Source organism: Arthrobacter sp. RT-1, from assembly GCF_003367205.1.
Lineage (GTDB): Bacteria > Actinomycetota > Actinomycetes > Actinomycetales > Micrococcaceae > Arthrobacter.
The window spans coordinates 11,709-68,816 of the sequence record NZ_QRGQ01000050.1 but is presented as its reverse complement, the minus strand read 5'-3'; the positions used below and the strand labels follow the sequence as shown (position 1 = coordinate 68,816).

Genomic DNA, 57,108 nt, shown 5'->3' with positions numbered 1-57,108 from the left:
GTTCACCCTACTGACTACTTGACGTAGAAATCGGCTGACAGGGTGGGCGAACCGCATCGATTTTCCCTGGAAGGCCCCCATGTCTGAAACGACTGCCCGCAAATTCACCCTGCTGCCGATGCTCGGCCACACTAAGGGCAAGCGCAGTGCCGTCACCTGTGCACTGAAATGCGACAACGCGTGCGCCGGCGACGTGTGCAACACCAGCTCCAACAGCTACTTCCGCGACATCGCCTCCGCCACCATGTCCCGCCGCGCCGCCCTGGGCTTCGGTGCCGCCGGCGCGCTCGCCGTCGTCCTCGGTTCAGCCGTGACCTCTCCCGAATCAGCTTCCGCCGCCGGCCTGTCCAAGGCCGCGAAGGAAGGCTTCGGCAAGTCCAAGCTCCAGTTCACGCCCATCCCGTCGATTGACGCCATGGTGGACGCCGTCACCGTGCCGGAAGGCTTCACCTGGCAGCCGGTCATCCGCTGGGGTGACCCCATCTTCAATGGCACGCCCGAGTTCGACATCAACAACCAGACTGTTGCAGCCCAGGAAAAACAGTTCGGCTACAACAACGACTACACGGACATCCTGGAAATCCCGGGCAGCAAGGGCCGCCGCGCAGTCCTGTTCTCCAACCACGAATACACCAACGAGAACATCATGTTCCCGCCCACCATGCCCGCCCAGCAGATGCGTGCCGTGGGGGCAGCCGCACATGGCCTCTCTGTGGTGGAGCTGGAGCGCAAGAACAAGAACAAGCCGTGGACCTACGTCAAGGGTGCGGAGTTGAACCGCCGCTTCCTGAACAACACTGTGTACGAACTGACCGGCCCGGCCGCCGGTTCTTCCCTGGTCAAGACGAAAGACGACCAGGCCGGCCGCTTCATCAAGGGAACGCTGGGCAACTGCGCCGGCGGTACCACCCCATGGGGCACCATCCTGTCCGGCGAGGAAAACTTCCAGGGCTACTTCGTCGGCAACGGCACCTCTGACGGCGACAAGCGCTACGGCATCACCTCCAAGCCCACAGCCCGGCAGTGGGAGCTGGACGAACCGCGCTGGGACACCCGCAACCCCGGCTACGAGAATGAGGCCAACCGCTTCGGCTGGATCGTGGAAGTTGACCCCTTCGACCCCGACTCCACCCCGAAGAAGCACTCCATGCTGGGCCGCTTCAAGCACGAGGGCGCCAATGTCATCATCGCCAAGTCCGGGCATGCGGTGGCGTACTCCGGCGACGACGAGCGCTTCGACTACCTCTACAAGTTCGTTTCCAAGGACAAGTACCGCGAGGGTGACCGGGCGCACAACATGACGCTGCTGTCCGCCGGCAGCCTGTACGTCGCCAAGTTCACGGGCAACTCACCTGCCGCTGAGATCACCGGCACCGGCGCTGTTCCCGCTGACGGCGCCTTCGACGGCGTCGGTGAATGGCTGCCCCTGGTGGTGGACGGCAAGTCCGCTGTGAAGGACATGACCGTGGAAGAGGTCCTGGTGTACACCCGCCTGGCCGCCGACAAGGTTGGCCCCACCAAGATGGACCGCTGCGAGGACGTGGAGCCGAATCCGTTCACGGGCAAGGTCTACGTTGCCTGCACCAACAACTCCAACCGCGGTGTTGGATCCAACGAAGGCGCAACCGAGGTCAACCCGCGCAACCAGAACCGCGACGGGCACATCGTGGAAATCACCGAAACCGGTGACCAGACCTCCACCAAGTTCACCTGGAACCTGCTCATGGTCTGCGGCGATCCGGCGCAGGGCGACGTCACCTACTTCTCCGGCTTCCCGGTGGACAAGGTCTCGCCCATCTCCTGCCCGGACAACCTGGCCTTCGACTCCGTGGGCAACCTGTGGATCTCCACTGACGGCGCGCCCTCCGGTATTGGCCGGGCGGATGCCCTGTTCAAAGTCACTTTGGACGGCGCAGAACGCGGCAAGGTGGAGCAGTTCCTCGCCGTCCCGCGTGACGCTGAGACCTGCGGCCCCATCATCCACGACGAGGAGCGCACCGTGTTCGTAGCGGTGCAGCACCCGGGCGAGGACGGCACCTTCGAGAAGCAGGTTTCCTTCTTCCCGGACTACGTCCCGGCAGGTACCACGCCGGCTCCCGGCCAGGCCCGCGCGCCGCGCCCGTCCGTGATCCAGGTGTTCCGCACCGACGCCTAAATCCGTGCCGGGGGATTGAGCCTGTCGTTTTCAGACGCTCTCTCACCTTTCGCAGGTTTTTCTGCGACGCCCCATCACCTTCCGCTGCTTTTCCGGCGACGCCCCATCACCTCCTGCAAGGCCACGGCCGAAAGGTGATGGGGCGTTTGGGGTTTTGGCGCGAAAGGTGATTGGGCGTTTGGGCTTTTGGTGCGAAAGGTGATGGGGCGTCGGTGATGGCAGACTGGTTTGGTGACTTCGCTGAACGACTCTGCCCCCGACGCTACGGACACCGCCCCTGAGCTGAGCGCCCTCGCGGCGGCGCGGATCGCCGTCGGAATCCTGCTCGACGGCGGTGTGCGGCACGTGGTGGTTTCGCCGGGTTCGCGGTCGGCCCCCATTGCATACGCGCTGGCGGAGGCGTCCGCGGAGGGCCGGGTGGAGCTGCTGGTCCGGATCGATGAGCGGGCCGCCGGGTTCACAGCCCTGGGGCTGGCTCTCTCCACCGGCTCGCCCGCGGCCGTCCTGACCACGTCCGGGACCGCCGTCGGGAACCTGCTGCCCGCCGTGATGGAAGCCAACCACGCCGCCGTCCCGCTGATTGTGCTGTCGGCAGACAGGCCCGACGAACTCCGCGGCACCGGCGCCAACCAGACCACCATCCAGCCGGACCTCTTCGGCGAGCAGGTGCGCTTCGCGGCCGATGTTCCCGCCGGCAGCAGCCCGGAACGTGCCATCCAGACCGGCCTGTCCGCAGCCACTGGCGCCTTTCCCGACCTGCCGCCCGGCCCGGTCCAGCTCAACCTTGCCTTCCGCGACCCGCTGGTGCCGTCGCCGGAGGAGGCGCTGCCCACCGAGGTGGAGCGGCAGCGCTACCGCATCGGCACCGAACCGCTGGTCATGAACCTGCCGCCGGCGCCGGATGAGCTGCCGGAACGGCGGACGGTTGTCCTCGCCGGGCACGACGCCGGTCCCGTCGCCGAGGCGTTTGCCCGCGCCCACAACCTTCCGCTGCTCGCCGAACCGTCATCCAACGCCCGGTTCGGGCCGAACGCGGTGGGCCCGTACCGGCTGCTGCTGGAGCATTTCGGGCCCTCTGCCGCGCAGCCGATTGAGCGGGTGGTGCTGTTCGGCCGGCCCACGCTGTCCCGGCCGGTGGCGGCGCTCCTTGCCCGGTCCGACGTCCAGGCTGCCCTGTACCAGCCGGTTCCCGTCGCCTGGTACGAGCCCGGCCGGCGCACCGAGCTGCCGCTGGAGAACCTGGCGGACCTCGCCGATTTCGCCGGCCGCGGCGCCGGGGCGTGGCTGGATACCTGGCTGTTGGCGGGGTCGGCGGCGCAGCATGCCCTGGACGGGGTGCTGTCGGCCGAGGCCGCGGCAACCGGACCGTCCGTGGGGTCCCTCGTCTGGCAGCACACCCGCGGCCAGCTGCTGCTGGGCTCCTCCAACGGGATCCGCGACGTAGACCTGGCCGGCCTGCCCGCTCCTGAACCTGCCGCCACCGTGTACGCCAACCGCGGCCTCGCCGGCATCGACGGCACCATCTCCACGGCCACCGGCATCGCACTCGGCGGGCGGCAGGAAACCACCGTCCTGCTCGGCGACGTAACCTTCCTGCACGACGCCGGCGGTTTGCTCCTCGGCGCGGGGGAGGAGCAGCCGGAGCTGCGGATCGTGGTGCTCAACGATTCGGGCGGCGCCATCTTCGGCCTCCTCGAGCACGGCGCCGTCGCGGAAGGCGGCCGCTACGGAGATGCCGTCGAACGCCTCTTCAGCACCCCGCACTCCGTGGACATCGCGGCACTCGCCGCGGCGTACGGCGTCGGGCATTCCGTCGTGAGTACGACGGCGGGACTCGCCGAAGCGCTCGGCCAACCGGTGGCGGGACGCAGCATCGTGGAAGTCCGCACGGACCGCCGTTCGCTCCGGCAGCTCCACGGGCGGATCAAGGAAGCCGTGGCCGCGGCCGTCGGGGGAGTCCTGGCGCGTTAAGGCAGTGGATGGCGGATGAGGGACTAGCCCGTGGGCGGCGTGAACTGGCTGGCCGTGAATTCCGCTCCCTGCGGATCCCGGATCAATGCCTGACGCGTCCACCCGGTGTCCTCCTGGCTGAGGACCTGCGCGCCAAGCCGTTCGGCGTCAAGGACCGCCTGGTCCCGGTCGGCCACGGCGAAGGTGACGTGCCAGTGTGGAGGCTCGTTGGTTGAGGTGTCGCCGATCCAGGCGATGGCATCCTCGAAGCCGGGCGGGGCGGAGAAATCTGTCTGACGCTTCCTGATGTCCGGGTAGATGGTCGCCTCAAGGTGGTCACCGTAGCCCGGACGGCGAATCATCAGCCCGAAGCCGACGTCATCCACCTGCCATCCGAAGGCGTTCTCGTAAAACGCAATGGCTTCGTTGCGGTCCGCCGTGTGCAAGTCACTGAAATTCCAAGCCCCTGGCTGGTTGACGGCTTGGGCGCCTAAACGCCGCTTGGCCTGCCAGATGCGGAACACCACTCCTTGCGGGTCGGCCAGGACCGCGCTGCGCCCGCCCTCACCTGCATCTTCCGGCGGAGACAGCACCTTGGCTCCGGCTGCGGCCAGTCTGTTCACTGCAGCATCCGCGTCATCTACTGCCACGTACGTGTTCCACGCTGTGGTTCCCCCTGCGCCGCCGGCCAGTCCGCCGACATCCTGCCCGTCGAGCCGTGCTATCAGATACCTTCCTGGCGCCCCCGGCGGCATCACGTCTTCAAAGGTCCAGCCGAAGAGGCCGCCGTAGAACTCCTTGGCGGCCTCGACGTCAGGCTGTTCTGTGTCGACCCAACACGGGACACCCTGCGGGTAGATCCGTTGCATGTTTACTCCTGTCCCATCACGGGCGGTGCTCCTCAATCGCTTCCTTGAAGGCAGGCAGGCTGCGTTCGACCATATCGTCGTTCGCTGTCAGGGAGATCCGGAAGAAACCCGGTGTTTCGAACAGTACGCCCGGGAGTACGAAGACGTCCCGCTTGGCCAGTGATCCGGTGAACGCCTGGTCATCAGGGATGGGGGAGGTGACATAGAGGTAGAAGCTGCCTTCCGGCGGCTGGAGGCGGTACCCCATGCCGCCGAGCGCCTCAACCAGGCGGTCCCGGCGCCGCTGCAGTTGTCCGACGTCGATGGTGAACTTCTCCAGTTCGGGAAGCGCGTGCTGCAGCAGGGCATTCGGGTATACCCAGCCCATTGCCACCTGCAGCCCGGATATGGCCGGGCGCATCTCATCCCGGTGCGGCATGGCGGGCGGCAGCGCCAGGTAGCCCACCCGCTGGCCTGGCGCGAGGTGGGTTTTGCCGTACGAGTAGGCCAGCAGCGTATGCGGGTAGAACTCCACAGGGCTGTGGAAGCGCGCGCCCTCGAACACGATCCGGTTGTAGGCCTCGTCCGAGATCAGGTAGATCCGCCGGCCAATTCTTGCCGAAGCCGCCTCCAGCAGGTCCGCCAACCGGGCAAGCAGTTCCGGGGGATAGATCCTGCCCGTGGGATTGTTGGGCGAATTAACGATCACCACCCTGGTCCGCTCCGTGATGGCGGCTTCGATCGCGCCGAGGTCCAGGTCAAACGTGGTGGTGTCCACCGTAACCTTGACCGGTACCAGCCCGGCCTCGAGGATCAGCGGCTCGTAGAGGAACCAGGGCGGCAGGCTGTAGATGACCTCATCACCCGGATCAGCCACGGTTTTCAGCGCCAGGGCGATGGCCGCGAAGCCACCGGTGGTCAGGTAGACGTCCTCCGGACGGAACGGCACGTCCAGCAGCCGATGCAACGATTCAGCGGCAGCCTCCCGGGCGGCGCTGCCGTTGGCCTGGTACGCGAACCACTGGTCGTTTTGCGGGACCAACGCGTCCCGCAATGTGTCAACGTAGCGGTCCGGCGGCATCTGGTGCGGGTTGCCGAAAGTGAAATCACAGCCGGCCGCCTGCCCGTCCCCCCGAACACCGAACCCCCGTATATACTCGTCGACCCGCAGGAACGAGGGTATTGAGGCCAGCCGCGCGGCCCGGTTGGATACCCAGGATGAGGTTGGCGAAGACGGGTCGACCATGTCACGCTCCTGTACAGAACCGCCGGATGGTCCGGCCTCCGATGCGCAGCGCGCTGCTGAGCCAGGGCTGTTAGTTGGGACCCATTCTGTTCCCGGCACGGGCGGAAGTAAAGGTCCGCAGCAAAGGTGCGCGCCGCCGTCGTACGTGCCCGGACGGGCGCCGCCTAAAAACCCTCACGACGCACAAAATCCCTGGCGCTATGGATATCCAGGCGCCAGGGAATGTGCGTGTCGATTGTGAATCAGCGGAGTCGGGAAGTGCCTACTCTTCGATCTCGATATGGGTCGGATCCAGGACGCGGCGCAGGAATTCCTTGGTGCGCGGCTGCGTGGGGGCGCCGATGACCTGCTCGGCCACGCCTTCCTCCACCACAACGCCGCCGTCCATGAACACCACGCGGTCCGCCACTTCGCGGGCGAAGCCCATCTCGTGCGTGACCACCAGCATGGTCATGCCCTCCTTGGCCAGGTTCCGCATGACGGACAGGACATCGCCCACCGTCTCGGGGTCCAGGGCGGACGTGGGCTCGTCGAAGAGCATCAGCTCGGGGTCCATGCTCAGCGCGCGGGCGATCGCCACGCGCTGCTGCTGCCCGCCGGAGAGCTGGTCCGGGAAGCGGTCTGCGAGGTGGCCCAGACCCACACGCTCAAGGTTGTGCATGGACACCTTGTCCGCCTCAGCCTGGGACCGTTTCAAAACTTTGGTCTGGGCGATGGAGCAGTTGCGCTTCGCGTCCAGGTGCGGGAACAGGTTGAACTGCTGGAACACCATGCCCACCTTGCGGCGCATCTTGTCGATGTCCACATCGGGGTCGGTGGCTTCGAAGCCGCCCACCTGGATGCTGCCCTGGTTGGGCTGTTCCAGCAGGTTGACGCAGCGCAGAAGGGTGGATTTGCCGGAGCCGGAGGGCCCGATCAGGCACACCACCTCGCCCGGAGCCACGTCCAGGCTGATGCCCTTGAGGACCTCGTTGGATCCGTAGGACTTACGCAGGTCCTTGATTTCCACGCCGGCGGCGTGGATGGTGCCGGTTCCGCCGGAGGAGCGTACGACGTCGTTCATTGTCTTCCCTGCCTATCGCTTGGTCCGCGCGGAGCGGCTTTCGAACTTCCGGGCCAGGAGGCTCAGGGGGATGGTGATGACCAGGTAGAAGGCACCCGCCACCAGGAGCGGCGTCAGGCCGGCGCCCAGGCTGGAGATGCCGTCGCGGCCGAACTTTGTGAGCTCGTACTGTGAGGCCGTCAGGCCCAGGACGTAGATCAGAGAGGAGTCCTTGGTCAGCAGGATGATCTCGTTGGTCAGCGGCGGCAGGACGATCTTGAACGCCTGCGGGATCACGATGGTCACCATGGCCCGCCACTGCGGCATGCCGAGCGAGCGGGCGGCCTCGAGCTGGCCTTTGGGGACAGCCTGCAGGCCGGCGCGGAGGGTTTCGGCGATATATGCCGAGGCCACCATACCCAGCGAGATCATCACGATGACGGTGACGTTCCACGAGACGCCGAAGGCCAGCGGAACGCCGTACCCGAAGGCGATGAAGACCAGCAGGGCGGGAATGCCGCGGAAGAATTCGATGTAGCCGGTGGCGATCCAGCGGTACAGCGGAAAGCTGGAGAGCTTCATCAGGGCCAGCAGCAGGCCGCCGGAAAGGCCCACAATGAAACCCAGGAACGTGTAGACCAGGGTGTTGACCAGGCCGGTGACGAAGATGCCCGGGAACATGGGCCCGATCTTGGCGAAGTTGAAGACACTGTTGCCGATGGTCTCCCAGTCGGTGGCCAGGATCAGCGCGGCGACGGCCACAATAAAGATTCCGGCCTGGACATACAGGCTTACTCTGGCGCGCTGACGTGCGGTCATTGCCATGAATTGCTCACATTCGTTATGCGTGGCAGAGGCCCCGGACGGAAGCGGTACAGCTTATCCGGGGCCCCTGCTGCGTGGTTCTCAGGGCTGGGAAGGGTCCGGGGCTGCTGAAGCCCCGTGTCCCCGCTCTGGTTTACTTGGCGGCTTCGCCGAACCAGGTGGTCTTGAACTTCTCCAGCGAACCGTCCTCGTTCAGGCGCTCGAGCGTGCCGTTGACCTTCTCGGCCATGGCGGTGTTGCCCTTCTTGATGGAGATGCCCAGCTGCTCGCCGGTGGCGAACTCCTCAACGCTCTTGAACTTGGGGTCGTCCTTGATGGCGTAGCCGAGCACGGACTGGTTGCCCAGCGCAGCGTCGATGGTGCCGGCCTGGAGCGCCTGGACCAGGAGGCCGGTGTCCTCGAACTGCTGGGCGTCGATGCCCTGTTCCTGCGCGTAGTCGGCGCCGGTGGTGGCCTGCTGGACGCCCACCTTCTTGCCCTTGGCGTCGTCCAGGCTGCCGATGCCCGACTCTTCGCTGGCAACGAGGGCCAGGTCGTCATCAAGGTAGGGGGTGGAGAAGTCCATGACGGCCTTGCGGGTGTCCGTGATGGAGATCGAGGAGATGCCCAGGTCGCACTGGGTCAGCGCGGTGCCGGTCTCGATGGCTTCGAAGGAGCTGTCCACGATGCTGAGCTCGGCGCCCAGGTCCTTGGCAACCTCCTTTGCGATGTCCACGTCGAAGCCTACTGTCTGGCCATCCTTCTCGAACTCGAAGGGCTCGTAGGGGATGTCCGAGCAGACGGTGAGCTTGCCTGCGTTGATCAGCTGGATGCCACCTTCCGAGGCGGCGGGGGTGGAGCTGCCGCCGCACGCCGTGAGGGTGAGGGCGCCAACGGCGAAGAGTGCTGCTGCCTTGGCGGTCATTTTGGCCGTGGCCAGGGACTTGAGCTGCATAATTCTTACCTTTTGTTGCAGGGGTATGCGGTACTAAATCGGTTCATAGTGTAGCGCCGATTATGAGATGTGCATCACAGGAAACTTAGTTTCACTATTGGATAACTAAATCACATCAGAAATCAACCCGGCTGACTGCCCGGCTGTCTCCTATTCCGGACTCTTACCCAACTAAGTAGCAGTAACTGCCTTTTTCACCCTCCAAAACGACACTTCCTGCTACTCAGTTGGGCGGAGCGGGGGATCAGCTCCGGATGCCCAAGGCTTCGAGCATCGGACGGAACTTGGCCCAGGTTTCAGCCAGCTCGGCCTCGGGCTGCGAGCCGTCCACTATTCCGCATCCGGCATACAAGCGCACGGTATCCGGAGCTTCGATCACAGCGCCGCGCAAGGCGATGCCCCATTCACCGTTTCCGGCAGCGTCCAGCCAGCCCACGGGCCCGGCGTACGGACCGCGGTCCAGGTGTTCGAGTTTCCGGATCAGGGCACCGGCAACCTGCGTGGGCGTTCCGCAAACGGCAGCGGTAGGGTGCAAAGCATTGATCAGCGCGAGGCAGGTGGGCACGTGGCCTTCCACCTCTGTGAGCTCTGCCTTAACGTCTGACGCCAGGTGCCAGACGTTCGGCAGTTCGAGGATGAAGGGTTCGTCGTGAGCGTTCATCGCCTCGGAGAACGGCGCCAGCTGCGTGGTGAGCGACTGGATCGCGATTTCGTGCTCGTGCCTTTGCTTCTCGGATCCGGCCAGCACGCGCGTGGCGTAGTCCATGGGGATGCCGTCCTCGCCGTGGGCATCGCGGCGGTCGAGTGTTCCGGCCAGTACGCGCGCCTGCGCGGTCCGGCCCTCCACCTGGATCAGCATCTCCGGGGTCGCACCCACCAAACCGTCAACGCCGTACGTCCAGCATTCGCGGTACCGCACCGCGAGTTCACGCAGCACCTTCGCGGCATTCACGCCGGTGGGGACGGTGGCCACAACGTCCCGCGCCAGCACCAGCTTTTCCAGCGCCCCGGTCCGGATTTCCGCCACCCCAGCTTCAACGGCCGCCATCCAGGCTTCCTCGCTGAGGGATCCCGTGTGCAGCGTGGCGCCGGCAGCCAGGGGGAGGGGACGCACGACGGCGCCGCCGGCCCGGGCGGGAACCTCACCGTGGTCAGGGTTCCCGGCGGAGTCCGCTGCCGCCGCCGGCCGCCCGCCGCTCAGCCAGCGGTCCAGCGCGGCGAGGGCACCCTCTTCGGTGAGGTCGCCGTCGTCGAACGTCAGCTGGGTAAGCCAGACCTGGCCGTCCCGCACGCCCACCACGATCTCCGGCACGACCAGGCGGGATTCGTGGGCGGAGGTCTTGGAGAAGGCGAAGGAGCCGAAGGCCACCGGGCCCGTGCCAGGCAGCTCCACGGAATCGGTGATCTCGGCTTCGATGACGAGGTGCCGCCACCAGATGTCGGCTTCCAGGAAGCGCTCCGGGCCCGTGGCCGTGAACCGCGCGATCTCGCCAAAGCCCGCAAGCCCGGCCTCCCGCCGCGTCCAGCAGAGAACATCGTCCCGGACCAAGAACGAAGGCAGCCCGCCGGGGAATGCTTTTCCATCCAGGGGGATTGTCAAGGTGCGGAAGGTGCTCGTCATGATTGCGTCAACGCTACCCGAAAGTACTTAAAGGTACTTGCGAAGCCAAGTACGTTTAAGCGCGGTCCGCTCCTGTGCCCTCTTTCGCTGGCGGGGCGTACCCTTCAGCTATGGACGCGGAAGTCCGCAGGCTCACGCTCAGCACCGGTATCACCGTCCCATGCCTGATCCAGGGCGATCCCAGCGCCAGGCCGCTGCTCTTCCTGCATGCTTGGGGCGAATCGCGCAGGTCCTTCGACCGCCTGGTCCCGCTGCTGCCCGGGTTCCGCATCGCCGCTCCAGACCTCCGCGGACAGGGTGAGGCCGACAAGCCACGCCACGGCTACTCTCTGCGTGACCAGGCCGGCGACGTGGCGGCCATCCTCGATGCCTTGGAGTTGGAATCGGCAGCCGTGCTCGGCTCTTCGAGCGGCGGTTACGTGGCCCAGCAGTTGGCGGTGGGCCAGCCGGGACGCGTGGATGCGCTGGTACTTGTGGGCTCGCCCCTCAGCCTTGCCGGCCGCCCGCCGTTCGCGGACGACGTCGATGCCCTGGCGGATCCGATGGACGAGGCGTGGGTGCGGCAGTCGCTCGAGTGGTTCCCCCTGCACCGGTCCGTCCCGCAGTGGTTTCTTGAGGACCGCGTCCGAGACGGCATGATGATGCCGGCGTACGTCTGGAAGGACGCGCTGCGAGGCCTCTACGAAGCCATCCCGCCCACCGAAGCGGGAACGATCAACGTGCCCGCGCTGATCCTGTACGGCGGGCAGGACACACTGCTGTCCCGGACGGACCAGACAGAGCTGGCGGCACGCATCCCGGGCGCGGAACTGAAGATCTACCCGGACGCCGGCCACCTGGTCCTGTGGGAGTGCCCTGACCTGGTGGCGGAGGATGTCAGGGCATTCCTGCGGCAGCCGTGAGTAAAACGCCCGGTGGTCCGGACGCTGCCGAACATTTGAGACAATGACATGGTGAACCGAGCATCCTTGGATAAGCGTCCGGACGAAGTAGCCACGATGTTTGACGACGTCGCACCGAAATACGACGTCGTCAATGATGTCCTCTCGATGGGGCAGACCCGCCGCTGGCGCAAGGTTGTGGTGGAAGCCATGGAAGTCTCCAAGGGCCAGCGGGTGTTGGACCTGGCCGCCGGCACCGGCACCTCCAGCGAGCCATATGCCGATGCAGGCATAGATGTGGTGGCCTGCGACTTTTCCCTCGGGATGCTCAAGGTCGGCAAGCGCCGCCGCCCCGATATCGACTTCATCGCCGGCGACGCCACCAACCTGCCGTTCGCGGACAACACGTTTGACGCCACCACCATTTCCTTCGGCCTGCGGAACGTCAACGAGCCCAAGAAGGCGCTGCAGGAGATGCTCCGCGTCACCAAGCCCGGCGGCCGCCTGGTCATTGCCGAGTTCTCCCAGCCCGTGGTGCCGCTCTGGCGCACCATGTACACCGAATACCTCATGCGCGCCCTGCCAGCCATCGCCGTCAAGGTCGCCTCCAACCCGGACGCCTACGTCTACCTGGCCGAGTCCATCCGCGCCTGGCCGGACCAGGACCACCTGGCCTCATGGCTGCAGGAAACGGGCTGGGAAAACGTCACCTACCGCAACCTCACCGGCGGCATCGTGGCGGTGCACCGTGCGTTCAAGGCTCCGGAGTCAACGCCCGACGGCGGGGCTGCCGCCATCGCTGCGCGCAAAGGCCCGGTGGCCAAGCTGCGCCGCAACATCACCCGCTGACCTGTGAGGGTACTGATTGTCGGCGCGGGTCCGGCTGGATCCACTGCCGCGTACTACCTCGCCAAGGCGGGCATCGAGGTCACGGTGCTGGAAAAGACCAGCTTCCCCCGGGAAAAGGTCTGCGGTGACGGGCTCACGCCCCGCGCCGTCCGTGAGATCCAGAAGCTCGGCCTGCCGCACCCGGAAAACGACGGCTGGCGCCGCAACAAGGGCCTGCGCCTGATTGCCGGGGGCCGCACCATCGAACTGCCCTGGCCCGAGGTCTCCGACTTCCCGCAGTACGGCCTGATCCGAACGCGTTTGGGCTTCGACGAGGAACTGGCCCGGCACGCCCAGGCAGCCGGAGCCACCATCCTTGAGAGGCACAGCGTTACCGACGCCCTCTCCAACGGAAGCGGCCGCGTGACCGGCGTCCGCGCAGCGCTCTTGGACGAGTCCGGACGCAAGACGGGGGAGACGCGCGAGTTCAGCGCCGACGTCGTCCTCGCCGCGGACGGCAACTCCACGCGCACCGCCGTGTCCCTCGGCATCCAGAAGCGCGACGACCGTCCCCTCGGCGTGGCTGTACGCACCTACTTCACCAGCCCGCGCACCGACGACGACTGGATGGAAGGCTGGCTGGAGCTGCCCGGACGCGACGGCAAGCTGCTGCCCGGCTACGGCTGGGTGTTCGGTGTGGGCGACGGCACCTCCAATGTGGGCCTGGGTATCCTGAACTCCTCCAAGGAATTCGGCAAGCTCGACTACAAGCAGGTCCTGCGCGAATGGACCGCAGGCATGCCCGCGGACTGGGGATTCACACCCGAAAACCAGGTAGGCGAAATCCGCGGCGCCGCCCTGCCCATGGGCTTCAACCGCACCCCGCACTATTCACCCGGCCTGCTCCTCCTGGGCGACGCCGGCGGCATGGTCTCCCCGTTCAACGGCGAGGGCATCTCCTACGCGATGGAGTCCGCGCGTTTCGCCGCCGAATTCATCATCGATGCCTCCTCGCGCTCGGCTTCTTCGGGCGGAACGTACGACGCCGACGCGCACCTTGGCAGGTACGCGGACTATGTGCGCCAGCAGTGGGGATCGCACTTCACCCTGGGCCGCGCGTTCGCCGCGCTGATCGGCAAGCCCGCCGTCATGAAGCTCGCGCTACGTACGGGCATGCCCATCCCGGTGCTGATGCGGTTTGTGGTGCGGCTTCTGGCCAACCTCACCGACCCGTCGGCGAAGGGCGTCGAGGACCGGATGATCCGTGTCCTGGAATCGCTGGTTCCGGCCACATCCAATACCCCGTCTGCTTCGAACCAGCGGTATCCGCAACAAAAAGTTAGGGTTAACCCGTGACCAACCCCGCAGACCACAGCTGGACCCACGCCGGACACGGCATGACGGCCGCTGAACCTTCGCTCAACACCAGCGCCATCGCCACCGGCCTCCAGCTGCCCGCGGGTTTTGCCGCCATTGCCGAGGACGCTGAACTGGGCCCTGCCATCACCAACAACCTGGCCAAGGTGGAGAAGAAGCTCCGCGAAGCCATCGCCAACTCGGATCCCCTGGCTGACGCAACGTCGCGTCACCTGGTGGAAGCCGGCGGCAAGCGGATCCGGCCGCTGCTCACCCTGCTCTGCGCCCACCTTGGCGATGCATCCCTGCCCGCAGTGGTGCAGGCCGCCGTCGTTGTTGAACTGACGCACCTGGCAACCCTGTACCACGACGACGTGATGGACTCCGCCCCCTTCCGCCGCGGCGCCCCCACGGCCCACGAAGTGTGGGGAAATTCCGTAGCCGTCCTCACCGGTGACCTGATCTTTGCCCGCGCCTCCATCCTGGTGTCCGAGCTGGGCTCGCGTGCGCTCGGCATCCAGGCCCGCACCTTCGAGCGGCTGTGCCTGGGCCAGCTGCACGAAACCGTCGGGCCGCGCCCGGACGAGGATCCGGTGGCGCACTACCTCTCCGTGATCGCCGACAAGACCGGTTCGCTGGTGGCCGCTTCCGGCCAGCTGGGCGCCATCTTCGCCGGTGCTGATCCCGAATTCGAGAATGTGCTGGTGGAGTACGGCGAGAAGGTGGGGGTTGCCTTCCAGCTCGCGGACGACGTCATCGACGTTACCGGCGTCAAGGTGAAGTCCGGCAAGTCGCCGGGAACCGACCTGCGCGAAGGGGTGCCCACCCTGCCGGTGCTGCTCCTGCGCAAGGCTGCCGCGGACGGTGACCAGTCCGCCGTCGAACTTCTCCGGCTGATCGACGGCGACCTGACCTCCGATGAGGCATTGGCCGAGGCTGTTGCCGGCCTGCGCGAGCACCCCGTGACTGCAGAATCCTGGGTGGTTGCGCGCCGCTGGGCCAATGAAGCGATCGCAGCGTTGGCCCCGCTGCCCGAAGGCGTCGTCAAGGATTCGCTGTCCAACTTCGCCCTGGCCGTGGTGGACCGCGCCAGCTAGTTTTCTCTGGATATGTCGAAGCCCGGCTCCCCCCAGGCGCCGGGCTTCTCCATGTGCGGCGCCGCCGTCCCGTTCGCCGGGGCGCCTGTTAAACGGGATAGCCCCGGTCCGCAACAACAATACGAGTCATATGTTGCTGTGAACCGGGGCTATCTCTCCGTTCGCATCAGACCCGCCGGAGGCGTTTAGCGGATCCGGAAATAGTCTATGACAGCTTTGTCACAAGAAGCAAGTCCCTTGTTACTGTCCGTGTCAAAAACTTTCCGCCGTGGGATGGGAGCCCTCGTGGGGCACTTTGAAGGCCTATGGCGGGATTTGGCCGCAAAGTCGCGGCGTGTCCGCGTCGAAGTGCCCCGGGACGGGCGGGTTGTCCACATGAGGCCGCCTCACACTGCTCCTGGTATGAGCTTCGCGCCACTGTGAATTCATGGACATCGAAACCTTTCTCCGGCGCCGGGGCGGCGTTGCCCGGACTACCCGTCTCCTGAAAGCCGGCTACTCACGAACACGGCTGGACAAGGCACTGGATGCCCGGCAAATTGTCCGGGTCCGGCGGGGTGTTTACAGCCTGCCGGACGAAGCCGGAGCTCTCGGGTTGGCGCTGCAGCACAATGCACAACTGACTTGCCTGTCCGGCGCGCCCCTCTACCAGCTGTGGACGATGCAGGAGGCAGACAAGGTCCATCTGAGTCCGGGCCACAAAAAGACCGTGCCCGGAACGTTGACCCACGGCCGCATACTCCATCCTGTGCACCCCTGGCTGCCTGTCGCAGGTTTGGCCGACGTCCTGATCCATGCCTTGCACTGCCTGCCCGAGGTCGAGGCCTTGGTTATGGTTCAAAGCGCGGCGCAGCGGGGAGACATCACCCTGGACTTCCTGCGCCGCAAGCTTCCCGGAAACCGTAATGCCCGCGCCCGCTCAGTTCTGGATTATGTGATTCCACGGGCGGACTCTGTTTTGGAGGTCCTGGCCAATTACCACTTCAGCCGGGCGGGGCTTCATGTCCGGAGGCATGTCCAGATTCCAGAAGTGGGCGAGGTGGATTTCCTGGTTGAGGAATGCCTGGTTGTGGAGACCGACGGGGCCACGCACCTGGAACCCAACCAGGTCAAAAAGGACAGGACGCGCAACAATGCCACGGTGATCGGCGGCCGCCTCTGCCTCCGGTTCGGCTATGCCGACGTCGTCCATCACCCGGAGCGGATGGTGGCCCAAGTGTTGGCGGTGCTCGATCAGAGCCGGCGGGGAGCTTTTAGCGGCCGCTGAGTACCGCCGTCGTGGGGCATTTTGAGCTCTGCAAGCCGAGGAACAGGTTCGATACCCCGCGTGTCCGTGTCCAAGTGCCCCAGGAAGGCCGGAGGACCCAAGCAGAGGAGGCCTAGTCCTCATCGTCGTCCTCGAAGGCCCACTCGAACATGTCGAACACGAACTCGGAGAAAGTGCCTTCTTCGGACTTCCACTGGCCGCGGGCGTTGTTGCGGCGGTACACGATGGGGTCCGGGATGCCGAGGTCGCCCACCCGGAAGCCCCAGGTGAACTGCTCTTCCTCGTCCTCGAGGAACATGAGGAAACCTTCGTCGTCCACCTCGAGCTCTTCGGGGTCCCAGAAGTAGTGGTAGGCCTCCATGAGGTCCTCGCAGCCACCCAGGGCGAGGTAGAACTCGCGGAGGACCAGCGGGATCTGGAACTGGTGCTCGGCCAGGGCCTTGTCCAGCTCCTCTTCGGACAGCCCGTCCTCTTCCTGCCATTCATCCTCGAGATACTTCGGAACAAGCGAGCGGAACTTCTCGAGGAACATGTCAGTCATGCTCATATCCTAGCTAATTGCGGACCCTCGCTTCGCCGCCGTCAGGGCCCGGCCGGTGCCACCCTTGGACCGCCAGCGGCACGTACCAGGACCGGCGCCAGGCCACCACCCGGAAGACAAAAACAACAGCCGCAACCAGGCACGCAGTGACGGCATTGAATGAACCCGTCACCCACAGCACGGAGGTAAGGGTTGCCCCGCTGAAGGCCGGCAGCGCATACAGATCCCCGGCATCAAACAGCTGCGGCACCTCGTTGGCAGTAATATCGCGCAGCAGCCCGCCGCCCACCGCAGTTGTGACGCCCAGCAGGACTGCCGCAAGCGGGTTCATTCCCAACGAAATTGCCTTCAGGGTGCCGGTGATGCAGAACAATGCCAGCCCGCCGGCGTCGAACAGGACCAACAGCGAGGTGAAACGCTGGACGCTGGAGTACAGGAAATACACCAGCACGGTTGCCAGCAGCGGCGGCACCAGGTAGGCCGGGTTGGTGAACGCGGCCGGAACGGTGTTGAGGATAATGTCGCGGATTACGCCCCCGCCCAGGGACACCAGCGAGGCCAGAAGGAGCGAGCCCAGGATGTCGAACCGCTTCCGCGCCGCCAGCAGGGATCCCGAGACGGCAAAGAAAAAGATACCGGCCAGGTCCAGCCATACCAGGGCGATGTCAAAAGGGAATGTCATGGAGCGTCCCGGCAATTCAAAGAGGGCGGACAGGGCGGCTCCAACGTTACGCTAGCCCCTATGAACAGCCCCATCATGATCGCCTGCGCCCATGGGACGTCCAGCACACAGGGAGCCGCGGAGGTCAACGCCCTGCGCGCCGGCATCGCCGCCCTCCGCCCCGGCCTCGACGTCCGGGAAGCGTACGTGGACGTCCAGCAGCCCGACCTGGTGGACGTGGTGGCGGGCCTGCCGGAGGGGGAGTCCGCCGTCGTGGTGCCGCTGCTGCTGAGCGTGGGCTACCACGTGAAGGTGGACATCGCGCGGGCAGTCAAGAGCCGCCCGGGCAGCGCGGCGGCCGCACCGCTGGGCCCGGATCCCCGCCTGGCGGCGCTGCTTGACCAGCGGCTGCGCGAAGCCGGGGTAACGGACAACGACGTGATCGTGCTGGCCGCTGCCGGTTCGTCCAACCCCAACGCCGCGCTCAGCGTGGAGGAGCTATTGGGCCAGCTGCAGGAGCTGCGGTCCAACCGGATGGTGGCCGCCTATGGTGCCTCCGCCAAGCCTTCCGTGCCCGACGCCGTTGCGATGCTTCGCGAGGAACTGGAAGGCGGTGCCGGCGCGGGGGAGTCCGCGGGAGCGGTCGACGTCGGCGGGCGCGTCGTGATTGCCTCGTACCTCCTGGCGCCGGGCTTCTTCCACGACCAGCTCGCCAAGGCGGGCGCCGACCTCATCACCGAGCCGCTGCTGCCGTCCCCGGTGCTCGCCGAGATTGCGTTGGAACGGTACGACGCCGCCGTCGCGAAGGCCCGGGAAGCTGCCGCAGCAGCGCCGGCTGCGCAGCCGGCGAAACCTCCGGTTAAGGGTCCGGCGGAAGCCGCCGCGGACCGCCTGTCCGATGCACAGCAGGAAGGCTTCTTCAAGGCCGTCCGGCGTTTCGTGACGAAATATTTCCCTAGGTGACTTAGCGTTTCCGGGCCTTTGTGACGCAATTCGGGCGGGACCTACAGTCGATGCATGACTGATACAGCTCTAGCCGGAGCGTCCGCGGACTCCGCTGCCCCTAAGCGCCCCGCCCGCCCTGCCCGTCCCGCTGCAAAGCCGCACGGGCAGTGGAAAGTGGACGGCAAGACGCCCCTTAACGCCAACGAAACCTGGAAACAGGAAGACGACGGCCTTAACGTGCGCGAGCGTATCGAAACCATCTACGCCAAGGAAGGCTTCGACGCCATCCCGGGCCAGGACCTGCACGGCCGGTTCCGCTGGTGGGGCCTGTACACCCAGCGCAAGCAGGGGATCGACGGCGGCAAGACCGCAACGCTGGAGCCGCACGAGCTCGAAGACAAGTACTTCATGCTCCGTGTGAGGATCGACGGCGGCGCGCTCACCACCGAGCAGCTGCGCGTCATCGGCCAGATCTCCGTGGACTTCGCCCGGGACTCGGCCGACCTCACCGACCGCCAGAACATCCAGCTCCACTGGATCCGCGTGGAGGACATCCCCGAAATCTGGAACCGCCTGGAAGGTGTTGGCCTGTCCACCACCGAGGCCTGCGGCGACGTTCCCCGCGTCATCCTGGGCTCGCCCGTGGCCGGCATCGCCAAGGACGAGATCATCGACCCCACCCCGCTGATCGCCGAGCTGGGGGAGCGGTTCATCGGCAACCCGCTGCTGTCCAACCTGCCCCGCAAGTACAAGACCGCCATCACCGGGCACCCGAGCCAGGACGTGGTCCACGAGATCAACGACTTCGCCCTGGTAGGGGTGCGCCACCCCGAGCTGGGTGTCGGGTACGACCTCTGGGCCGGAGGGGCACTGTCCACCAACCCGATGCTCGGCAAGCGCCTGGGCGCCTTCGTTCGGCCCGAAGAGGCCGCCGAAGTATGGCTCGGCGTCACCAGCATCTTCCGCGACTACGGCTACCGCCGCATGCGCACCAAGGCCCGCCTGAAGTTCCTGATGGCTGACTGGGGCCCGGAGAAGTTCCGCCAGATCCTGGAGGACGAATACCTGGGCTACAAGCTGGCCGACGGCCCCGCCGCGCCCAAGCCCACCACCCCCGGCGACCATGTGGGCGTGCACGAGCAGAAGGACGGCAAGTTCTTCATCGGCGCCACGCCGGTGGCCGGCCGCCTGTCAGGGGCTGCCCTGGTCAAGCTCGCGGACACCCTTGAGGCCCGCGGCTCCTACCGCCTGCGCACCACCCCGCACCAGAAGCTCGTTGTCCTGGACGTCGAGAAGGACCACGTGGAGCCCCTGGTAGCCGAGCTCGACGCGCTGGGCCTGTCCGCCCGCCCGTCCGTGTTCCGCCGCGGCACCATCGCCTGCACCGGCATCGAGTACTGCAAGCTGGCCATCGTGGAGACGAAGCACACCGCCGCCACGGCCGTTGCCGAACTTGAGCGCCGCCTGGCCGACCTCGCCGAGTCCGGCGAGCTGCCGCACGCGCTGTCCCTGCACATCAACGGCTGCCCCAACTCCTGCGCCCGCATCCAGACCGCGGACATCGGGCTTAAGGGCATGATGCTTCCCACGCCCGACGGCGACCCCTCCCCGGGTTTCCAGGTCCACCTGGGCGGCGGGTTGGCTTCCAGCAGCCGCGAAGAGGCCGGCCTGGGACGCACCGTCCGCGGCCTGAAGGTGTACGTGGACGACCTGCCGGACTACGTTGAGCGCGTTGTCCGCACCTTCGTTGCCCAGCGCGCCGAGGGCCAGACCTTCGCCGAGTGGGCCCACGCAGCAGACGAGGAGGCACTCCAGTAATGAGCAAGCATGCACTCGGGGTAGACCCCGTTGCCCCGCAGGCCGTCGCCACCGCCGAGGTTGACGCCACCGTTGCGGCAGCAGCCCCCAAGCTCCGCTCGAAGGAAGAGCTGAAGGCCCTCGCCGAAGCCGGAGCCGCCGAGCTCGGCTGGGACGCCCCGGCCCGCGACGTCATCGCCTGGGTGGAGCGCAACTTCGACCTGCCCGCCGTCGCCGTCGCCTGCTCCATGGCCGACGCCGTCCTGCCGGCCCTGGTCGCGGACCAGATGCCCGGCGTCGACGTCCTGTTCCTGGAGACCGGCTACCACTTCCCGGAAACCTACGCCACGCGTGACGAGGTGGCCGCAAACCTTCGCGTCAACGTGGTGGACGTCCTCCCGGAGAACACCGTGGAACAGCAGGACCGGCTCCTGGGCAAGAACCTCTTCGCCCGCGACGCGGCCCAGTGCTGCGCGCTCCGCAAGGTGGCCCCGCTGCGCCGTACCCTGTCCGGCTACGAACTCTGGTTCACCGGTGTCCGCCGTGACGAGGCACCCACGCGTACCAACACCCCGCTGGTCACCTGGGACGAGGCCAACGGCCTGGTCAAGGTGAACCCGGTGGCCGCGTGGACCTTCGACCAGCTGGTCCAGTACTCGGACGACAACCTCCTGCCCGTCAACCCGCTGCTATCCCAGGGTTACCCCTCCATTGGCTGCCAGCCCTGCACCCGGAAGGTGGCGCCGGGCGACGACCCCCGCGCCGGCCGCTGGGCAGGGACCGACAAGACAGAATGCGGACTACACGTATGAGCACTTCCCTAACCGAGGAGACCACCCAGGTGACTGAAGCCGCCGTTTCCACGCGCCTCTCCAGCCTGGACACCCTTGAGTCCGAGGCCATCCACATCATCCGCGAGGTTGTTGCCGAGTTCGAGAAGCCCGCGCTGCTGTTCTCCGGCGGCAAGGACTCCGTGGTGATGCTGCACCTGGCCACCAAGGCATTCTGGCCCGGCAAGGTTCCGTTCCCCGTGCTGCACGTGGACACCGGCCACAACTTCCCCGAGGTCATCGACTTCCGCGACCGCACCGTGGAGCGCCTGGGCCTGAAGCTGGTGGTGGGTTCGGTGCAGGAGTTCATTGACCGCGGCGAGCTCGCCGAGCGCGCCGACGGCACCCGCAACCCGCTGCAGACCGTCCCGCTGCTGGACGCCATCCAGCAGAACAAGTTCGACGCCGTGTTCGGCGGCGGCCGCCGCGACGAGGACAAGGCCCGCGCCAAGGAGCGCATCCTGAGCCTGCGCGACGAGTTCGGGCAGTGGGACCCGCGCAACCAGCGCCCCGAACTGTGGAACCTCTACAACGGCCGCCACACCGTGGGCCAGCACGTCCGTGCGTTCCCCATCAGCAACTGGACCGAGCTGGACATCTGGCGCTACATCGAGCGCGAGAACATCGAGCTGCCCGGCCTGTACTACGCCCACGAGCGCGAGGTTTTCGCCCGCGACGGCATGTGGCGCGCAGTGGGCGAGGTGTCCCAGCCCCTGCCCCACGAGGAAGTCATCACCAAGACCGTCCGCTACCGCACCGTGGGCGACATGTCCTGCACCGGCGCCGTCGAGTCCGACGCCTACACCGTGGCCGACGTCGTGGTTGAAGTTGCTGCCTCCACCCTCACCGAACGTGGCGCCACCCGTGCAGATGACCGCATCTCCGAGGCAGCCATGGAAGACCGCAAGAAGGACGGGTATTTCTAATGAGCACGATTTCCGAGATTTCGACAGGCTCACTCACCGAAGGCCTGCCCACTACGCTCTTCCGTTTCGCCACCGCAGGATCGGTCGACGACGGCAAGTCCACTTTGGTGGGCCGCCTCCTTCACGATTCCAAGGCCATCCTGGCTGACACGCTCGACGCCGTTGCCCGCACCTCCGCGGACCGCGGCTTCGGCGGCGAAAAGGGCGGCATCGACCTGGCGCTGCTGACCGACGGCCTGCGTGCCGAGCGCGAACAGGGCATCACCATCGACGTTGCCTACCGCTACTTCGCCACCGACCGGCGCAGCTTCATCCTGGCCGACTGCCCCGGGCACGTGCAGTACACCAAGAACACGGTGACCGGCGCGTCCACCGCGGATGCCGTCGTCGTACTCATCGACGCCCGCAAAGGTGTGCTGGAGCAGACCCGCCGGCACCTGTCCGTGCTGCAGCTGCTGCGTGTGGCGCACGTGATCGTGGCCGTGAACAAGATCGACCTGGTGGACTTCAGCGAGTCCGTGTTCCGCGAGATCGAAGCCGACGTGCAGCAGGTGGGCCGCGAGCTGGGCCTCGGCTCCGACGGCATCGCCGACCTGCTGGTGGTACCCGTTTCGGCGCTCGACGGCGACAACGTGGTGGAGCGCTCGGAGCGGACCCCCTGGTACACCGGCCCGGCTCTGCTTGAGGTGCTCGAGACCCTGCCCGCCGCCGACGAGCTGGAAAGCCACCTTGAGAGCTTCCGCTTCCCGGTGCAGCTGGTCATCCGTCCGCAGGGCGCGCTGGCTCCCGACGCCGTGGCCGCCGGCCTCGATGTCGAGGCCTACCGCGACTACCGCGCGTACGCCGGCCAGATCACCGAGGGCTCCGTCAAGGTGGGGGACAAGGTCTCCGTGCTGACACCCGGCCAGGACCCGCGCACCACAACTGTTGTTGGCATCGATTTCGCCGGCGCCTCACTGGAGGAAGCCGCCGCCCCGCAGTCCGTCGCGATCCGCCTGGCGGAGGAGTTCGACGTCGCCCGCGGTGACACCATTGCTGCCGCCGGCACCGTCCGGGAAGCGTCAGCCGACCTTTACGCGGCGCTGTGCTGGCTGTCCCCGAAGCCGCTCCGCGAGGGACAGAAGGTGCTGGTCAAGCACGGCACCCGCACGGTGCAGGCGCTGGTCCGCAACGTGTCCGGCAAGCTGGACCTCGCGTCCTTCAAGCTGGAGCCCGCGTCGAACCTGGAACTGAACGACATCGGCCACGCGCAGCTCCGGCTCGCCGCGCCGCTGCCGCTTGAGAACTACCTGCACCACCGCCGCACCGGCGCATTCCTGGTGATCGACCCGCTGGACGGCAACACGCTTGCCGCAGGCCTGGTCAAGGACCATCCGGGTGACCACGAGGACGAGCGCTACAGCATCTGATTTTCGCCGAGTTCGCCGGAATGCACCGAGGTCGCCGCAAAATTGCGGCGGCCTCGTTGCATTCCGGCGATTTCGCGGTTTAAGGGACTGGCCTACTGGCGGGCCTCAAGGATCGACTTGAGCTTCTGCAGGTCCTTCCGGGTCTCGCGGCGGATCATCGGGGCCATGACCAGCCCGGCGAGTTTGGAGAAACCCGAGGGCTTGCCGGTGTTGCCCAGCGTCATCCGGGTGCCGCCGTCTTCATCGATCCAGGTGTAGGTGGTCTGCATCGGGAACGGACCCTGGGCGGTGCGCATCACCAGCTTTTCGCCGGGAACGTATTCCACAAACTCATAGGTGTAGTTCAGCTCCCGGCCCAGGAACTTTGCGGTGAACGCCACCTTGGAACCAGTACCGGTTGGGCCGTCAGTCAGCCGCTGGGATTTATGGATATTGACGTACCACTTCGGCGCGTTGTCCGGGTTGGCCACATACGCCGCCACCTCCGCGCGCGGCCGATTGATGAGGATCTCGGTCTGGACGTTCACCATAATTGCGTCTCCTTCAGGGGATGCCGGGTTTAGCCTAGGACTTACGTTAGTCCTCGGCGGTGCAGTGGGAGACGGAGCATGGAAACCATCAACAACAAGCTTCTCAACTGGGCGTCCATCCTGGATGACCAGACCCGGAAACAGGCCGTGATGACTGCCGAATTGCCGTTCATCTACCCGCACCTGGCACTGATGCCGGACGCGCACCTGGGCAAGGGCGCCACCGTGGGTTCAGTCATTCCAACCTTGCGGGCGATCATTCCGGCCGCAGTAGGTGTGGACATCGGCTGCGGCATGATCGCCGTCCGCACCCAGTACACGCTGAAGGACCTCCCCAAAGACCTGAAGCGGATCCGGGAGGACATCGAACGGGTCATTCCGCTGTCCGCAGGCCATAACAACAAGAAGGTCCTGCCCACCGCCGAACCCCGGATCGCCGAACTGAAGGCGCTGGCCTCAAAAGCGGGGTTCGATCCCGCCCAATACGTGGCCAAATGGGAACTGCAGCTGGGATCCCTGGGCTCGGGCAACCACTTCATCGAAGTCTGCGCGGATGAGAACGACAACGTCTGGCTGTTCCTGCATTCCGGATCGCGCGGCATCGGCAACAAGATTGCCCAGCACCACATCGGCGTCGCGCGGCACGTCGCGCGGAAGGACCAGGTTTACCTGCCCGACCCGGACCTCGCCTACCTCGACGAGGGGACGCCGCAGTTCGACCGGTATTTGGCGGAACTGCGCTGGGCCCAGCACTTTGCGCTGCTGAACCGCGAGGAAATGATGGACCGCGTGATTGAACAGTTCGGCCGCTGGGTGGGTGGGCCGGTGGAGGAACGCGAGAGGATCAACTGCCACCACAACTTCACGCAGCAGGAGACGCACTACGGCAAGTCCGTGTGGGTGTCCCGCAAGGGCGCCATCAAAGCCGAGCCCGGCGATCCTGGACTGATCCCCGGATCCATGGGGACGGCGTCGTACGTTGTGGAAGGACGCGGCAACCCGGAGTCGCTGAATTCATCGCCGCACGGGGCGGGCCGGGAGTACTCGCGCAACGCTGCCCGCAGGACATTTTCGCTCGAGGAGCTGAAGCGGGCCATGCGCGGGATTGAGTTCCGCGCGTCGGAGGCATTCATTGACGAAATCCCCGCCGCCTACAAGCCGATCGACCAGGTCATGCAGGATGCCGCCGACCTGGTGATCGTCCGGCACAAGCTGCGCCAGCTCGTCAACGTCAAGGGCAACTAGCTGGACTCGGGAACGCCCTCGCCGGTGTCAGAATGGAAGGACCCATAACGGGTGAGGTAAAGGTACATCCCCACAAAGGCGGCCAGGCCCAGGAGCGGTCCCGCCCAGAGGGCGGCCGGCGTGCCACGAAGGAGTACCGCGGCGGCCCCGAAGATGCTCCCGATAACGCCCGCGCCCGGGCCGGCCCCAGCAAACCTGCCGCGGATGTCCCGGCTCAGTTGGCGGTGTCTGCTGCCGTACAGGACGGCGACGAGAATCAAAGCGGCACCCGTAATCACCGGCCACGGCCATGATGCCGTTGCCACCACTCCCACGGTCAGCCCTAGCATGCCGGCCAGGACCAGCCAATAGTTCCTTACGGTGCCAGTAACAGCAGTCTCCATCAGCATCCCCCAGGTGACGTCATACCCGCCGGCAGGCTACAAATCTAACTAAAGCCTGCGGAAAACAAAGCGCACTCACGCCGCCGAATGTGACGCTAGATGAACCTGCGTGACCCCCCGTTTAGGCTTCATTGAACGGGTTTATGTCACTCCCTATGGTGAAACAATGACTAGTTCCAAGCCCGGGATGACCCGCATCGTGGCAGGCGAAAGCGCAGCACCCAAGCGCAAGCGTGCCATCGAGGCTGCCCTGGCGGTCGGGCTGGTCCTCCTGATTGTGGTGGGAGCTGTTGTGGCCTCCACTGTTTCCCGTAACACTGAGGCCCAGGCCGTGGTCCCCACCCCCGCCGCGGAGCTCAAGCTGGGGTACTTCGGCAACGTCACGCATGCCCCAGCCCTGGTGGGTGTCAAAGAGGGCTTCCTGGCCGAATCGCTGGGGAACACCACCCTGAGTACCGAGACATTCAATGCCGGTCCTGCTGCCATCGAGGCGCTGAACGCCGGCGCCATCGACGCCGCATACATCGGCCCCAACCCGGCCATCAACTCGTTCGTAAAGAGCCAGGGCGAGTCCGTGAAGGTCATTGCCGGCGCTGCCGCGGGCGGTGCCCAACTGGTGGTTAAGCCGGACATCAATTCCGCCGCCGACCTTGAGGGGAAGACCATCGCGTCCCCGCAACTGGGCGGGACCCAGGACGTTGCCCTGCGCGCGTGGCTGGCGGACCAGGGCTACAAGACCAACGTTGACGGCAGCGGCGACGTCGCCATCAACCCCACCGAAAACGCCCAGTCCCTGAAGCTTTTCCAGGACGGAAAGCTCGACGGCGCCTGGTTGCCTGAACCGTGGGCGTCCCGGCTGGTGCTCCAGGCCGGAGCCAAGGTGCTGGTGGATGAAAAGGACCTGTGGGACGGAACCGGTACGGGCAAGCCCGGCGAGTTCCCCACCACCATCCTGATCGTGAACCAGAAATTCGCCGCCGAACACCCCGAGACGGTCAAGGCGCTCCTGGCCGGCCACGCCAAGTCGGTCGCCTGGCTCAACGAGGCACCCGCGGATCAGAAGGCCGGCGTCATCAACTCCGCCCTGCAGGAATCGGCCGGCGCAGCCCTGGCCCCGGATGTGCTGGAACGTTCACTGGCCAACATCACCTTCACCCTTGACCCGCTGGCCGGAGGCTACCCGCGCCTGCTTCACGACGGGGTGGAGGCGGGCACCACCAAGCAGGCCGACATAAACGGGCTCTTCGACCTCAAAGCACTTAACGAGGTCACCGCCGCTGCGGGCAGCACCACCAAGATTTCAGCAGCCGGCCTCGGCCAGGACTGATCCACCCCACTACCTAAGGACGGCACCATGCCAGTCGTACTGGAAAACCTGGGCAAGCGCTTCGGCGACGGCGCCCCGGTACTGGACGACGTCAACGCCACCATCGCGCAGGGCGAGTTCGTTGCCCTCCTCGGTGCGTCCGGCTGCGGCAAATCCACCTTGCTGAACATCATCGCGGGGCTGGAGGCGCCGACGTCGGGCGCCCTGGAAGTGCCCAGCGACGGTGCCGCCTTCATGTTCCAGGACGCGGCCCTCTTCCCGTGGCTCACCGCCCGTGAAAACATCGAGCTGGCCCTGAAGCTGCGCGGCGTGGGCAAGGCTGAGCGCCGGATCAAGGCGCAGGAACTCCTTGAGCTCGTGCACTTGGGATCCGCCGGTGACAAGCGCCCGCATGAGCTGTCCGGCGGCATGCGGCAGCGCGTGTCCCTGGCCCGGTCGCTCTCGCAGGACCGGCAGCTGCTGCTCATGGACGAGCCGTTCGCCGCGCTGGACGCCATCACCCGCGACCTCCTGCACGACGAGCTGGAGCGCATCTGGAAGGAAACCGGCCGCACCATCGTCTTTGTGACCCACAACGTCCGCGAAGCCGTCCGGCTGGGCCAGCGCGTGCTGCTGCTGTCCTCCCGGCCCGGCCGCGTGGTCCAGGAATGGGCCGTCACCGAGGAACACCGAACCGACGCCGGGCTTGCCGGCCAGCTGACCGGGGTCATCACCGCCCGGCTGCGGGAGGAGATTCGCCGCCATGCCAAGTAACCACACCCCGCTCGCTGAAGCCCCGTCCGAACCACCCGAGACCCGGCACGTCCATGCTGCTTTGACGAGGACTTCCACCGGGAAAGAGGACCTGCGGGAACTCGAGTCCGGGCTGGACTCGCTGCAGTCCGATGCCGACCGCAAGCACCGGATCGAGTGGAGCCGGATCCTCCTGCCGATCGCCGCCCTGGCCGTCCTGATCCTTGTCTGGCAGTTCTACGTCTCCCTGGGCGTCAAGCGCCGCGACCTGGTACCCGGTCCGCTGGATGTTGTGGGCCAGATGGGCGTCCTCTGGAACGAGGGCAAACTTCAGGAAGCCCTGTGGACGTCCATGCAGCGCGGACTGGTTGGCTTCCTGATCTCGGTGGCCATCGCCACGCCCATCGGCCTGCTGCTGGCACAGGTTGCACCGCTGCGCCGAGCCTTCGGCCCGCTGATCTCCGGCCTGCAGGTCCTGCCCTCGGTGGCATGGGTCCCCGCCGCCATCATCTGGTTCGGCCTCACCGACGCCACCGTCTATTTCGTGGTGTTCATGGGCGCCATTCCGTCCATCATCAACGGGCTGATCTCAGGTGTGGACCAGATACCGCCGCAGTACCGGCGCGTCGGCACCGTGCTGGGCGCTTCCCGGCTGCAGATGGCGCTTCAGGTCATCCTCCCGGCCGCGCTTCCCGGGTACCTGGGCGGCCTCAAGCAGGGCTGGGCCTTCTCCTGGCGCTCACTCATGGCCGCGGAAATCATCGCCGTGGGTGGCACCATCGGCTTCGGCCTGGGCTCGCTGCTCGACCAGGGCCGCATCCTGTCCGACATGACCGTGGTGATGTCGGCAATCCTGCTGATCCTCGCCGTCGGCATCCTGATTGAACTGCTGGTGTTCGGCCCCATCGAGAAGCGCCTGCTGCGCAGCCGCGGCCTCCTCTCCGGCAGCACCCGGTAGCCCTTACACCACCCTTGCAAGGCCCGACGGCGACCTCCGCCGTCGGGCTTTGCTGTTTGCTTGTGCTTTTGCCCGCCGCCGTCGTGGGGCACTTTGACACGGACACGCCGCGGCTTGAGGGTGATCCGCCACTCCGGCCCGCCAATGTGCCCCACGACGGCGGGTCCCTGGGTCTCGTGACAGACTGGCCGGATGACCGTCAGCTTCGTGTGCCGCACCGAATCAGCGCTGCCTCCGGAACGCCTCTTCGACCTGGCCCGCAGCATCGACGTGCACGTGAACTCGCAGCAGGAAACGGGGGAGCGGGCCGTGGCTGGTGTAACGTCCGGGCTGATCGAAGAGGGCCAGGAGGTGACGTGGCGGGCGCGGCACTTCGGGGTTCCCCTGACCATGACGAACCGCATCACCCACATGGACTTCCCAAGCAGCTTCACGGACGAGCAGGTCCGCGGCCCCTTCAAGAGCTTCCGCCACGTCCACGAATTCGAAGCGACCGCCACCGGCAGCGCCATGACGGACCGGGTGGAGTTCACCGCCCCGTTCGGGTTCCTGGGCCGGCTGGCAGAGCGGCTGGTGCTGGCCGGCTACCTGGAGAAGCTCATCGTCCACAGGGGCCGGTTCCTTGCGGGCCTGACCTGATGCATCCTTTGTGACGCTGCGTTACCTTACGTGAACTGGTGTTGCTCGGCCTTTGTGGGCGATTGTGACGCGGCCCTACCGTTGATTCATGGCAATTCAGGATATCTACCCCACAGCGCTGCGCCTCCTCGGCCGCCCCGTGCTGGTGGTGGGCGGCGGCCCCGTTGCCGCACGCCGCGCCAAGGGGCTGCTCGACGCCGGTGCCGTGGTCACCGTTGTGGCTCCCGTTGCCTCACCCGCGCTCCAGGACATGGCCGACGCCGGCCTGCTCACCTGGGCAGCGCGCCCGTATGACTCCAAAGACGTCGACGGCGTCTGGTTCGTCCAGACGGCCACCGGCGATTCCGCCGTGGACGCCAGGGTATCGGCCGACGCCGAGGCGCAGCGCATCTGGTGCGTCAACGCCTCCGACCATGAAGCCTCCGCCGCCTGGACGCCCGCCGTCGCCGAGGTGGATGACGTCAAGATCGCCGTCAACGCCGGGGGAGACCCGCGCCGCGCCATGGCCGTCCGCGACGCCGTGGCCACCGCCCTGGAAACCGGCGACCTTCCGCTGCGCCGCCGCCGTGCCCACCGGGGATCAGTTGCCCTGGTCGGTGGAGGCCCCGGTGACACGGGCCTCATCACCGTCCGCGGCCGCCGGCTCCTGGGCCAGGCTGACGTTGTGGTGGCGGACCGCCTGGGTCCGCGTGAACTCCTCAACGAACTGGCCCCCGACGTCCGCGTGATCGAGGTCGGCAAGACCCCCGGCCACCACCCCGTGCCGCAGGCCGAGATCAACCGCATCCTCGTCGACGAAGCCCTCGCCGGCCACCGCGTGGTCCGGCTCAAGGGCGGCGACCCCTACGTCCTGGGCCGCGGCGGCGAGGAAGCCGAACACTGCCGGCAGCACGGCGTCGAGGTTGAAGTGGTTTCCGGCGTCACCTCCGCGATTTCCGTTCCCGCAGCAGCCGGCATTCCGGTCACGCACCGGGGACTGGCCAAAGGCTTCAGCGTGGTCACCGGCCACGAGGAACTGTCCGAGGTTCCGGCCCGCGCAGACCACACGATCATCCTGCTCATGGGCGTGGGCCAGCTCCGCGAATCCGCGTCCGCCCTCGGCAAAGCCGGCCTGCCCGCCGACACTCCGGTTGGTATTGTTGAAAACGGCTACTTGCCGGACCAGCGCGTCACCATTGGCACGCTCGGTTCCATTGCGGACCAGGCCGAGGCCGCCGGCGTCGCAAATCCCGCAGTCATTGTCATCGGCGACGTTGTGCGCGTGAGCCCGTTCGCGCCGTCGCACTTCAAAACCGCTGACTACAGCACCACCACCCCGAACAAGCCCCGAGTCCTCACCACCTAGCCCACCAACCCAACCGGGTAGCGCCAAGTGTCGTTATGAGCCGTCAAAACGACAGTTAGTGCTACTGAGTTGGGCCGGAACGAACAAAAGGAACACAGCCGTGTCATCAAGCACTACCGTAGGTTCTGCCGAACGTCCGCTGCGCGTCGCCGTCGTGGGCTCCGGCCCGGCCGGCGTCTACGCCGCCGACATCCTCACCAAGAGCGAAGCCGTCAAGAGCGGCGAGCTGACCGTGAGCATCGACCTCTTTGACCGCTACCCGGCACCCTACGGCCTGATCCGCTACGGCGTTGCCCCGGACCACCCCCGCATCAAGGGCATCGTCAACGCCCTGCACAAGGTCCTGGACCGCGGCGACATCCGCTTCTTCGGCAACGTGGACTACGGCACAGACCTCACCATCGAGGACCTCCGCACCCACTACGACGCCGTCATCTTCGCCACCGGCGCCATCAAGGACGCGGACCTGAACATCCCCGGCATCGAGCTGGACGGCTCCTACGGCGGCGCGGACTTCGTCTCCTGGTACGACGGCCACCCCGACGTTCCCCGCGAATGGCCCCTCGAGGCCAAGGAAATCGCCGTCATCGGCAACGGCAACGTGGCCCTGGACGTGGCCCGCGTCCTGTCCAAGCACGCCGACGACCTCCTGGTCTCCGAGATCCCGGACAACGTCTACGCCGGCCTGAAGGCCTCGCCCGTCACCGACGTGCACGTCTTCGGCCGCCGCGGCCCGGCCCAGGTCAAGTTCACCCCGCTGGAGCTGCGCGAGCTGTCCCACTCCAAGGATGTGGACATCATCCTGTACCCGGAGGACTTCGAGTTCGACGAGGAATCCGACCGCCAGATCCAGACCAACAACCAGACCAAGACCATGGTGGGCACGCTCACCAACTGGATCGCCGAGCAGCCCGAGGACCTCTCCGAGCTCAAGGCTTCCCGCCGCCTGCACCTGCACTTCCTGCACAGCCCGGTGGAGATCTACGACGACGCCGAGACGCCGGGCAAGGTTGCCGGCATCAAGTTCGAGCGCACAGAGCTGGACGGCACGGGCAATGCCCGCGGCACCGGCGAGTTCGTGGACTACCCGGTCCAGGCCGTCTACCGTGCCATCGGTTACTTCGGTTCCGCCCTGCCGGAGATCGAGTTCGACCACAAGAAGGGCGTCATCCCGAACGACGGCGGCCGCGTCCTGGACGCGTCCGGCACCCACGTGCCGGGCATCTACGCCACTGGTTGGATCAAGCGCGGACCCGTCGGCCTGATCGGCCACACCAAGGGCGACGCCTTGGAAACCGTGACCTACCTGCTGGAAGACCGCGAAAACCTTCCGGTGGCCAGCGTTCCCGAGGCGGACGCCGTCGTCGAACTCCTGGACGGCCGCGGCGTAAAGTTCACCAGCTGGGAAGGCTGGCTGGCCCTGGACGCGCACGAGCTCGCCCTCGGTGCAGCTGCCACGGAGGCCGGCGGGTCGCACGGCGTCGAGGTCAAGCGTGAGCGCATCAAGGTTGTGCCGCGCGAGGACATGGTGGCCATCTCCCGCGACGGCGTGGCCGCGCAGGTCTAAGACACCACAAGCAACGCGAGGTCGCTTCCTGCCCGATGAACGCGGTTCATTGGGCAGGAAGTGACCTCGCGTTGTTGTTTTAACCCGACGGCGCTACTTCCCGGCGCCGCCTGCCGCCATCAGCTCCAGCCGCTTGAGCGTTTCCCGGTTCCGCACGCCGATCATGGCGTCCCGGAGGAACTTGGGCATGAGCTTGCCGGGACCCTTGATGGCGTCTTCGACGATGGTCACCTGGCACTGGGTGCCCCGGTCCTCAAGGGTGATCACCACCTTGGCCTCACCCATCGGCCAGCCACGCGCCACAAGTTCCAGCAACCGGCCGGGCTCGGCGTTCACTACCTTGGTGCTGTCGTTGATCACCAACGGCCAGGCGCCAACGGAGTGGTGCAGCCGGGCACCGGCCTGGGGCCACGAATCGTCCACGGCCCGGATCCTGGAGGCTCCCACCACCCAGCCGGAATACAGCCAGCCGTCGGAGAGGACGCGCCACACGTCGGCTGCGGGGGAGTTGAACAGCTGGGACACGGTGGACATGGTCTTCCTTCTCTCTACGGTGCGGGCCTGGTTGAGGGCAGAACGTCCGACGGCGGCAGGCGCCGACCGCTGCGCCGTCCGGTAGGAGCGCTCCCGCAGGCGGCGCGTCCAGGCATAAGTCTGCGCCCCGGGCGGCTGGTTCTCCAGTGGGTTGAAGCGCAGCGGCGTGTCACCGGGCGGGGACCCCGCGTGAAGCACCAGCTCGCCGCACTGCCGCCACCGTCCCAGCGGCCTGGCCCAGTACAGCCCGAGCACCCATTCCCCGGAGGACAGCGATCCCGGCGGCAAACTGACCGTCAGCAGTCCCAGCAGAACGGGCCCATTCCTGCCGCGGTAGGGCATGAGGGTGGTCATGGTGGCGCCGTCGACGTCGAGCCGCGGCTGGAGCAGGAAGCGTCCGGGAATCCGCCAGCCGGTGGAGGAGAAGAGCACATCTGCGGGATCGCCGGTGCCAGGGGTGCCGCCAGCCGGCGTGACGCGCAGCGCGAGCCCCAGGACGTCCGGCAGTGCCTGCGGCAGGCCCACTGACCGCGAGAACCTGGCCTCCACTGCGTCCGTGCCCGGCGAATCCAGCCACTCCAGGCCACTCGCTTCGTGGGGGTTGCCGGTCCGCGTCAGCTCCCCGGCCAGGCCCAGCCCCTTCGGATGGATGGGGCGGTCCGGCCTGGCCAGCTTGAGCACCCGGAACAGATTCTCGAAAGCACGTCCGGCCGTTCCGGAGATCGCCGGGGCGGCATCCGCGGGTTCCCCATGTGGGTCCTTCTGCCCGGTGCCAGCCGCAGGCCCTCCCGCTGTGGAGGCACGCAAGGTGCGTTCCGCGCCCCGGCTGCTGGCGCCGTCGTCGGCTGTTTGGTCCGTCGTCAGGTGCTGGGTCATGTTTCCTTCGTACCCCGAATCCCGGAGGAATTACATCCGGCCGAACCGCGAGCGGATCAAGGCAAAAATCCCGTAGGCGATGAAGCCGGCCCCGATTGCAACCAGCAGGGACGGTCCGAAGGGATGGTCGCGCAGGGCTTTCAGGCTGCCGTCCAGCCCGGTGGATTCCTCGGGGCGGTGCTTGGCGGCGGCAATGACGAACAGGAGCCCGGTGAGGTTCAGGGCGAAGCCCTTGGCGATGTGGCCCGTGACGCCCAGAGTGTCGATCAGCCTGCCGCGCCGCGTTCCGTCGAAGTAGAAGAGCTCCTCCTTGAACCCGCGTCGGGCGCCCTTGAACACGAAGTAGATGCCGATCCCGATAATCGTCAGGCCCAGGGCCACCAACACCCACAAGCCCAGCGGGTTGGCCATCAGGGAAGCACTGAAATCCCGGGTGCTCTCACTCGAGTCCCCCCGCAGCCCCAAGGCAAAGCCGGCGAAGCTGAGCCCCACGCTGCCGTAGGCAATGGCCAGGAAGCCGGAGGAGATCAGTTTTGAAACACGCTCTTTCCGTGGCCGGCCCCGCATCCTGAGGGTGGCTTCGCTGGCCTGCCACAGGGACAGGCCACCGCACGCTGCCACGCAGGCCCACATGACCGCCGGACCCCATGGATTGGCGGCAAGCTGCTCGATGGCTCCGGTGGGCTCCGCCTCACCCGGCTGCCCGAAGGCAACGGCAACGGCGATTGCTCCAATAATGACGTGGAGCATCGCCATCACGGCGAACCCCAGGCGCGCCAGGACGTCCAGGACCTTGTGGTTCGAGGCTTCCTCGATGGCGTCCGCGGCCTGGCTGAGGGTTGAGTCCCGGTCCGACATCGGTCAGCCGTTCATGGGTCCTTCGGCACGCAGCTTCTCCGCGCCGGGTCCTTCGACGTGGACGGTGCAGCGCACCACCAGCTGGCCGGGGGCGTTGTCCAGCTCCACGAGGGAATCGTGTCCGCTCAGCACGGTAAAGACCTCCGAGCCTGCCACAGCAGCTACGCCCTTGGCCTGCGCCGTCTCCCGGGCGTTCCGCAGCGCCTCGCGCTGAAGCCCGTCCACATATGTGCTGTCGTCTTCCCGGGCCGGGTCCCCGAAGGCCCAGCCGAACAATGTCCCTGTCATTCCCATGGCCACGATATTACGCGGTCCGGTGCCCGTAAGACGGGCTTTCGTAACATTAGTAAGTGTGCTTACGATAGGCGGACCATGACCTCGATGGGACACGGAAAGCGAAGTCCGCAGCAGCGGCATCCCGGAACCAGTTCAACGTAAGGAATGCACATCATGGCAGGAAATCTCATTGCCCGGTCAGTACACGACCTGACGGCAGCAGCCTGGTTCGGTGGCTCCCTGATGGGTGCCATCGGCCTGAATGGTGCAGCGGCGGAAGCCAAGGACCCCACTGAGCGGACCCGGCTCTCCAGCGCCGGCTGGATGAAATGGGCGCCGATCCAGACGGCAGCCTTTGCCTCCCACCTTGTGGCGGACCTGGCCATCGCCTGGGAGAACAAGGAGCGCATTGCCCAGCAGGACGGCGTGGCCCGGGACACGGCCATCAAAACCGTGGTGACCCTGGCCGGCGCTGCGGTGACCCTGTACTCCGGCATGCTCGGCAAGAAGGTGGAGAAGCTGGCCGGTGAAGGTTCCGAAGGCGCCACCGAGCCGCGGCCCGGTGCTTCCGACGAACTGCAGGCGGCCCAGCAGCAGCTCAAGACGCTCCAATGGGTGATTCCGGCCTTCGCCGGACTCGTGGTGATCCTCGGAGCCAAGCACGGCGAGATGCAGCGTCCCAAGAACGTGTTTGCGGGCTTGCGCCGCTAAACGCGACGCGCACAGTCATCTGTGACGCACAAAAAACCTGGCGCACCTGAGATTTCAGGTGCGCCAGGTTTTTTGTGCGTCGAAAAGGAGGAACCGCAGCGCTAGACAGGCTGCGTGTTCGCCGGCGGCAGGTCCGGGTTCATGTCCTCCATGTTCGGATCCTCGGCCGTCCACACCTGGATGATCGCCCACGCCACTGCGGCCAGGGGGACGGACAGGACTGCGCCCACAATGCCGGCGAGGATGGTGCCGGCTGTCAGGGCCATCAGGATTACCAGGGCGTGGAGCTGCAGTGACTTGCCCATGACAATGGGCTGCAGGAGATCGCCCTCCAGCTGGTTGACCGCGATGACCACGGCCACCACGATCAGGGCCACCACGGGCCCGTTAGCCACCAGTGCCACCAGCGCGGCCAGGATGCCGGCCACGGTGGCGCCCACCAGCGGGACGAAGGCTCCGATGAACACGATGATGGCCAGCGGGAAGGCCAGCGGAACCTGCATGATCAGCAGCGCGGCGCCGATGGCCACCGTGTCCACCAGTGCCACGATGGCGGTGCCGCGGACGTAGCCGCCCAGGACCTCAAGGGTGCGGCTGCCAACCCGGCGGAGCTTGGCCTCGCGGGCCCCGCGGAACGGGCGGAGGAAGAAGTTCCAGATCTTGGCGCCATCCTTGAGGAAGAAGAACAGGATGACCACCATCAGGGCCGTGCCGGCGATGAACTCGGTCACCACAGACAGCCCGGTGATCGCCCCGGAACGGACCTGGCTGCTGGTGGCAAACTCGATGATTCCCTGGCGGGCCTGCTCCAGCTGCTCCTGCTCGATGGGGATCGGCCCGGTGCGCAGGAACTGCTCCAGCTCGTCGAGGCCGGATGAAGCCTGCGCTGCCAGTTCGCCCCACTGGCTGCGGACCGAGAAGTAGATCACGGTGAAAACGCCGCCGAGCAGCAGCAGCAATCCGATGAACGCGATGCCCGTTGCCAGGCCTCCGCGCATCCCGCGGCGCCGCAGCATGTTCACGAACGGGCCAATGGCGGCGGCCAGGATTAGCGCGATCAGGATCGGAATGACCAGGAGCTTGATCTGCATCAGCGCGTAGACGGAGACGACGGCCACGGTCAGGATCAGCAGGATCTGGGCCGCGCGGATGCCCACCCTGCCCAACCCGTCTGACCAGAGTGCGCTGGGCGGCTTGGTTTCCCGGGGTTTCGCGCCTCGTTGCAGGGCAGATTTTCCAAGGGGTTGGCCCTGCCGCGGTGCCCCTTCGGCTGCCGCCGCGGCCTCGGCACCAGGTTTCGGCTGTGGGGTCTCGTTGCCCAACTCGTGTTCGGTCAGGCGTGTGGATCGCGCCATGGGAACTCCTCATCATCGGCGGCACCCGCCTGCGGGTGCAGGGCAGGCTTAACTACCTACGTCAGATAGTAAGCCTACTGACCGATTACGTGCCGAGCCACTCTGCGCAGGAGTTCAGGTTTCTGTTCACGGTGGCGACGGCGGCGTCCTCGTCATGCCGTTCAATGGCCGCCAGCAGCAACTCGTGCCCTTCCTGGGGGAGCCCCTCGAAGCCCGGCCGGCCCTGCTGGGTGAGGAGGTCCTGGTGGAGGACGGGGCCAAAGCTGACGTAGAGCTCATGCAGCAGGGGGTTGCCTGAGGCCTGGGCCACCCGTTCGTGGAAGCCCCAGTCAGCCCGTGCCCAGCCCTCGTAGTCCCCGCTCTTCCAGGCCTGGTCCCGGCTGGTGAGGAGCCCGCGCAGGGCGGTGACGTCGTCGTCGGTGGCGTTCCTTGCAGCCAGCCTCGCCGCCTGGGTGTCCAGCCCCAGCCGGACTTCCAGGATGTGCTCCTCCGTGTGGTCCTGGTACATGCGGCGGGCGGCGCCGGAGATCTCGCTGATGGCCCGGACGTAGGTGCCGTCGCCGCGGCGCACCTCCAGCATTCCGCTGTGCGCGAGGGCCTTGATGGCTTCGCGAAGGGTGCCGCGGGACACTCCGAGTCCGGCGATCAGTTCGGTCTCGGACGGGATGCGCTGGTTCAGCTGCCACTCGCCGGAGTGGACCATGGCGCGCAGTTTGGCGGTAACTTCATCGGCCAGGGGCGCGCGGGTGGAGGGGCTCAGTGCCATGGCGTCCTACTTTATCTGGTGTTGGCTTTGCCGGTCATCGGTGTGCCGGTGATCAGGTGGGCCACCACAATCTGGACCAGCGCCAGGGTCAGCAGGATCGCGAGGGGCAGGGTCCAGCCCCCGGTTGCCCCGTGCAGCAGGCCCATTCCGAAGGGCCCGGCCGTAGCCAGCAGGTAGCCGGAGGACTGCGCCAGGGTGGACAGCGCGGTAGTTTCGGCCGTGCTTGCCCCGCTGCGGCTGATCATCACCATCACCAGCGGGAAGATTCCGAGGCCAAAGCCCAGCAGGACGGCCGAAACAAAGGAGAGCTGCACGGGCAGCACCAGCAGTGCCACCAGCCCCAGTGCCATGACGATGCTGACCAGGTAGAACGCCGGCCGCAGCATCCGCGGCCGTGACCCGATGGCGATCAGGACCATGCCGGCGGGGACCGAGACAAGCTGCATCAGTCCGAACATCAGCCCGCTGTCCGAGGCGCTGAGCCCCATGGTGGTGAGCATGTAGGGAAACCAGCTCAGCAGGGCGTAGGCGAGCAGGGCCTGCAGTGTGAAGATCGCGGTGAGGAGCACGCCTTTTCGGGTCCGCAGCAGCGGCCAGGGCGAGATGGCGCCCGCGGTGCCGCGGGAGCTGTTGCGGTGCGCGTGCAGCACCACGGGAAGGAAGCCCAGGAAGGCCGCGACGGCGGTGATTCCGATGGCGCCGACGGCCGCGGACGGCGATCCCAGCGCCTGCGCCAGGGGGACCACCGCCACGGCGGTGACGGTTGCACCGGTGGTCATCGTGACCGTATACATGGCGGTCATCAGAGAAGTCCGGGAGGCGAAATGCTCGCGGATGAAGGACGGCATGGCCACGTTGCAGACGGCCAGGCCGGACATCCCCACAACGCTGCCGGCAACCAGCATCCCGGTGGCCGGAATGCCGCGCAGCAGGAGACCGCCGGCCAGCATTGCCAGGGCCAGCAGAATCGCCTTCTCCACGCCCAGCCGCCCGGTGAGCCAGGACGTTCCCGCGCCGGCAAGTGCGAAGCAGAGGGTGGGGATGGAGGGAATGATCGCCGCCACCAGCGGGCCGTAGCCGAGCACGGTCTGCAGATCGTGCAGCAGCGCCGACGCCCCGGTAATCCCCGCACGAAGGTTCAGCCCGATGAGGACGAGCGCAATAACGCCGAAGACGACGGCGGACCGCGGCTTTGCCTGCACGGCCGGGACTGCCGCGGACGCGGGAGCGGCAGCGGCGGATGCCAAAGTGGCCGGAGCGGGAGCGGATGCGGCCGGCGAGGGCGGGGTGGCAGACATACTTCAAGGGTAAAGGTTAGACGTTTGATGTCTAAGGTTCTGTGGGCAAGCTCTCCCGGCTTTCCGGCCCGGGGCAATAGACTGCGAACGGGCGGATGCCGGGCATCCGGACTACGCACTGCAGCAATTGTGGAAGGACGGCTGTGAAGGCTTCCGAGGGACTTGAGGTCGAGAAAAAGTACGACGCCGGCGACGACGCCGTAGTGCCCCCGCTGCACGACCTGCCCGGCGTTGCCCGGGTCGGCGAGCCGCACACCGCGTTGCTGGAAGCCGTCTACTTCGATACCGCCAAGCACACCCTGGCCTCCCGCCGTATCACCCTGCGCCGCCGCACGGGCGGAACCGACGCGGGCTGGCACCTGAAACTGCCGCCCGAATCCTCCGCTTCCACAGGGGCCGAACCGCAGGAGCGCCGCGAGCTGCACGCCCCGCTGGGCCAGCCCGGCGTCGTTCCGGACAGCCTGCTGGCCCGCGTGCAGGCGTATGTGCGGGGAGCGGAGGTAGCCCCCGTGGTCCGGCTGCGTACCGAACGCACCACCCATGCGCTGTATGGCGGGGACGGCGTGCACCTGGCGGACCTGGCCGATGACCGCGTGACGGCGGAGCGCCTGCACGGGCAGGATGTGTCCGGCGAAGCAGCCGGTGAAGGGCACAAGCAGCAGTGGCGTGAGTGGGAGCTGGAACTGGTCCACGGGGAGCCGGAACTCTTCGCCCCGGCCGAGCAGCTTCTGCTGGCAGCCGGCGCCCGTCCCGCCGGGCATGCCTCGAAGCTGGCCAAGGCCCTGGGCACGTCCGCCAGCCGCGAGGAGGGCACGCCCGCACTCCTGTCCGGGAAGAAGGCCCCGGCCGCCGCCGTCGTCACCGTTTACGTTGCGTCACAGATCGAGCAGCTCCTTGCCCAGGACGGGGCGGTCCGGCTGGAAGAACCGGAAGGCGTGCATGACATGCGTTCGGCCACGCGTCGGATCCGTTCCGGCCTGGCCGCGTACCGGAAGCTCTACCGGGCAGTGCCGGTGCGGCGGCTGCGGGACGAGCTGAAATGGCTGGGCCGGTTGCTCGGCGAGCCGCGGGACGCCGAGGTGCTGCTGGGCCTCCTCCGTGGACACATGGACAGTCTCCCTCCGGGCGAGGGTACCGACGCGGCGCGCGCCCGGGTGGAACGCCAGACTGGAGCCACGTTCGACGCCGGGTACCAGCGCCTCCAGGAGGCCCTGCAGTCCAAACGCTACTTCAGGCTCCTGGACAGCCTCGAAGACTTCCGGGACAACCCGCCCGTGCGCGCCCAGGCCGTGGCGCCGGGGCAAAGGGTGGCTGCGAAAGCCGTGGACAAGGCGGCGAAACGGCTGCGGCGCTCGCACAAGGCGGCCGCTCACGCCCGGCGCGGAACGGACCACGAGAATGCCCTCCACCAGGTGCGCAAGGACGCAAAGCGGCTCCGGCATGTGGCGGAATCAGCGGCCCTCGTGAAGGGCAAACGGGCGGGCAAGGTGGCCAAGGCGGCCCACCGGCAGCAGAAAACCCTGGGCGATTACCATGACGCCGTGCTGGCCCGCGACCTGGTCGCCGGCCTCCGGTCGGACCGGGATCCTGCGGCAACGGCTGAAGCTTACGGGGCGCTGCAGAAGCGGCAGGAAGAACTGATGGCGGCCGCCGAATCGAAGTACGGGAAGGCCCGCAAAAAGTCCCGCGACCTCCTGCGGCGCGGGGTCATCTAGGCACAGGTCCAAGGCGACGCGGGGTCAGGTAAGGCCCCCGAAACGGCGGACATTGGGCCTGAAGTGACCCCGGGTTGGCTTACTTGCCCTGCCGGGCGGACAGCCGGGCCACGGCCAGTGCCAGCCACAGCTGCACCCGGTCCGAGGTGACCGACGGGTCGTACCCCGTCAGTTCGGTGATCTGGGCCAGCCGGTAGCGGACGGTATTGCGGTGCAGTGTGAGCTCCTCGGCAACGGCCGCCACGGAACCGTTGTTGTTGAGGTAGCTTTCCAGCGTGGCCATCAGCTCGGCGCCATGGGCGGCATCGAAGGTGCGCAGCGGGTTCAGCGATTCCTGCGCCATGTCCGCCAGCGGCACGTCCTCGCTGGCCAGCAGCAGCGATGTCAGGCTCAGCCGCTCCGGCTCGTTGACGGGCAGCCCGTGGCTTGCCGCATCCCGGGCCTCGAAGTAGCTCCAGCGCAGGCCGTTCGGTTTGGTGTACGCGCCGCCGATGCCAATGGTGGCGTGGATCCCGGCCTCGGCAAGGTGGTCGCTGAGCTTCCGCGCCAGGGCCGGCGCCTTCCCGCCGTCGTCATTGACCACCAGGACCAGGTCCTTGCCGACGACGGCGGCAACACAGTTCTCCAGGTCCCGCGGCACGGAGGTGCTCACTAAGGCTTTGTTGTGCGCGGCGGAGACGGCCAGCAGCACCACGTTCTTGCGCGTGCTGTTCACGCCCACGCCGGCCAGCCGGCGCTGCGCCTCGCTGGTTTCGAGCGCGCCGTGGATGACGTCCTCGAGAACCTGCCCGCACAGGGCGCGCTGCGCCTGGCGCTGCTTGACCATGTTGTTCAGCTCCACGCTGATCAGGTTCTGGGCGTAGCCGATGATGCCGGAGTCCTCGAACGGTTGCCGGACCCACAGGGTGCAGGCATCGCGGCGGCCGGTGGGGATGGGGTAGGAGGACCAGGTGTCTGCGGACGGCGGCTCGCTGCTGCTGTTGTACAGCTGCGCCGTGAACTGGGTGAGGGCGATATCCGTCCGGAGCATGCTGCCCAGGTGCTTCAGGAGCTCGGCGAGCCCGCCGCCGGTCAGCAGCGCCCGGGCCAGCACCTGGTGCCCGGCGATCAGCCGCTCCAGCTTGGCATAGTGGTCCGCGGACTGGGCATCGGCCACCAGCTTGCCGATGGCGATGAACGGGGTTTCATAGGGGACCTCCACCACAGGCAAGCCCCACCGGTTGGCCTCGGCCAGGAGTGCCGGCGGCACGGCATCATGCGAGAGCCCCACACCGAATCCGATGCCCACGGCCCCGGCCCGCTGCACCTGGCGGACAAAGCGCCGCTGCTCCGGCGCGGAACGCAGCCGCAGCCCGGTGGTGAGGATCAGCTCGCCGCCGTTGATGAACCGCTGCGGATCCTCGAGCTCCGTGACCGCCACCCAGTTGATGTCCTGGTGCCAGGTGGTTTCAGCAACCCCTGCCTTGGAAAGCTTCAGGGAGTTCACGCCCAGCAGGGCAGCGAGGGAAATGGCCATGCATCAAGGATAAACGGGCTCTGGACAACCGCACTAAACACCGTAAGGAAGGGTGTGCAGGTGGCTATTCACTGGGCAGGGGCGCTGGCATAGGCTCAAGGCAGTTCCATCCATCCGCCCTGGTCCAATAACCCTGGCGCCGATGGCCCCTTACGAAAGAGGTTGCACACCGTGGTCCAAACCTTGCAGAACTTCATCAACGGACAGTTCGTCACCCCTGCCGGCACAGGCCTGCTGGACGTCGTGAACCCCACCAACGGCGAGGTGGTGGCCGTTGCGCCCATCTCCGTGCAGGCCGACGTCGATGCCGCGATGGCCGCTGCGAAGGACGCGTTCAAGACCTGGAAGCACGTCACCCCGGGCCAGCGTCAGCTGATGCTGCTCAAGCTCGCCGACGCCATCGAAGCCAACAGTGACGAACTGGTGGAGGCCCAACACCGCAACACCGGGCAGGTCCGATCCCTGATCGCTTCCGAGGAAGTGGCCGCCGGCGCAGACCAGCTCCGCTTCTTCGCCGGTGCCGCGCGCATCCTGGAAGGCAAGTCCGCCGGCGAGTACTTCGAGGGCCACACCTCCTATGTCCGCCGCGAACCCATCGGCGTGGTGGCCCAGGTGGCCCCCTGGAACTACCCGTTCCTGATGGCCATCTGGAAGATCGGCCCCGCACTCGCCGCCGGCAACACGGTGGTCCTGAAGCCCTCGGACACCACCCCGGAATCCACCCTGGTCCTGGCCCGCCTGGCAGGGGACATCCTGCCCGCCGGCGTCCTCAACGTCATTCTCGGCACCGGCCAGACCGGCGCCATGATGGTGGAGCACAAGGTCCCCGGCCTGGTGTCCATCACCGGCTCCGTCCGGGCCGGCATCGCCGTCGCTTCCGGCGCCGCCAAGGGGCTCAAGCGCGCCCACCTCGAGCTGGGCGGCAAAGCTCCCGCCATCGTGTTCAAGGACGCCGACATCAAGAAGAGCGCGGCTGCCATCGCCGAATTCGCGTTCTTCAACGCCGGCCAGGACTGCACCGCCATCACCCGCGTGCTGGTGGAGGATTCGGTGCACGACGACGTCGTGGCAGCCATGGTGGAACACACCAGGACCCTGCACACCGGCTCGCAGAACGACGAAGACAACTACTTCGGCCCGCTGAACAACGTGAACCACTTCAACGCCGTGACGTCCGTGGTGGAGAACCTGCCCGCGAACTGCCGCATCGAAACCGGCGGCCACCGGGCGGGGGAGAAGGGCTACTTCTTCGAGCCCACCATCATCACTGGCGCCAAGCAGACCGACGACGTGGTTCAGAAGGAAACCTTCGGCCCCGTCATCACCGTCCAGAGCTTCAGCACGGAGGAAGAAGCCGTTGAGCTCGCGAACGACGTTGAATACGCCCTCGCCTCCAGCGTCTGGACCACCAACCACGGCACGGCCATGCGCCTGAGCCGGGACCTGGACTTCGGTGCCGTCTGGATCAACACCCACATCCTGCTCACCGCCGAAATGCCGCACGGCGGCTTCAAGCAGTCCGGCTACGGCAAGGACCTCTCCATGTACGGCGTGGAGGACTACACCCGCATCAAGCACGTCATGAGCGCACTCGACTCATAAATTCTTCGGTCATTGAGCTTGTCGAAACCAAGATCTCGACAGGCTCGATCACCAGGCTCTGAAAGGAAAACCCATGACCACCACCGCATCCGATATCACCTTCCGCCTGGAGCAGAAGCGCCGCGTCCAGGCCGACTTCCCGGGCCCCAAGTCCCTCGCCCTCGCCGAGCGGCGCAAGTCCGTGGTGGCCGCGGGCGTCGCTTCCGGCGTTCCCGTATACGTGGCAGACGCCGACGGCGGCATCATCCATGACGTTGACGGCAACTCCTTCATCGATCTCGGCTCGGGCATCGCAGTCACCAGCGTGGGCGCGTCCGATCCCGCCGTCGTCGGTGCCGTCAAGGAAGCCGTGGAGCACTTCACCCACACCTGCTTCATGGTCACACCCTACGAAGGCTACGTGGCCGTCGCCGAGCAGCTGAACCGCCTCACCCCCGGTGACCACGAAAAGCGCACCGTCCTCTTCAACTCCGGCGCAGAAGCCGTGGAAAACGCCGTGAAGGTGGCCCGCCTCGCCACCGGGCGTGACGCCGTCGTCGCTTTCGACCACGCCTACCACGGCCGCACCAACCTCACCATGGCGCTGACCGCCAAGGCCATGCCGTACAAGACCAACTTCGGCCCGTTCGCGCCCGAGGTCTACCGCATGCCCATGAGCTACCCGTACCGCGAGGAAAACCCGCAGATCACCGGTGCCGAGGCTGCCAAGCGCGCCATCACCATGATTGAAAAGCAGATCGGCGGGGACCAAGTTGCCGCGATCATCATCGAGCCCATCCAGGGCGAGGGCGGCTTCATCGTCCCGGCCGAGGGCTTCCTGCCGGCACTGGCTGAATGGGCCAAGGAAAAGGGCATTGTCTTCATCGCCGACGAGGTCCAGTCCGGCTTCTGCCGCACCGGCGAATGGTTTGCCGTCAACCACGAGGGTGTCATCCCGGACATCATGACCCTTGCCAAGGGCATCGCCGGTGGCATGCCGCTGTCCGCCATCACCGGCCGCGCCGACCTGCTCGACGCCGTCCACCCCGGCGGCCTGGGCGGTACCTACGGCGGTAACCCGGTGGCGTGCGCCGCTGCCCTGGCATCCATCGGTTCCATGGAGGAATACGACCTGGCCGGCCGCGCCCGCCACATCGAGGCACTCGCCACCGGCCGCCTCCGTGAACTGCAGGCCGAATTGGCTGGCGCCGGCACAGGCGTGATCGGCGACATCCGCGGCCGCGGCGCCATGCTGGCCATCGAACTGGTCCAGGCCGGGTCCAAGGAACCCAACCCTGAACTGACCAAGGCTGTTGCTGCCGCCTGCCTGAAGGAAGGCGTCATCATCCTCACGTGCGGCACCTACGGCAACGTGATCCGCCTGCTGCCGCCGTTGGTCATCACCGATGACCTGCTGAACGACGGCCTGGACGTCCTCGCCGCCGCCATCAAGGCCAACGCTTAACCGGAAACGACTCCCTCCGGCAACGCCAGGAAGGCGGGACCAGCATCTGCTGGTCCCGCCTTCCTGGGTTTACGGACTAGGCCGGGTGGTGGGCCGCATACTTGCGGGCCACCGAGTTTTTGCGCGCGGTCCGCAGCATGTCCACGGTGAGGACGATGAGGGCCAGCCACACCACACCGAATCCGATCCAGCGGTCCACGGTCATGGCTTCCCGGAACACCAGCAGCGCAACAATGAACTGCAGCACGGGCGCGAAGTACTGCAGGAGCCCGATGGTGGTCATCGGCAGCCGGCGGGCCGAAGCGCCGAAGAAGACCAGCGGGACGGCGGTGATGACGCCGGAGGCCAGCAGCAGCCAGAAGTGCCCTGCACCCTGGGTGGTGAGCGTGGCGGAACCCGTGACGGCAAGGAAAACCATGGTGGCCGCCGCGAAGGGTGCCAGAACCATGGTCTCCACGCTGAGGCTTGTGACTGCATCCACCCTGGGGCCGACACGTTTCTTGACGAAGCCGTAGAGGCCAAAACTGAAGGCCAGGGTCAGCGCGATCCACGGCAGCTTGCCGTAGGAGTAGGTGAGGACGCCCACCGCCACAAAGCCGATCCCGACGGCGGCCCACTGGAGCGGACGCAGCTTTTCCTTGAGGACGAAGACGCCAAGGAGGACGGAAACCAGCGGGTTGATGAAGTATCCCAATGAAGCTTCCACCGTCTGGTTGGTGGTCACGCCGTAGGTGTACGTCAGCCAGTTGATGGCGATCAGGAACGCGGCCAGGGCCAGGGGGCCGAACACCGAACGGTTCCGGACCGCCGCAACCAGGGCCGGCCAGCCCCGGGTGACAGTGATCAGCAGTGCGCAGAAGAGCAGGGACCACACCACGCGGTTTGCCACGATTTCGATGGCGCCTGCCGGCATGAGGACAAAGAAGTACAGGGGAAGCAGCCCCCACAGCCCGTAAGCCCCGATGCCGAAGAGAATTCCCGCCGTCGTCTCTTTGTCCACTGCCTTGGGGGCGCCGGGCTTCGCGGCACCCGCTGCTCCGCCTCCGCGGGCGCCTTTGGCAGAAGCGGTGCCTGTCATGGCTGCGCTTGGCGGACTGGCGGGGGAGGATCCTTCAGGGGTGGGCACGAAACCCATAACACCAGCACCGGGACAGGTATTCCAAGCCGGCACCGCCGGAAACGCCAAATAGTCAGTAGGCTTGCTTTTATGATGTTTGCCGACCTGCCGAAAGCCGCCCCATGAGGCTCCGGCGCAGCAACGCCTCGGGCCGCGGATACCGCAGGGTGCCCGCCGGCAAGGGCTTCAGCTACCGGGACCTCGATGGCTCCACCCTGCCCCCGGGGCCCGTCAGGGACCGGCTGGAGAGTATTGGTATTCCACCGGCCTGGACGGACGTGTGGATCGCCCCGTTCGAGAACGGGCACATCCAGGCGACGGGGGTGGACGCGGTAGGCCGGCGCCAGTACATCTACCACCCCGAATGGCGGGAGCGGAAGGACCGGCTCAAGTTTGACCGTTCCCTGCAGCTTGCCGAGTCCCTGCCTTCCGCCCGCCGCCGGGTGACGATGGACCTGCGCAGCGAAGGCTTTACCCGGGAGCGCGTCCTCGCCGGGGCGTTCCGGATGCTGGACAGCGGTTCCCTGCGGGTAGGCTCCGAGCGCTATACCAACGAGAACGGCAGCCGCGGACTGGCCACCCTGCTGTGCGCCCACGTCCAGGTCCGCAAGGACCGCATCCACCTGCGGTTCCCGGCCAAGAGCGGGAAGGACTGGGAATCGGAGATACGCGACGCCGACCTCGCTGCCCTGCTGCGCCTGCTCAAACGGCGGGGCCCCAACGCCAGGCTCCTTGCGTACAAGGAGGGCGGCCGATGGCGCCCGGTCACCAGCGCCGACATCAACGCCTATGTGAAGGAACGGACTGGCTCCGACTTCACGGCGAAGGACTTCCGCACCCTGCGCGGCACCATCACGGCTGCCGAAAGCCTGGCCCGGACCGGTCCCCAGAGGACTGCCGCCAAACGGAAGAGGGCCATCAGCCGGGCAATGCACGACGCCGCCGATACCCTGGGAAACACACCCTCCATCGCCCGGAAAAGCTATGTGGACCCCCGCGTGCTGGACCACTACCACGCCGGCGAGACCATCGACCCCAAGCGTCTTCAATCGGCGGAGGCGGAGCTTCGTGCGCTGCTCTACCGCGAAGGCAACGTGGTGCCGCTGGCCAAGAGCGGCTGAGGCCTAGAATAAGGGATTGTGCGCTACCCGACTCGGCGCATCCCGATGCATCATGAAAATGGTCAGTTCAGAAGGGCTCCCGGTGTCCAACCCCAGCGAAACAGCTTCCAACCGCCCGCTTCGCGTCGCCATTGTGGGCGCAGGACCGGCGGGGGTCTACGCTGCGGATATCCTCACCAAGTCCCGCGGCGTGAAGGACGGCGACTTCGAGGTCAGCATTGATCTGTTCGAGGCATACCCCGCACCCTACGGCCTGATCCGCTACGGCGTAGCCCCGGACCACCCCCGCATCAAGGGCATCGTCAACGCCCTGCACAAGGTCCTGGACCGCGGCGACATCCGGTTCCTGGGCAACGTGACGTACGGCCGGGACCTCACCCTGCACGATTTCCGGTCCTTTTACGATGCCGTGATTTTCTCCACGGGCGCGGTCAAGGATGCGGACCTGGCCATTCCCGGTATTGAGCTGGCGGGTTCCTTTGGCGGCGCCGACTTTGTGTCCTGGTACGACGGGCACCCCGACGTTGCCCGCGAATGGCCGCTGGAGGCCAGGGAGATCGCGGTGATCGGGAACGGCAACGTGGCCCTGGACGTGGCGCGCATGCTGGTGAAGCACCCGGAGGAACTGCTCAGCACCGAGATCCCGGACAACGTCTACCAGGGCCTGAAATCCTCGCCCGTCACGGACGTGCATGTGTTTGGCCGCCGCGGCCCGGCCCAGGTGAAGTTCACGCCGCTGGAGCTGCGGGAGCTCAGCCACATGAATGATGTGGACATCGTGCTGTATCCGGAGGATTTCGAGTTCGACGACGCCTCGGATGAAGCCATCCGCACCAACAACCAGATCAAGACCATGGTGAACACCCTGACCAACTGGCTGGTGGAGGAGCACGCAGAATCCGAGAACCCGTCATCCCGGCGCCTGCACCTGCACTTCCTGCACAGCCCCGTGGAAGTGCTCGACGACGGCGCGGGCAAGGTGGGCGGCATCAAGTTTGAGCGCATGCAGCTTGACGGCACCGGCAACGCCAAAGGCACGGGGGAGTACATCGAGTACCCGGTCCAGGCGGTATACCGTGCCATCGGCTACCACGGCTCGGCCCTGGATGAACTGGAGTACGACGCCAAGCGCGGGGTCATTCCGAACGAGGGCGGCCGGGTCCTGGATGCCGAGGGCAACCCGGTTCCGGGCATCTATGCCACCGGCTGGATCAAGCGTGGACCTGTCGGCCTGATCGGCCACACCAAGGGCGACGCGCTGGAAACCATCGGATTTCTCCTCGAAGACCGGCTCACGCTGCCCCCGGCCCAGAACCCGGATCCGCAGGCCATCATCGACCTGCTGGAAGAGCGCGGCATTGAATACACCACCTGGAAAGGGTGGAACCGGCTCGATGCCCATGAGGCAGGCCTCGGTGCCGCTTGGACCGGGCCCGAGGGCCTGGACCACGTGGTCCGGGAACGGATCAAGGTGGTTCCCCGCGAGGACATGATCCGGATTTCCCGCGGCTGAGGTTTTTCAGGGGACCACGGGCGCTACGGGCCGGTGCAGGGTTAGAATGGCGGCCACCCCTTGGCCGGCATGGTGATGCCGTGCCTTCAGGCAGCACAGGAGTTCAATGAGGAACCTGATCCAGCCGGAACCGCTGCAGACCAGCGCCCTGGCCGCCCACGAACAGCTCGACGGCGGCGCCCTTCCGGATGCCCCCAGCGGCCTGCGCAACCTGATCCGCGAGTCCTGGCAGCGTTCGGTCAGCTTCAAGGCGAATCCGGACAACCCTGCCGCACCGCTGGCGCTGGACCGGGATGAGCTGGAGGACTACCGCAGCCAGCACCCCCTGGCCGCCATCATGCCCGTGATCAACAAACTCCTGGTCCAGCCCAGCCACGACAGCGGACTGCTGGTGGCAGTCGGCGACGAAGTGGGCCGTCTGCTCTGGGTGGAGGGCGACCCCGCATTGCAGCGCCGGGCCGAGGGAATGATGTTCGTCCCCGGCGCCGACTGGTCCGAGGCCACGGTGGGCACCAGCGCTCCGGGAACGGCCCTTGCCCTGGGCCGCGGCATCCAGATCGCCGGTGCCGAGCACTACCAGCGCGCCGTGCATGCGTGGAGCTGCACCGCCGTACCCTTCCACGACCCCGATTCCGGTGCGGTCCTCGGCGTCGTGGACATCACGGGCACCGCCACGGCGGTGGCCCCCCACACCCTGTCCCTCGTGGAGGCAACCGTGGCGGCAGCCCAGGCGCAGCTGCGTGTCGAGCGCCTCCAGCTGGCCGCAGGGCTCGCCGACAGGCCGGTACGACGGCGGGCCGCGTCTTCCGCTGCCCGCGCACCTGGCACGGGCGCCAAGGAAGGCAGCCTCTACCGGAACAGCCTGCAGCTGCTGGGCCGCGACCAGGCCCTGCTCAGCCTCGAAGGCAAAACCGTTGCACTGTCCGCCCGGCACAGCGAAATCCTTGCGCTGCTCAGCACCCACCCCGACGGGCTCAGCGCCGAAGAACTCACCGTCCTGCTGTACCCCGGGGAAGGCTCCGCCATCACGCTCCGGGCGGAGATGGTGCGCCTGCGCAAAGTCCTCCAGCAACTCAATCCGGATGCCGTCCCGGGATCGCGGCCCTACCGCCTGCCCGTGGACGTGGTGCCGGACAGCGGCCAGGTGCTGAGCTGCCTGCAGCGCGGCGCGCACCGCATCGCCCTGGAAATCTACCGAGGCGCCGTCCTCCCGCGGTCCGAGGCGCCCGGCATCGTGGAGCTGCGGGACAGGGTCTCGTCGCTGCTGCGCGAGGCAGTCCTGACCGACGGCAGCGCCGAGTCGCTCCTCAGGTACGCCGAGCTGCCCGAGGCAAGGGACGACGTCGGGGTCCGCCGTGCCGCCCTCCGCCTCCTTCCTGCGCGCTCACCCAAGCGGGCCGCCGTCGTCGCCGACCTGGAACGGCTGGAAGCCGAACTCCGCGCTTAATCCCCACCCGCTCCCTAACCTCGCAAGCTCGGCCAGGGAACCCGGCGGGCGTGGCCCCTGTGCTCAACCAACTGGGCAACGTTGCAACCTCGCTGCAACCTGTCCGCTCCTACGCTTGCTCCAACGGCGAAAGCCTGGGACTGCACAGCAAAGGAGCTAGCAATGACTGTTTACGCACAGCCCGGAACCGAGGGCTCGAAGGTCACCTTCAAGGACCGCTACGAGAACTGGATCGGCGGCGAGTGGGTGGCCCCCGTGAAGGGCCAGTACTTCGAAAACATCACCCCCGTCACGGGCAAGGCCTTCTGCGAGGTGGCACGCGGCACGGCAGAGGACATCGACCTGGCCCTGGACGCAGCCCACAAGGCGGCGCCGTCCTGGGGCAAGACGTCCGTCGCTGAACGCGCCGCCATCCTGAACAAGATCGCCGACCGCATCGACGAGAACCTGGAGATGCTCGCCGTCGCCGAAACCTGGGACAACGGCAAGCCTGTCCGGGAAACCCTCAACGCGGACCTCCCGCTCGCCGCGGACCACTTCCGCTACTTCGCCTCCGCCGTCCGCGCCCAGGAAGGCCGGCTCTCGCAGCTCGATGACGACACCACCGCCTACCACTTCCACGAGCCGCTCGGCGTCGTGGGCCAGATCATCCCCTGGAACTTCCCCATCCTGATGGCCGTCTGGAAGCTCGCACCGGCGCTCGCCGCCGGCAACGCCGTGGTCCTCAAACCGGCCGAGCAGACGCCGACGTCCATCCTGGTGCTCATCGAGCTCATCGGCGACCTCCTCCCGGCCGGCGTCCTCAACATTGTCAACGGGTTCGGCGTCGAGGCCGGCAAGCCCCTGGCGTCCAGCCCCCGCATCCGGAAGATCGCCTTCACCGGCGAGACCACCACCGGCCGCCTGATCAGCCAGTACGCCAGCCAGAACCTCATCCCCGTCACCCTGGAACTGGGCGGCAAGAGCCCCAACATCTTCTTCAACGATGTCGCAGCAGACACCTCTGACGCGTTCTACGACAAGGCACAGGAGGGCTTCGCGCTGTTCGCCTTCAACCAGGGCGAGGTCTGCACCTGCCCGTCCCGCGCCCTGGTGCAGGAAGACATCTACGACTCCTTCATGGCCGACGCCGTGGCCCGGGTGGAGAAAATGGTCCAGGGCAACCCGCTGGACACGGAAACCCAAGTGGGCGCACAGGCCTCCAACGACCAGCTCGAGAAGATCCTGTCCTACATCGACATCGGAAAGCAGGAGGGCGCCAAGGTCCTCATCGGCGGCGGACGGGCAGAGCTGCCCGGCGACCTGGCCGGTGGCTACTACGTCCAGCCCACCGTTTTCGAGGGGCACAACAAGATGCGGATCTTCCAGGAGGAGATCTTCGGCCCGGTGGTGTCGGTGACAAAGTTCAGCGACTACAACGACGCCATGGGCATCGCCAATGACACCCTGTACGGCCTGGGCGCCGGCGTCTGGTCCCGCAACGGCAACATTGCGTACCGCGCCGGGCGCGAAATCCAGGCAGGCCGCGTCTGGGTCAACAACTACCACGCCTACCCGGCGGGTGCCGCGTTCGGCGGCTACAAGTCCTCAGGCATCGGGCGGGAAAACCACTCGATGATGCTGGACCACTACCAGCAGACCAAGAACCTCCTGGTCAGCTACAACGAAAACAAGCTGGGCTTCTTCTAAGCCTTCGCACACCATCGCTACAACGACGCAAGGATTTTCGCCAATGACGACGACAATGCAAGCAGCAGTAGTAAACAGGTTCGGCACGGAGCTCCAGGTCCAGGACCTCCCCATCCCAACCCCCGGCCCGGGGGAAGCCCTGGTCAAGGTGTTCACCACCGGCGTTTGCCACACCGACCTCCACGCCGCCGAGGGCGACTGGCCGGTCAAACCCACACCGCCCTTCGTTCCCGGCCACGAGGGCGTGGGCGAAGTGGTGGCACTGGGCGAGGGCGTCACCGACCTCGCGGTGGGCGACCTGGTGGGCAACGCCTGGCTCTGGTCCGCCTGCGGCGACTGCCAGTACTGCCGCACCGGCTGGGAAACCCTGTGCGAGGTCCAGAAAAACGGCGGCTACAGCGTGGACGGGTCCTTCGGCGAGTACATGCTCGTCGATACCCGCTTTGCCGCCCGCATTCCGGCGGGATCCGACCCCGTCGAGGTGGCGCCGGTGCTCTGTGCCGGCGTCACCGTCTACAAGGGCCTGAAGATGACCGAAGCCAAGCCGGGCCAGTGGGTCACCATCTCGGGTATCGGCGGGCTGGGGCACATCGCCGTGCAGTACGCCGTGGCCATGGGGCTGAGGGTCGCGGCCGTGGACATTGCCGACGACAAGCTCGCCCTGGCCAAGGCGCACGGTGCGGAACTGACCGTCAACGCCCTGCACGAAGACCCTGTGGAAGTGATCCAGCGTGAAACCGGAGGTTGCCATGGAGTCCTGGTCACCGCAGTGCACCCGTCAGCTTTTGGACAGGCGATCGGCATGGCCCGCCGTGGCGGGACGATTGTGTTCAACGGGCTGCCGCCGGGCGACTTTCCGGCGCCGATCTTCGAGATTGTGCTCAAGGGCCTGACCGTCCGCGGCTCGATCGTGGGCACACGCCAGGACCTGGAGGAGGCGCTGGACTTCTACGCCCAGGGAAAAATCCACCCGACGGTATCCGTGCGGGAGCTTTCGGAGGTCAACGCCGTGTTCGACGAGATGAAGCACGCCAAGATCGACGGCCGCGTGGTCCTGAGGTTCTGATGGCCCTGGACAGCCTCGATGCTGCAGTGACGCTGCCCGGGGAGGACTTTTCCCGGGTGGCGCTCACGCCGCCGGCCGTGGAGTTGCTGCGCTCGCTGTGGGTCCGGCATGGGCCGCTGATGTTCCACCAGTCCGGCGGCTGCTGCGACGGATCCTCGCCCATGTGCTATCCGGTCGGGGACTTCCTGACCGGCGATTCGGACGTCCTCCTGGGGTTGTTCGATCTCTCGGATGGGCCGGAACCGCAACCGCTGGAGTTCTGGATGTCCCGGGAGCAGTTCAACTATTGGAGCCATACCCACCTGACCGTTGATGTGGTTCCCGGGCGGGGGAGCGGCTTTTCGGTGGAAGCGCCCGACGGCAAGCGCTTCCTGATCCGGTCCACCCTGATGGATTGGCCGGCCTAGCCCGTTCGGATAAGTAGCCCTTGGGGCCCTCCATCCGGAGGGCCTCAAGCGCTTGATGCAGAATAAAGTTTGGCAGAAGGGGTGTCTCACCATTCGGAACAATTGGGGCCGTCCAGTGGATGGACACTATCGTGGATAGGTCCGTTTCCTTCACAAATCAGGATTGTGATCCCCAATGAACCTTCTCCGGACCAAATCCATCGAGCAGTCGATTGCCGACGCCGATGAACCCGGACGCAAGCTCAAGCGCTCCCTCAGCACCTGGGACCTCATGATCATGGGCGTCGCCGTTGCTGTCGGCGCCGGCATCTTTTCCGTGGGTGCCAAGGCTGCCGCCAACTTCTCCGGCCCGGCCGTGACCCTGTCCTTCGCCATCGCCGCCATCACCTGCGCCCTGGCCATCATGTGCTACGCCGAGTTCGCCACCGCCATCCCGGTGGCCGGCTCCGCCTACGTCTTCACCTACGCCACCATGGGTGAGCTCCTCGCCTGGATCATCGGCTGGAACCTGATCCTGGAGCTCTTCACCGCCGCGGCAGTCATCGCCAAGTACTGGGGCATTTACCTCAGCAAGGTCTTCGCGCTGATGGGCGCGGACATTCCGCCGGCCGTCTCGCTGGGCGGCGTTGACCTCTACTGGGGCGCGTTCCTGATTGTCGCCGTCTTCACCGTGCTGCTGGTGCTCGGCACCAAGCTGTCCGCCCGGGTAGGCAACATCTTCACCCTGATCAAGATCGGCGTCGTCCTCTTCGTGATCGTGGTGGGCTTCACCTACGTCAAGTTCGAAAACTACGCACCGTTCATCCCCGCAGCCGAGCCCACCGGCGGCACCGGCGCCGCTGACGTCCTGAAGCAGTCCTTCTTCGGCTTCCTCACCGGCGCGGCCCCCGCCCAGTACGGCACCCTGGGCATCTTCGCAGGTGCCGCGCTGGTGTTCTTCGCCTTCATCGGCTTCGACGTGGTCGCCACCTCCGCGGAGGAAGTGAAGAACCCGCAGAAGACCCTTCCGCGCGGCATCTTCGGCGGCCTCGCCCTGGTCACCCTGCTGTACATCCTGGTTTCGCTGGCCCTCACCGGCATGGTGTCCTACACCCAACTGGCCGAGGCCGAGAACCCGACACTCACCACGGCCTTCGAAGCCGTCGGCGACACGTCCGCCGCGAAGATTATCGCGTTCGGCTCCCTGGTGGGCCTGACCACCGTGATCATGGTCCTGCTGATGGGCCTGTCCCGCGTTGTCCTGGCCATGAGCCGCGACGGCCTCCTGCCCCGGGCACTGTCCAAGACCAGCGAGAAGCGTTCGACGCCGGTCCGCCTCCAGATCATCTGCGGCGCCGCGGTAGCTCTGGTGGCAGGCCTGACCAACGTGGACCTGCTCGAGGAAATGATCAACATCGGCACGCTGTCCGCCTTCGTTGTGGTCAGCCTGGGCATCCTGGTGCTGCGCAAGAAGCGCCCGGACCTGAAGCCCGCCTTCCGCGTCCCGTTCGGCAAGGTCCTGCCGGTTGTGTCCGCCCTGCTGTGCCTCTACCTGATGACCAACCTGGCCGTGGAGACCTGGATCTTCTTTGCCATCTGGCTGATCATCGGCCTGGCGATCTACTTCGCGTACGGCCAGCGCCACTCGCGCCTGAACGAGCGCTTCAGCGCTGCCAGCACCGCGGTCAACGGCCCCGCTGCGGGCGGTTCAACCGCTGCCGCCTCCGAGCGCGACGACGAGGACGAGTTCACCCGCGCCTGACCGGCCCGCTGCTGATGCCCGCCCGGGCCATACCCGGGCGGGCATTTGCATGTCCGGCTCCTAGGATGGATTCATGGCACGACCCACACGACCCACACGACCCGAACGAAAAGCCGAGCTGTTGGGCGCCATCCTGGATTACCTGATGGATAAGACGCTGGCGGAGCTGACGTTCCGCAGCCTTGCGGAGGGGCTGGGCATGAGCGCCTACGTGCTGGTGTACCACTTCGGCAGCCGCGACCAGCTGATCAATGACATTGTGGTCTCGATCGAATCCCGGCTGGACCGCATGCGAAACACCGATGTCCACGACATCGATCGCGCCGCCTGGCGGGAGTTCCTGCTGGATTCCTGGCAGTGGACCATGGCTCAGCGGAACCGGCACCTGACGCGGCTGGAATTCGAGGCCACTGCCCAGGACATCGTCGCCGCCGAGCCGCGCGGAACGTCCCAGGAGCATTTCCGGATGCTTCACCACAAGACCCGCGACTGGCTGATGGTCCAGGGGATCCCGGAAGCATATGCGGATACCGACGCACGGCTTTTCACCTCCACCTTCTACGGGCTGCAGTTCGACTTCGTGGTCATGAACGAACCGGAGGCGGCCACCAAAGCCTTCGAACTGATGCTGACCGTTTTCTTCAACAACCTCGAAACCCGCCTGGCCGCCGTCCAGGACGCCTGAATACCAGGCAGCCCAGTCCCGCCTGCTGCCGGCAGTATCACGGGGCTGCGTGCCGGGTGACCCAGTCCACCAGCGGGCGCAGCTCCTCCCAAAGCCTGGCGATTTCCGGGACAGCGGCGGGGCTCTCCAGCCATTCGGGCTGGCCCAGGTCAACGCTTGCCGCCAGCGATTTGTGTTTGAGGAGTTCGGCCCGCGGATGGTCGCTGGCGTAACCGCGCGGCACGGTCTTGAGCTTCTCGCCCTCCACCGCAAACCCGGCGGCCGTCACGGCCTCCACAATATGCCGCAGCGACTCCCCGGTGCCCGAGGCGTCAACTGAGTTCCGGTACCTTGCCAGCTGTGCCGGCGAATGCGAATGGTAGCCCCCGCCCACCAGCAGGCCCTCCGCGCTGATCTGAAGGTAGTACCCCACGCCCTCCTGGCCTGAGGCAAACGCGCCCTGTGCGGTCTTGTAAGGGGACTTGTCGAGTGAAAACCGGACATCCCTGTTGGGGCGGAAAATTTTTCCTGGCCCGAACCGGGGTTCGAGCTCTTCGAGGAGCGACGCGAGCGGATCCCGGACCAGCGACTGGTAGCTGTCCTTATGATCCAGCCACCACTCCCGGTTGTTGTTGTCCTGCAGCTCGGCATAGAACCCGAAAGCACCGGAGGGTATGCCCTGGAAAGTTGTCATACAGCGATCCTAGGGAGCGCGCTTCGCCGCGGCTACGGCGAAGTCGGCTATGTGGAAAGCGCAAAAACCACCCCGCCGCGGCAGCCGTGGCGGGGTGGTTTCAGATGCAAATCCGGGCGGAATCAGCCGATCTTGTTGGCTGCCTCAGCGTCAGAGAGGGGTGCTGCGCCGAGGTTGGCGCGGAGCTTGGCGCCGAGTTCGGCGTCAACGTTGGTCCAGTACTGGATGGCGCGTTCCTTAATGTCGGAGCGCTTGACGCCGCCCACGGCACCGGTGATGGTGTCCAGGAAGCGGGCCTTGGCTGCATCGTCGTAGACCTCGCGGTACAGCGTGCCGGCCTGGACGAAGTCGCTGTCCTCGGCGTGGAGGGAGTGCGCGGCGAGGGTCAGTTCGCCGTCGTTCTCCCAGCCGCCGGCCGGGTTCTGCGGCTCAAGGGCAGCCGGGCCGCCGAAGGTGTTCGGAGCGTAGACCGGAACCGAGGGGGCGTTGAACAGGTAACGTCCGGCGCCGTCCTGGCTGTAGTTGTTGACCTGGTTCTTGGGCTGGTTCACCGGGATCTGGGCGTGGTTGGTGCCCACGCGGTAACGGTGCGCGTCGGCGTAGGAGAAGATGCGGGCCTGCAGCATCTTGTCCGGGGACGCGGCGATGCCGGGCACGAAGTTCGACGGCGCGAAGGTGGCCTGCTCGATCTGCGCGAAGTAGTTCTCCGGGTTCCGGTTCAGCTCCATGGTGCCCACCTTGATCAGCGGGTAGTCAGCGTGCGGCCAGACCTTGGTGAGGTCGAACGGGTTGAAGCGGTAGGTCTTGGCGTCC

The 57,108-nt window shown here is 66.5% G+C and carries 51 protein-coding genes; 31 read left to right on the top strand and 20 right to left on the bottom strand.

Annotated features, from left to right (window positions below; translation table 11 throughout):
* The first annotated feature begins 79 nt into the window (after positions 1-79).
* Positions 80-2,155: a PhoX family phosphatase gene (locus DXK94_RS20620; RefSeq protein ID WP_115526362.1), complete on the top strand. Its 2,076-nt coding sequence runs from the start codon at positions 80-82 to the stop codon at positions 2,153-2,155.
* Positions 2,156-2,383: 228 nt separating this feature from the next.
* Positions 2,384-4,126, top strand: a complete 1,743-nt coding sequence (gene menD, locus DXK94_RS20615; protein ID WP_115526361.1) for a 2-succinyl-5-enolpyruvyl-6-hydroxy-3-cyclohexene-1-carboxylic-acid synthase — start codon at positions 2,384-2,386, stop codon at positions 4,124-4,126.
* Positions 4,127-4,149: 23 nt separating this feature from the next.
* Here menD and DXK94_RS20610 read toward each other — a convergent pair whose 3' ends face one another.
* The 6 genes from DXK94_RS20610 to DXK94_RS20585 form a co-directional block, all read right to left on the bottom strand.
* On the bottom strand, positions 4,150-4,974 hold the full coding sequence (locus DXK94_RS20610; RefSeq protein WP_115526360.1) for a VOC family protein: 825 nt from the start codon (positions 4,972-4,974) through the stop codon (positions 4,150-4,152).
* Positions 4,975-4,990: 16 nt separating this feature from the next.
* Entirely contained in the window at positions 4,991-6,199 is a 1,209-nt protein-coding gene (locus tag DXK94_RS20605) for an aminotransferase class I/II-fold pyridoxal phosphate-dependent enzyme (protein WP_115526359.1), read from the bottom strand.
* A gap of 262 nt (positions 6,200-6,461) precedes the next feature.
* Positions 6,462-7,262, bottom strand: coding sequence for an amino acid ABC transporter ATP-binding protein (locus DXK94_RS20600; protein WP_079596521.1), 801 nt, complete (start codon positions 7,260-7,262; stop codon positions 6,462-6,464).
* A 12-nt stretch (positions 7,263-7,274) separates the two neighbouring features.
* Positions 7,275-8,066, bottom strand: coding sequence for an amino acid ABC transporter permease (locus tag DXK94_RS20595; RefSeq protein ID WP_079596522.1), 792 nt, complete (start codon positions 8,064-8,066; stop codon positions 7,275-7,277).
* Positions 8,067-8,199: 133 nt separating this feature from the next.
* On the bottom strand, positions 8,200-9,000 hold the full coding sequence (locus DXK94_RS20590) for an ABC transporter substrate-binding protein (RefSeq protein WP_115526358.1): 801 nt from the start codon (positions 8,998-9,000) through the stop codon (positions 8,200-8,202).
* A 244-nt stretch (positions 9,001-9,244) separates the two neighbouring features.
* Positions 9,245-10,621 (bottom strand): isochorismate synthase MenF, encoded by a 1,377-nt coding sequence (locus DXK94_RS20585; RefSeq protein ID WP_115526357.1) that lies wholly within the window; start codon positions 10,619-10,621, stop codon positions 9,245-9,247.
* A 110-nt stretch (positions 10,622-10,731) separates the two neighbouring features.
* Between DXK94_RS20585 and DXK94_RS20580 the strand changes: the two genes are divergently transcribed.
* The 5 genes from DXK94_RS20580 to DXK94_RS20560 all read left to right on the top strand — a co-directional run bounded on the left by DXK94_RS20580 (position 10,732) and on the right by DXK94_RS20560 (position 16,050).
* Positions 10,732-11,523, top strand: coding sequence for an alpha/beta fold hydrolase (locus DXK94_RS20580; RefSeq protein ID WP_115526356.1), 792 nt, complete (start codon positions 10,732-10,734; stop codon positions 11,521-11,523).
* A gap of 51 nt (positions 11,524-11,574) precedes the next feature.
* Positions 11,575-12,351 (top strand): demethylmenaquinone methyltransferase, encoded by a 777-nt coding sequence (locus DXK94_RS20575; protein ID WP_258868660.1) that lies wholly within the window; start codon positions 11,575-11,577, stop codon positions 12,349-12,351.
* A gap of 3 nt (positions 12,352-12,354) precedes the next feature.
* A complete protein-coding gene (locus DXK94_RS20570; RefSeq protein WP_115526354.1) occupies positions 12,355-13,686 on the top strand; it encodes a geranylgeranyl reductase family protein in 1,332 nt (443 codons plus the stop codon).
* The gene (locus DXK94_RS20565) at positions 13,683-14,783 is read left to right on the top strand and encodes a polyprenyl synthetase family protein (RefSeq protein WP_115526353.1); all 1,101 of its coding nucleotides are present in this window, start codon (positions 13,683-13,685) and stop codon (positions 14,781-14,783) included. Before DXK94_RS20570 ends, DXK94_RS20565 begins: the two co-directional genes overlap by 4 nt.
* A 427-nt stretch (positions 14,784-15,210) precedes the next feature.
* Positions 15,211-16,050: a type IV toxin-antitoxin system AbiEi family antitoxin domain-containing protein gene (locus tag DXK94_RS20560; RefSeq protein WP_115526352.1), complete on the top strand. Its 840-nt coding sequence runs from the start codon at positions 15,211-15,213 to the stop codon at positions 16,048-16,050.
* 112 nt (positions 16,051-16,162) lie between these two features.
* Here DXK94_RS20560 and DXK94_RS20555 read toward each other — a convergent pair whose 3' ends face one another.
* Both DXK94_RS20555 and DXK94_RS20550 read right to left on the bottom strand, forming a co-directional pair.
* A complete protein-coding gene (locus tag DXK94_RS20555) occupies positions 16,163-16,591 on the bottom strand; it encodes a hypothetical protein (protein WP_115526351.1) in 429 nt (142 codons plus the stop codon).
* Positions 16,592-16,604: 13 nt separating this feature from the next.
* On the bottom strand, positions 16,605-17,273 hold the full coding sequence (locus tag DXK94_RS20550; RefSeq protein ID WP_115526350.1) for a trimeric intracellular cation channel family protein: 669 nt from the start codon (positions 17,271-17,273) through the stop codon (positions 16,605-16,607).
* A gap of 60 nt (positions 17,274-17,333) precedes the next feature.
* Here DXK94_RS20550 and DXK94_RS20545 point away from each other — a divergent pair, with 60 nt between their 5' ends.
* The 5 genes from DXK94_RS20545 to DXK94_RS20525 are packed head-to-tail and all read left to right on the top strand — an operon-like array spanning position 17,334 to position 23,159.
* Complete coding sequence (locus tag DXK94_RS20545) at positions 17,334-18,215, top strand: sirohydrochlorin chelatase (RefSeq protein WP_115526349.1); 882 nt, start codon at positions 17,334-17,336, stop codon at positions 18,213-18,215.
* Positions 18,216-18,269: 54 nt separating this feature from the next.
* The gene (locus DXK94_RS20540) at positions 18,270-20,015 is read left to right on the top strand and encodes a nitrite/sulfite reductase (protein WP_115526348.1); all 1,746 of its coding nucleotides are present in this window, start codon (positions 18,270-18,272) and stop codon (positions 20,013-20,015) included.
* Positions 20,015-20,806, top strand: coding sequence for a phosphoadenylyl-sulfate reductase (locus tag DXK94_RS20535; RefSeq protein WP_181884893.1), 792 nt, complete (start codon positions 20,015-20,017; stop codon positions 20,804-20,806). The genes DXK94_RS20540 and DXK94_RS20535 overlap by 1 nt, the downstream gene beginning before the upstream one ends.
* On the top strand, positions 20,803-21,750 hold the full coding sequence (cysD, locus tag DXK94_RS20530; RefSeq protein WP_115526347.1) for a sulfate adenylyltransferase subunit CysD: 948 nt from the start codon (positions 20,803-20,805) through the stop codon (positions 21,748-21,750). The genes DXK94_RS20535 and cysD overlap by 4 nt, the downstream gene beginning before the upstream one ends.
* Positions 21,750-23,159, top strand: a complete 1,410-nt coding sequence (locus DXK94_RS20525; protein ID WP_079596536.1) for a sulfate adenylyltransferase subunit 1 — start codon at positions 21,750-21,752, stop codon at positions 23,157-23,159. The genes cysD and DXK94_RS20525 overlap by 1 nt, the downstream gene beginning before the upstream one ends.
* Before the next feature lie 92 nt (positions 23,160-23,251).
* Here DXK94_RS20525 and DXK94_RS20520 read toward each other — a convergent pair whose 3' ends face one another.
* Positions 23,252-23,689, bottom strand: coding sequence for an SRPBCC family protein (locus DXK94_RS20520; RefSeq protein WP_115526346.1), 438 nt, complete (start codon positions 23,687-23,689; stop codon positions 23,252-23,254).
* Between the two features lie 78 nt (positions 23,690-23,767).
* On the opposite strand from DXK94_RS20520, the gene DXK94_RS20515 reads away from it, so the two are divergent.
* The gene (locus tag DXK94_RS20515) at positions 23,768-24,934 is read left to right on the top strand and encodes an RtcB family protein (protein WP_115526345.1); all 1,167 of its coding nucleotides are present in this window, start codon (positions 23,768-23,770) and stop codon (positions 24,932-24,934) included.
* On the opposite strand, the gene DXK94_RS20510 is transcribed toward DXK94_RS20515, so the two are convergent.
* Positions 24,931-25,317 carry a hypothetical protein gene (locus DXK94_RS20510; RefSeq protein WP_147294412.1) on the bottom strand — a complete coding sequence of 129 codons (387 nt, stop codon included), beginning with the start codon at positions 25,315-25,317 and terminating at the stop codon, positions 24,931-24,933. The genes DXK94_RS20515 and DXK94_RS20510 overlap by 4 nt on opposite strands.
* A gap of 187 nt (positions 25,318-25,504) precedes the next feature.
* Between DXK94_RS20510 and DXK94_RS20505 the strand changes: the two genes are divergently transcribed.
* From DXK94_RS20505 to DXK94_RS20480, 6 genes are all read left to right on the top strand, one after another.
* Positions 25,505-26,644, top strand: coding sequence for an ABC transporter substrate-binding protein (locus DXK94_RS20505; RefSeq protein ID WP_115526343.1), 1,140 nt, complete (start codon positions 25,505-25,507; stop codon positions 26,642-26,644).
* A 27-nt stretch (positions 26,645-26,671) separates the two neighbouring features.
* On the top strand, positions 26,672-27,397 hold the full coding sequence (locus DXK94_RS20500; RefSeq protein ID WP_079596541.1) for an ABC transporter ATP-binding protein: 726 nt from the start codon (positions 26,672-26,674) through the stop codon (positions 27,395-27,397).
* Entirely contained in the window at positions 27,387-28,334 is a 948-nt protein-coding gene (locus DXK94_RS20495) for an ABC transporter permease (RefSeq protein WP_115526342.1), read from the top strand. The genes DXK94_RS20500 and DXK94_RS20495 overlap by 11 nt, the downstream gene beginning before the upstream one ends.
* Positions 28,335-28,526: 192 nt before the next feature.
* Complete coding sequence (locus DXK94_RS20490; RefSeq protein WP_115526341.1) at positions 28,527-28,973, top strand: SRPBCC family protein; 447 nt, start codon at positions 28,527-28,529, stop codon at positions 28,971-28,973.
* An 88-nt stretch (positions 28,974-29,061) separates the two neighbouring features.
* Positions 29,062-30,318 (top strand): uroporphyrinogen-III C-methyltransferase, encoded by a 1,257-nt coding sequence (gene cobA / locus DXK94_RS20485; RefSeq protein ID WP_115526340.1) that lies wholly within the window; start codon positions 29,062-29,064, stop codon positions 30,316-30,318.
* A gap of 100 nt (positions 30,319-30,418) precedes the next feature.
* Complete coding sequence (locus DXK94_RS20480) at positions 30,419-31,885, top strand: FAD-dependent oxidoreductase (RefSeq protein ID WP_115526339.1); 1,467 nt, start codon at positions 30,419-30,421, stop codon at positions 31,883-31,885.
* Positions 31,886-31,978: 93 nt separating this feature from the next.
* Here DXK94_RS20480 and DXK94_RS21775 read toward each other — a convergent pair whose 3' ends face one another.
* From DXK94_RS21775 to DXK94_RS20460, 3 genes are read right to left on the bottom strand one after another with little or no spacing between them, the layout of a single operon-like run.
* On the bottom strand, positions 31,979-33,295 hold the full coding sequence (locus DXK94_RS21775) for an SRPBCC family protein (RefSeq protein WP_258868646.1): 1,317 nt from the start codon (positions 33,293-33,295) through the stop codon (positions 31,979-31,981).
* Positions 33,296-33,325: 30 nt separating this feature from the next.
* Positions 33,326-34,153 carry a DUF1206 domain-containing protein gene (locus tag DXK94_RS20465; RefSeq protein ID WP_115526338.1) on the bottom strand — a complete coding sequence of 276 codons (828 nt, stop codon included), beginning with the start codon at positions 34,151-34,153 and terminating at the stop codon, positions 33,326-33,328.
* Positions 34,154-34,156: 3 nt separating this feature from the next.
* Positions 34,157-34,447: a hypothetical protein gene (locus DXK94_RS20460; RefSeq protein WP_115526458.1), complete on the bottom strand. Its 291-nt coding sequence runs from the start codon at positions 34,445-34,447 to the stop codon at positions 34,157-34,159.
* A gap of 156 nt (positions 34,448-34,603) precedes the next feature.
* On the opposite strand from DXK94_RS20460, the gene DXK94_RS20455 reads away from it, so the two are divergent.
* Positions 34,604-35,140 (top strand): hypothetical protein, encoded by a 537-nt coding sequence (locus tag DXK94_RS20455; protein ID WP_079596547.1) that lies wholly within the window; start codon positions 34,604-34,606, stop codon positions 35,138-35,140.
* Between the two features lie 101 nt (positions 35,141-35,241).
* On the opposite strand, the gene DXK94_RS20450 is transcribed toward DXK94_RS20455, so the two are convergent.
* The 3 genes from DXK94_RS20450 to DXK94_RS20440 form a co-directional block, all read right to left on the bottom strand.
* Positions 35,242-36,495 (bottom strand): AI-2E family transporter, encoded by a 1,254-nt coding sequence (locus tag DXK94_RS20450; RefSeq protein ID WP_115526337.1) that lies wholly within the window; start codon positions 36,493-36,495, stop codon positions 35,242-35,244.
* Between the two features lie 85 nt (positions 36,496-36,580).
* Positions 36,581-37,261 carry a FadR/GntR family transcriptional regulator gene (locus DXK94_RS20445; protein ID WP_115526336.1) on the bottom strand — a complete coding sequence of 227 codons (681 nt, stop codon included), beginning with the start codon at positions 37,259-37,261 and terminating at the stop codon, positions 36,581-36,583.
* 11 nt (positions 37,262-37,272) lie between these two features.
* A complete protein-coding gene (locus DXK94_RS20440) occupies positions 37,273-38,559 on the bottom strand; it encodes a CynX/NimT family MFS transporter (RefSeq protein WP_115526335.1) in 1,287 nt (428 codons plus the stop codon).
* Between the two features lie 143 nt (positions 38,560-38,702).
* On the opposite strand from DXK94_RS20440, the gene DXK94_RS20435 reads away from it, so the two are divergent.
* Positions 38,703-40,274: a CYTH and CHAD domain-containing protein gene (locus DXK94_RS20435; protein ID WP_115526334.1), complete on the top strand. Its 1,572-nt coding sequence runs from the start codon at positions 38,703-38,705 to the stop codon at positions 40,272-40,274.
* Between the two features lie 79 nt (positions 40,275-40,353).
* Here DXK94_RS20435 and DXK94_RS20430 read toward each other — a convergent pair whose 3' ends face one another.
* Positions 40,354-41,790 (bottom strand): PucR family transcriptional regulator, encoded by a 1,437-nt coding sequence (locus DXK94_RS20430; RefSeq protein WP_079596552.1) that lies wholly within the window; start codon positions 41,788-41,790, stop codon positions 40,354-40,356.
* A gap of 171 nt (positions 41,791-41,961) precedes the next feature.
* Here DXK94_RS20430 and DXK94_RS20425 point away from each other — a divergent pair, with 171 nt between their 5' ends.
* Together DXK94_RS20425 and gabT are read left to right on the top strand one after the other, a co-directional pair.
* Positions 41,962-43,392, top strand: coding sequence for an aminobutyraldehyde dehydrogenase (locus tag DXK94_RS20425; protein WP_115526457.1), 1,431 nt, complete (start codon positions 41,962-41,964; stop codon positions 43,390-43,392).
* A 73-nt stretch (positions 43,393-43,465) separates the two neighbouring features.
* Positions 43,466-44,836 carry a 4-aminobutyrate--2-oxoglutarate transaminase gene (gene gabT / locus DXK94_RS20420; protein ID WP_115526333.1) on the top strand — a complete coding sequence of 457 codons (1,371 nt, stop codon included), beginning with the start codon at positions 43,466-43,468 and terminating at the stop codon, positions 44,834-44,836.
* Between the two features lie 76 nt (positions 44,837-44,912).
* On the opposite strand, the gene rarD is transcribed toward gabT, so the two are convergent.
* Positions 44,913-45,971 carry an EamA family transporter RarD gene (rarD, locus tag DXK94_RS20415; protein ID WP_115526332.1) on the bottom strand — a complete coding sequence of 353 codons (1,059 nt, stop codon included), beginning with the start codon at positions 45,969-45,971 and terminating at the stop codon, positions 44,913-44,915.
* Positions 45,972-46,075: 104 nt separating this feature from the next.
* On the opposite strand from rarD, the gene DXK94_RS20410 reads away from it, so the two are divergent.
* From DXK94_RS20410 to DXK94_RS20375, 8 genes are all read left to right on the top strand, one after another.
* Entirely contained in the window at positions 46,076-47,074 is a 999-nt protein-coding gene (locus DXK94_RS20410; RefSeq protein ID WP_115526331.1) for a DNA topoisomerase IB, read from the top strand.
* Between the two features lie 52 nt (positions 47,075-47,126).
* Entirely contained in the window at positions 47,127-48,587 is a 1,461-nt protein-coding gene (locus DXK94_RS20405; RefSeq protein ID WP_395930264.1) for an FAD-dependent oxidoreductase, read from the top strand.
* A 106-nt stretch (positions 48,588-48,693) separates the two neighbouring features.
* The gene (locus DXK94_RS20400) at positions 48,694-50,034 is read left to right on the top strand and encodes a helix-turn-helix domain-containing protein (RefSeq protein ID WP_115526330.1); all 1,341 of its coding nucleotides are present in this window, start codon (positions 48,694-48,696) and stop codon (positions 50,032-50,034) included.
* Positions 50,035-50,196: 162 nt separating this feature from the next.
* Positions 50,197-51,723: an aldehyde dehydrogenase family protein gene (locus DXK94_RS20395; protein ID WP_115526329.1), complete on the top strand. Its 1,527-nt coding sequence runs from the start codon at positions 50,197-50,199 to the stop codon at positions 51,721-51,723.
* Between the two features lie 43 nt (positions 51,724-51,766).
* Positions 51,767-52,789, top strand: a complete 1,023-nt coding sequence (gene adhP, locus DXK94_RS20390) for an alcohol dehydrogenase AdhP (RefSeq protein WP_181884892.1) — start codon at positions 51,767-51,769, stop codon at positions 52,787-52,789.
* A complete protein-coding gene (locus tag DXK94_RS20385; protein WP_115526327.1) occupies positions 52,789-53,196 on the top strand; it encodes a DUF779 domain-containing protein in 408 nt (135 codons plus the stop codon). The genes adhP and DXK94_RS20385 overlap by 1 nt, the downstream gene beginning before the upstream one ends.
* A gap of 175 nt (positions 53,197-53,371) precedes the next feature.
* Positions 53,372-54,937 carry an amino acid permease gene (locus DXK94_RS20380; protein ID WP_115526326.1) on the top strand — a complete coding sequence of 522 codons (1,566 nt, stop codon included), beginning with the start codon at positions 53,372-53,374 and terminating at the stop codon, positions 54,935-54,937.
* 73 nt (positions 54,938-55,010) lie between these two features.
* Positions 55,011-55,622, top strand: coding sequence for a TetR/AcrR family transcriptional regulator (locus DXK94_RS20375; RefSeq protein WP_115526325.1), 612 nt, complete (start codon positions 55,011-55,013; stop codon positions 55,620-55,622).
* A gap of 37 nt (positions 55,623-55,659) precedes the next feature.
* Here DXK94_RS20375 and DXK94_RS20370 read toward each other — a convergent pair whose 3' ends face one another.
* Together DXK94_RS20370 and DXK94_RS21770 are read right to left on the bottom strand one after the other, a co-directional pair.
* The gene (locus DXK94_RS20370) at positions 55,660-56,295 is read right to left on the bottom strand and encodes a DUF2461 domain-containing protein (protein ID WP_115526324.1); all 636 of its coding nucleotides are present in this window, start codon (positions 56,293-56,295) and stop codon (positions 55,660-55,662) included.
* A 122-nt stretch (positions 56,296-56,417) separates the two neighbouring features.
* Positions 56,418-57,108: catalase (locus DXK94_RS21770; RefSeq protein ID WP_258868645.1), on the bottom strand; the 691-nt coding region annotated here is incomplete at its 5' end.

Coding starts and splice junctions, on each gene's coding strand:
- DXK94_RS20620 (WP_115526362.1), top strand. CDS start 80: ATGTCTGAAACGACTGCCCGCAAATTCACCCTGCTGCCGATGCTCGGC.
- DXK94_RS20610 (WP_115526360.1), bottom strand. CDS start 4,974: ATGCAACGGATCTACCCGCAGGGTGTCCCGTGTTGGGTCGACACAGAA.
- DXK94_RS20605 (WP_115526359.1), bottom strand. CDS start 6,199: ATGGTCGACCCGTCTTCGCCAACCTCATCCTGGGTATCCAACCGGGCC.
- DXK94_RS20600 (WP_079596521.1), bottom strand. CDS start 7,262: ATGAACGACGTCGTACGCTCCTCCGGCGGAACCGGCACCATCCACGCC.
- DXK94_RS20595 (WP_079596522.1), bottom strand. CDS start 8,066: ATGGCAATGACCGCACGTCAGCGCGCCAGAGTAAGCCTGTATGTCCAG.
- DXK94_RS20590 (WP_115526358.1), bottom strand. CDS start 9,000: ATGCAGCTCAAGTCCCTGGCCACGGCCAAAATGACCGCCAAGGCAGCA.
- DXK94_RS20585 (WP_115526357.1), bottom strand. CDS start 10,621: ATGACGAGCACCTTCCGCACCTTGACAATCCCCCTGGATGGAAAAGCA.
- DXK94_RS20580 (WP_115526356.1), top strand. CDS start 10,732: ATGGACGCGGAAGTCCGCAGGCTCACGCTCAGCACCGGTATCACCGTC.
- DXK94_RS20560 (WP_115526352.1), top strand. CDS start 15,211: ATGGACATCGAAACCTTTCTCCGGCGCCGGGGCGGCGTTGCCCGGACT.
- DXK94_RS20555 (WP_115526351.1), bottom strand. CDS start 16,591: ATGACTGACATGTTCCTCGAGAAGTTCCGCTCGCTTGTTCCGAAGTAT.
- DXK94_RS20550 (WP_115526350.1), bottom strand. CDS start 17,273: ATGACATTCCCTTTTGACATCGCCCTGGTATGGCTGGACCTGGCCGGT.
- DXK94_RS20545 (WP_115526349.1), top strand. CDS start 17,334: ATGAACAGCCCCATCATGATCGCCTGCGCCCATGGGACGTCCAGCACA.
- DXK94_RS20540 (WP_115526348.1), top strand. CDS start 18,270: ATGACTGATACAGCTCTAGCCGGAGCGTCCGCGGACTCCGCTGCCCCT.
- DXK94_RS20535 (WP_181884893.1), top strand. CDS start 20,015: ATGAGCAAGCATGCACTCGGGGTAGACCCCGTTGCCCCGCAGGCCGTC.
- cysD (WP_115526347.1), top strand. CDS start 20,803: ATGAGCACTTCCCTAACCGAGGAGACCACCCAGGTGACTGAAGCCGCC.
- DXK94_RS20525 (WP_079596536.1), top strand. CDS start 21,750: ATGAGCACGATTTCCGAGATTTCGACAGGCTCACTCACCGAAGGCCTG.
- DXK94_RS20520 (WP_115526346.1), bottom strand. CDS start 23,689: ATGGTGAACGTCCAGACCGAGATCCTCATCAATCGGCCGCGCGCGGAG.
- DXK94_RS20515 (WP_115526345.1), top strand. CDS start 23,768: ATGGAAACCATCAACAACAAGCTTCTCAACTGGGCGTCCATCCTGGAT.
- DXK94_RS20510 (WP_147294412.1), bottom strand. CDS start 25,317: ATGGAGACTGCTGTTACTGGCACCGTAAGGAACTATTGGCTGGTCCTG.
- DXK94_RS20505 (WP_115526343.1), top strand. CDS start 25,505: ATGACCCGCATCGTGGCAGGCGAAAGCGCAGCACCCAAGCGCAAGCGT.
- DXK94_RS20500 (WP_079596541.1), top strand. CDS start 26,672: ATGCCAGTCGTACTGGAAAACCTGGGCAAGCGCTTCGGCGACGGCGCC.
- DXK94_RS20495 (WP_115526342.1), top strand. CDS start 27,387: ATGCCAAGTAACCACACCCCGCTCGCTGAAGCCCCGTCCGAACCACCC.
- DXK94_RS20490 (WP_115526341.1), top strand. CDS start 28,527: ATGACCGTCAGCTTCGTGTGCCGCACCGAATCAGCGCTGCCTCCGGAA.
- cobA (WP_115526340.1), top strand. CDS start 29,062: ATGGCAATTCAGGATATCTACCCCACAGCGCTGCGCCTCCTCGGCCGC.
- DXK94_RS21775 (WP_258868646.1), bottom strand. CDS start 33,295: ATGACCCAGCACCTGACGACGGACCAAACAGCCGACGACGGCGCCAGC.
- DXK94_RS20465 (WP_115526338.1), bottom strand. CDS start 34,153: ATGTCGGACCGGGACTCAACCCTCAGCCAGGCCGCGGACGCCATCGAG.
- DXK94_RS20460 (WP_115526458.1), bottom strand. CDS start 34,447: ATGGGAATGACAGGGACATTGTTCGGCTGGGCCTTCGGGGACCCGGCC.
- DXK94_RS20455 (WP_079596547.1), top strand. CDS start 34,604: ATGGCAGGAAATCTCATTGCCCGGTCAGTACACGACCTGACGGCAGCA.
- DXK94_RS20450 (WP_115526337.1), bottom strand. CDS start 36,495: ATGGCGCGATCCACACGCCTGACCGAACACGAGTTGGGCAACGAGACC.
- DXK94_RS20445 (WP_115526336.1), bottom strand. CDS start 37,261: ATGGCACTGAGCCCCTCCACCCGCGCGCCCCTGGCCGATGAAGTTACC.
- DXK94_RS20440 (WP_115526335.1), bottom strand. CDS start 38,559: ATGTCTGCCACCCCGCCCTCGCCGGCCGCATCCGCTCCCGCTCCGGCC.
- DXK94_RS20430 (WP_079596552.1), bottom strand. CDS start 41,790: ATGGCCATTTCCCTCGCTGCCCTGCTGGGCGTGAACTCCCTGAAGCTT.
- gabT (WP_115526333.1), top strand. CDS start 43,466: ATGACCACCACCGCATCCGATATCACCTTCCGCCTGGAGCAGAAGCGC.
- rarD (WP_115526332.1), bottom strand. CDS start 45,971: ATGGGTTTCGTGCCCACCCCTGAAGGATCCTCCCCCGCCAGTCCGCCA.
- DXK94_RS20410 (WP_115526331.1), top strand. CDS start 46,076: ATGAGGCTCCGGCGCAGCAACGCCTCGGGCCGCGGATACCGCAGGGTG.
- DXK94_RS20405 (WP_395930264.1), top strand. CDS start 47,127: ATGAAAATGGTCAGTTCAGAAGGGCTCCCGGTGTCCAACCCCAGCGAA.
- DXK94_RS20400 (WP_115526330.1), top strand. CDS start 48,694: ATGAGGAACCTGATCCAGCCGGAACCGCTGCAGACCAGCGCCCTGGCC.
- DXK94_RS20395 (WP_115526329.1), top strand. CDS start 50,197: ATGACTGTTTACGCACAGCCCGGAACCGAGGGCTCGAAGGTCACCTTC.
- adhP (WP_181884892.1), top strand. CDS start 51,767: ATGACGACGACAATGCAAGCAGCAGTAGTAAACAGGTTCGGCACGGAG.
- DXK94_RS20385 (WP_115526327.1), top strand. CDS start 52,789: ATGGCCCTGGACAGCCTCGATGCTGCAGTGACGCTGCCCGGGGAGGAC.
- DXK94_RS20380 (WP_115526326.1), top strand. CDS start 53,372: ATGAACCTTCTCCGGACCAAATCCATCGAGCAGTCGATTGCCGACGCC.
- DXK94_RS20375 (WP_115526325.1), top strand. CDS start 55,011: ATGGCACGACCCACACGACCCACACGACCCGAACGAAAAGCCGAGCTG.
- DXK94_RS20370 (WP_115526324.1), bottom strand. CDS start 56,295: ATGACAACTTTCCAGGGCATACCCTCCGGTGCTTTCGGGTTCTATGCC.